Raw genomic sequence first — 56,869 nt, 5'->3', positions numbered from 1 at the left:
TAGACCGCGTGTTTTCACATGCCGTAGACCGGCGCACACGCGGGCGACCGGGTCTTTATATGCAAAGCCGGTTTCCAAGTGTGGACCGCCAAAACGGAATTGCCGCAGCCCCTTATGCAGTGTTGCAAGGGCTTGATGATGTCTTTCCCGATTTTCAGGCGTGGCTGACCAAACAGACGGGTGCGCAGGTGCACGGGCATCTGTTTGCAAAAGACCGCGCGCATTTTGCGGATGAAAGCGAGATTTATCGCGGCGGGCTGTCAGATAACGCGCGGTTGCGCGACTACAACGGCAAGATGTTCCTGGCCAACCTGATCTGGAATGGTCGCGACGACCATCACTGTTTTCAATTCGGACCGGCAGATACGCAAAAGGTTCGATGGACCTTGGCCAAAGACACCAATGCAAGTATTTGGGTCGTGTCCGGTGCGTGGTCGATCCCATTATTTGCATCAGGACGATCCGCAAGCGATGTCAGGGCCGAGGCCGCGCGCCTGCAACGGATCGAGGACAAGTTTCTGAAAGTATTGCGTGCGCCCGATGCCCATGCGCGGATCAAGATCATGACGCTGGCAGACTTTATCGAAGCTCCGATGGATGTGCTGCAAGCCATTATTGATGATATCGCCGGGCATCGTGGGAATGCATTGAAAGAGGTCCCGAAGATGCCGGATTTGACCGGGTTGCCAGACTTTTTGCAGGACCTGAAGAACCAAGGCATGCATCCTTTCCTGACAGGTGACATCACGATCGGCAACACCCGACCCGCCAACGGCGAACCCCGTCGCAAACCCTATGTGATCAGTGCTGAATGAGTAAGTTTGACTACTTCATCCTGCTGGCAGAAATGCGGACCGGGTCCAATCTGCTTGAAGCGAACATCAACATGCTTGATGGCGTCAGCTGTCACGGCGAAGCATTTAACCCGTCATTCGTGGCCTACCCCAAGATTGACGCATTGCTGGGTTTTGACCGTGAAACGCGCGAAAAAGACCCGCTCGCCTTGCTGGGTAAGATCAAAGAAAGCGATACGCTCGCTGGTTTCCGGTTTTTCCATGATCACGATCCGCGCGTGCTGAATGCCTGCGTTGATGATCCGCGTTGTGCCAAGATCATCCTGACCCGGAACCCGCTGGACAGTTTTGTCAGCTGGAAGATCGCGCAGGCGACAGGGCAGTGGAAACTGACCAATGCGACCCACTCCAAGTCCATTTCCATCGACTTTAAGCCTGCCGATTTCGAGGCGCATCTGGAGGCGATCCAAGCGTTTCAGGTCCGCATCCAGCATGCATTGCAGATTAGCGGCCAAACAGCGTTTTACATCAGTTATGATGATCTGCGTGACGTTGACGTTCTGAACGGGTTGGCGCAGTTTCTGGGCACGCCTGCCCGGCTGTCGAACATCAACAAAAGGCTGAAAAAGCAAAACCCTGACCCGTTGGATCAAAAGGTCAGCAACTTTGATGAGATGAAAGAGGCACTGGCGCGTATGGATCGGTTTGATCTGGGGCGTACCCCGCATTTTGAACCAAACCGTGGCCCCGCCATTCCCACCTATGTGGCAGCACCCCAGTCTGGTCTGTTGTACATGCCGTTGCGGTCCGGCCCGGATAGGGCCGTCCGGCAGTGGCTGGCCGCCGTTGATGGTGCCGCAACAGACGCATTGATTGAAAAGTTTTCGCAAAAGTCGCTGCGTCAGTGGCAAGAAACACATGCAGCGCATCGCAGTTTCACCGTCCTGCGGCATCCACTGGCCCGCGCGCATGCTGCCTTTTGCGACCGTATTCTGCTGGATGGTCCGCGCAGCCTGCCGGAAATCCGCGCCAATCTGATCCGTGTCCATAAGCTTAAGATACCGCCGGCCGCCCCGGACTTGGGCGATCTGAACAGCTATTCCGACAAAGATCATCACCGTGCTTTTTTGGGTTTCCTTAAGTTCCTGAAAACCAACCTCGCAGGCCAAACCAGCATACGGGTCGATCCATCATGGGCAAGCCAGCTGACGCTATTGCAGGGCATGGCGCAGTTTGCGGTTCCCGACATGGTGCTGCGCGAAGATCGGTTGGCCGATGATCTGGCGCATCTTGCTGTCACACTGGATATTGAAAATCCACCGGCGCTGGGCGATACGGCGCATCGCTGGCAGCCACGCCTGCAATCCATCCATGATGCGTCACTCGAACAGGCTGCGCGCGATGCTTATGGGCGCGACTATGCAGCGTTCAGTTTTGGGGATTGGGCCTAGGCCGCCTGCGAAGCCTCAACCTCTGTCAGGATTGTGTGCAGTGTGCTTGCATTGCTATTAGCGCGTAGCTTTCCGCAGATCGCCTTGTCCCGCAAGGTGCGCGACACCAGCGCCAGTGCTTTAAGGTGGTCAACGCCAGCATTTTCCGGAGCGATTAGCGCAAACACCAAATCAACGGGTTGCCGGTCAATAGCATCAAAGTTCAGTGGTTTTTCGAGACGCAGAAACAGGCCAAAGACCTTGTCTGCCTCTCGCAGTCGTGCGTGAGGCAGTGCGATGCCTTGGCCAACACCGGTTGGGCCCAAACCCTCGCGTTCGACCAAGGCATCAATCACTGTGGTCGCGTCCAAGCCATAGCTGACCTCGGCAAGTTCACCAAGGTCATGGAAAAGGCGCTTCTTGCTGGTGCAAGAAGAAATCGACTTTACCGCATCCGTTTTCAGAATGGTGCCAAGTTGCATGAAACACGTCTCTCAGTTGATTGTCTGGTCTAACCCGATGTGCGTGGGTCGATCCAGCCGATGTTTCCGTCGTCACGTCGGTAGACGACGTTTACTCCATTATGTTTCTCGTTCCGGAAAACCAAAACCGGAGCGCTCGCAATTTCCATCTGCATGACAGCCTCGCCAACAGACAAAGACGGTATCTTCGTTTCCATCTCAGCGACGATCATGCCGGTCACTGAATCTTGTTCAGCGTCGTCTAACTCGTCCCTTGATTCGAGGATATATGACCCCGCGTCTGAAAGTTCAACAGGCTGTGAACGCTCTTTATGGTGGTCTTTCAGGCGCCGTTTGTAGCGGCGCAACTGCTTGTCCATTTTCTCGGAACTTGCGTCAAACGCTGCATATATTTCGGTCGCTTTGCCAGTGGCTTGCGCGTTCAGACCCGTGGAAAGATGCACAACGGACTCGCAGACATATTCATGCGCCGACTTGGAAAAAACCACATAAGCTTCGGTCGGTCGCCCGGCATATTTGCTCAGGATTTCTTCCAACTCAGTCTTCACATGAGTTTGCAGGGCTGCACCAATGTCGATTTGCTTTCCGCTGATCTGGTAACGCATCGTTTCTCCTTTAGTAGGTTATGAGGTCGCGCGGTTCATGCCCGAAATGCGGGAAAAACGGCGTAACATCATATGAGTGGATCACGATAACATCCCGATTTTGTTAAGCTTATCCGCATGGACCGGCGGTATGCCAGTGACGACGCGGGGAAAGTAATCGGGTCTATCATCCTCAACATTTGGCGATGAAACCCGGGGTGTTGTCAATGATGCATGGCCACCGAGGCGAAAAGAATCAGTTCACGCGGAAGTTGCTGCCCAGATAAACGCGGCGCACGTTCTCATCTTGGATGACTTCGCTTGTGGTCCCGCTCATCAGAACTTTGCCGTCGTGCAGGATATAGGCGCGATCCACGATTTGCAGCGTTTCCTGCACGTTATGATCTGTGATCAGCACGCCGATGCCGCGGTTTTTCAGATCGGCCACCAGATGCCGGATTTCACCCACGGCAATCGGGTCAACCCCTGCAAAGGGTTCATCCAGCAGCACGTATTTCGGCCCTGCGGCAAGACAGCGCGCAATCTCAACCCGGCGTCGTTCACCCCCCGAAAGGGCCAAGGCCGAGGCCCGCCGCAGATGTTCAATGGAAAATTCCGAAAGCAGTTCTTCAAGCCGTTCCCGGCGGCGGTGCCGGTTGGATACGTTGATTTCGAGGATCGACATGATGTTGTCTTCCACAGACATGCCGCGAAAGATCGACATTTCCTGTGGCAGATACCCGATGCCCATCTGCGCTCGGCGGTACATGGGCAATGTCGTCACCTCGCGCCCGTCGATAATGACCCGCCCGCCTTCGGGTGTGACAAGACCTGCGATGGAATAAAAGCATGTTGTTTTGCCCGACCCGTTCGGGCCCAGCAATGCCACAACCTCACCTCGTCCAAGGTCGATGCTAACATCGCGGATAACGGGGCGTTTGCGATAGCTTTTGCGCAGATTGACGATTTTCAGGCCGACATCGCCATCTTGGACTGAAAGTTGCGGGCTATCCTGCATCAGTTTTCACCTTGTTGCAGAACGGTGCGCACACGTCCATCCATGGTGGCTGTGCCATCAGCGACATTAATGGTCATCTGCCCCGCCGAGATTGCGCTGGGCCCTTGGGTCAAAAGAACGTCACCGGCCAGCACCAACAAACCGGTCGTGATGTCATAGTCGGCCTGCTGTGCTTCTGCGGCTTCGTCCGCGGTCACAAAGGTGACCCCGCCCGTCGCGATCAGGCGGGCGATTTGTGATGTGTCGGTGCCATAGATGACTTCAACCCGACCGGCCGTCAGGCGCAAGTCGCCTTGCCCGATGATCACATTGCCGTCGAATACGGCTTTGCCGGTTTCTTGATCAACCGCAAGACTGTCTGCCGTGACCTCAATCGCGGCGGCCGTATCAACCGTGATACCACCCAGATCAATGTTGGTTTGCGCATGCGCCATCCCCGCTGTCGCGACAATGAGGGACGCGCAAAGTGCAATCTGTCTTAGCATCGGTGCCTTATCCTTCGTCACGGGGCTTGGGGGATGTATAGCAGGCGGACCCCGTCGGTGAACAGCATCTCCTGCGCCGTACCTTCGGATGCAACCAGAAATGTCACTTTGCCTGCGGTCAATTGCCCAAAGGGCGCGCGGACTTCCAGCAATCCATCCGATGTGACCACCCCGGTGTCCAGCGCGGCAATCAAGCCGTTTGTTTCCATCTCATACCCGTCTGAGGTTTCAAGCCGGGCCAACCCCAAAAACCGGGCGACGCGGGCACGGCCATCGACTTCGCCTGTTGTCGCGGTGATTTCGACGTGGCTGCCGTTTGCATTGTCCATACGCATGCGCATGTCGTCGATGCTGACAGTGTCGGGCTGGGCTGTGTCGGGGCGCGCGGTTTTGGCTGAGATGACAATGATCGCGCCTTCGTCGGTCACCCCGGAAAACTCTGGCGCGGACACACGTTGTTCGCGCGCGATGGCCTCGACCTCTTCCAAGACGATTTCGGAAGGTTCCGTGGTGGATCGCGCAAACAGAAACAGCGTTGACAAAAGCGCCAATGCGCAGAGTGGCAGAATAATCTTTGCCCAGCCAACAATCTGGGAATGTAGATTATCCGCCACAGCCACGGCTAGACGATCCCGGCGCGCAGGCAGTCGTGGATATGAAGGAACCCTGCGACTTGTCCGGGACCTTTGGGATCAACGGCGAACAGGCATGTGATCTTGCGGTCGTTCATCAGCGCGACCGCTTCTTCCGCCAAAGCTTCGGGGCCAACGGTCGCCGGGCTTGCGGTCATCACCTCTTGTGCGGTGTGGTCCAAAAGGCCGCTCATGTGGCGGCGCAAATCGCCATCGGTGACGATACCGATCAGGCGCGCGTTGTCATCAATCACACCCACAACGCCAAAGCCTTTTTGGCTGATGACCAAAAGTGTGTCGCTCATCGGTGTGTCTGCGGGCACCAGTGGGACAGCATCTGCGGTGTGCATCAGGTCGGATACCTTGGACAATTGCGCGCCCAGCTTGCCGCCGGGGTGAAAATCACGAAAGTTTTCGGGTGTGAAATCGCGGTGCTCCATCAGGGCGACGGCCAGGGCATCGCCCAGCGCGAGCGTCATCGTCGTTGATGTCGTGGGCACAACCCCAGTGCCGCAAGCTTCCCCCAGACTAGGCAGTACGATGGCGACATCGGCGCGGGTCAAAAGCGTGCTTTTTGGTTTGCTGGCAACGCCGATCATGGGGATACCAAAGCGGCGGGTATAGGCAACCAAATCGGCCAGTTCCGGGGTTTCGCCCGAATTGGACAGGACCAGTACAACGTCACCGCGCGTCATCATGCCAAGATCACCGTGGGAAGCCTCGGCCGGGTGCACGAAATGCGCAGGTGTGCCGGTGCTGGCGAAGGTCGCAGCGATTTTGCGCGCGATATGCCCAGACTTTCCCATGCCCGAAACGATGACGCGGCCCTTTGCGTTCAGTAAAAGCTCCACCGCTTGTGCGAAGCTTTCGCCAAGCCCGGCGGATAAAGCGGTAAGTGCTTCGGCTTCTTGTGTGATGACCCGTTGGGCGGTGCCCAGAAATTTTGCGTGATCAACCATCAGTGCGAAAAGATGTCTGAATCAGGCCAGCCTGCCAGATCAAGCTTGGCGCGGGTTGGCAGGAAATCAAAGCAGGACTGGGCAATCGCAGTCCGATCTTCGCGGGCGAGAAGCACATCAAACTTTTCCTTTAGCTGGTGCAGATACAAGACATCAGATGCTGCATAATCCAACTGCGCTTCGGTCAGCTCAGGCGACCCCCAATCGCTTTGCTGTTGGTGCTTTGAAATGTCGATGCCCGCCATGTCCTGCAACAAGATCTTTAATCCGTGCCGATCCGTATAGGTTCGCACCAGCTTTGAGGCGATTTTGGTACAGTATGCCGGTGCGGTCAGCGCACCGAACGCGTTCAAAAGGGCGGCGATATCAAAGCGGCCAAAGTGAAACAGCTTCAGGACGTTGGGGTCTTGAAGCATTGCGCAAAGGTTCGGTGCCTCTGTCTGTCCTGGTGTCACTTGCACAAGATGGCAATCGCCATCGCCGCCTGACATCTGGATCAGGCAAAGCCGGTCCCGATGCGGGTTCAGCCCCATTGTTTCGCAGTCAATCGCGACAACCGGCCCAAGGTCGAGCCCATCTGGCAGATCATTCTTGTAGAGGTGATTGGCCATGTGCCGCCCTTTTGTTGTGCTGTCGTGCCTATGTCAGATACGGCTTGTCGGGGCGATCCTCAAGTGGCTCAGGCGAAACGTGCCATATCGGGTCCCGCTTTCAGGTTTGTTGTGGCGTTGGCAACTAACCAAGAGGTGAATTCATGCGCGGGCATTGGTTTGCCAAATCCATAGCCTTGCCCAACACAACAACCGCGGTCGTTGAGGTGTGCGGCCTGCGCGCTTTCCTCAACGCCTTCAGCGACGACATGCAATCCAAGTTCGGTGGCAAGCGCAAGAATGGCCCGGATCACACTGTCGGCGGCCTGATCGGGCAAGGGCGTGATCAATGATCGGTCCAGTTTAATCCCCGCCAGTGGAAGTTGCGTCAGCTTGGACAGTGAGGCGTAACCTGTGCCGAAATCATCCAGTTCCAATGCGATGCCGCAGTCGGCCAGACTATCAATGTTGATTGCGGCAATATCGTCTTTGCCGTTGATCAGGGTGGTTTCAAGCACTTCGACAATCACCTGATCGGCCGCGAGACCGGACCGCTGCAGAGAAAGCAAAAAACGCTCAACCAGATGAGGGTCCGCGATCGTATCGGGTGCTGCGTTAAGTGAGATGGACGGCCGCCACACCTCGGACAATTGCCATTGCCATGCTTGATCCATTGCCGATTTCCAAATCGCATGATCAAGATCCACCATAAGCCCGGCCCGTTCGGCGGCCGGTAGAAAAACATCCGGCGTCAACAGACCGCGTGTCGGATGCCGCCATCGCGCCAGCACCTCCGCCCCATGCAATCGCCCGTCCGATAGTCGGACCTGCGGCTGAAACCAAGGTTCGATTTCGCCGTTTTCGATGGCATCCCGCAGATCAAGTTGCAGCTTTTGCATCATGCCCAGATCGTCACGCAGATCTTGGGTAAAGGCTTGCGCTTTGTTGCCGCCTTGGTTTTTGGCAACCTGTAACGCGATTTCGGCATCGGCAAGAATGTCCATCGGCTCTCTGACGTCATCGCCGATTTCGATATGCCCGATGCTTGCGTTAACGGGAATGCGGCGGCCCCCAATATCGAAAGGGTCTTCGAAGAGCGCCATGATACGTTCAAGCAGAAAGCGTATCGGCTCACCTGAAACCAGAACGAACTCATCGCCACCGACATGGGCCACGATGTTTTCATGATCAACGCAGTTTTGAAGCCCGCGGCTGACGGCAACCAACAGCGCATCCCCGGTGTGATGACCGATCATATCGTTTACAGATTTGAAGTCATCGAGGCCGACCAGCAGCAGGCTCCAATCACTTGCCCGACTGTTTGCGACAGCTTCCGCAAGGGTTTCTGTCAGATATGCCCGGTTTGGAAGCCCCGTCAGTTGATCGTGTTTCACCATATGTTCAAGCTGGATGTTCATCTGCTTCAGCTTGGTCTGCGACCTGCGCAATTCGCTGGTGTTGCGTTGCAAATCACGGATACTGGACTTCACCGACCTTTGGGCGGGCAAGAAGATGAAAATGGCCTCTGCCAACAAAACCAAAGCAGACGCCGCCAGCATTGCGCGTTGAACCACTGTGAAATAAGCCGCCTCAGCCTCACCCAGATTGACGATAAGTGTTGTGGTTTCCAACAAGTCATCATGCAAACGACCCGCCCCGTAAAGCAATTGAAGCCGGGCTTGCAGATCTTCGCGTACCTCCGGCGGACCGGTCGCAAACCGCTTGGCCAGTGTCACAAATTCGCGGACTGTTTGATAAAGCGGTGCATCACCACGCAGGAAATGGTCATTTAGATCCGCAGAGCGAAGCCATGAAGACATCAAGACACTATGCAGGTTTTCAAATTGCGCTATGGATTTTTCAAATCTCGAAAAATTGGGTGATGTTTCACCCATCAGCCGATATGATTCTTGCACGATATCCTGTGCAATCAGGACCTGCGCGGTGCTGTGTTTGACACCCTCTGCCGCCATCAGGCCGCGGTCGACGACGACGCGGTTCAACACATACGTCATAACCATCAGGCAAAGCACGACGATAAGCGCAAAGTAATAGTGCACCCACAGCCGCTCAGGCTTGCGCAGGGCAATGCTATCGAAAGCGCGTTTTGCCTGAGCTTGGACAGTGGGCATTTATTCATCCTGCAAAAAGTATTGCGGGAGTATGACCACTTATTACTTAAGGGAGCGTTGCGTTAAGACGAATAAAATTGGCCCTAACTGATTTCAAACCGTTTACGCACCCGGTCCACCATCGTTCCATCGCGCAGCGGCACGTCCTTCAATCGGTCATAATCGACAAATCCCAGACCGCCATAATATTGCAGCCCTGATCGGTTATCGGCCCGAATGGTGGCGTCGATTGTCTTGACCCCGGCGCGCTGCGCCGTCTGCACTGTCGCTGCGAACAGATGCCGCCCGATCCCTTTACCGGTTGCATTCACATCAACGAAACTGGCGATGATCGCCCATCCTTTTGGGAAGTCATCGCCTTCAATTCTGGGCCAACCAAGCCACTGAAACCCCTGTACGGTGCCGTCAATTTCGGCCACCTGACAACTGATCAGCGCTGGTGGGTCAATGTAATGCGAGATCATGCCGCTTTCATCGAATGGCGTTTGATGGGCGGTTGTGCCGCCCACCGCAATGATTTCATTAAGCAGTTTTGTCATGTCTTGCGCATCGCCGTGCACGGCCTGTCGGATGATCATAGCGCTGCCGCCAACCTTTCATAAAGTGCTGTATAGTCGTCGCGTACCACCACGGGTGGGCGCAGTTTGATTTGCAAACTACGCGTCAACCTTGGGTCTTGCTTGCCAAAGAATTTGTCTGCTTCCGCCTTGGTAAAACCCGCGATCTGGATCGCTTCAAGCCATGCGGAAAGCTTATCGGCCTTCTTGATCTGCCTTTTGACAGCAACAGGGATTTGGGCGGGCAGTCCGAACCGCAGATGGATCGCCGCAGTCAAACGGTCGTCCAATTCGCCATAGCCCGGCCCGACGGCGGCCTTCACCGGGCTGATCATGTCGCCAATCACGTATTCAGGGGCATCATGCAAAAGGGCCGCTAACTGCCATTTGACGGGGGCCTTGGGCTGTTGGCGCATGAAAATCTCGGTCACCAGAAGCGAGTGTTCGGCCACGGAATAGGCGAAGTCACCTTTGGTTTGTCCGTTCCAGCGCGCCACAAAGGCTAGCCCATGGGCAATATCTTCAACTTCGATATCCACAGGCGTGGGATCAAGCAGGTCGAGCCTGCGCCCCGATAGCATCCGCTGCCATGCTCTAGGTTGTGCTTTGGGCATCATCGCTCCGAAATTGGCGGTCCTGAAAGACATAGATCGCTGCGTGTGGATCGTAAACCGGGTCTGCGCCGCCGCCGTCCACACTTGGTTAAACCTTCGTCGGTAACGGTGCTTGTACATTGAATAGATAGTCCCCTTACCCTGCGCGACATTGCTGCCATTGTCGCAAGCAGAAAGCCCTGCTATCAGCCACGCAAATGTATCAACCGCGCGCCAGGAGGCAGCAATGAAAGATTACATCGTCAAGGACATCGCCCTTGCCCAGTTTGGCCGCAAAGAGCTGGACATCGCTGAAACTGAAATGCCGGGCCTGATGGCGCTGCGTGAAGAATTTGGCACCAAGAAGCCGTTGAAAGGTGCGCGGATCGTTGGTTCGTTGCACATGACCATTCAGACTGCTGTGCTGATTGAAACGCTCGTCGAGCTTGGTGCGGACGTGCGCTGGGCGTCTTGCAACATCTTTTCGACGCAAGACCACGCCGCCGCGGCAATTGCCGAAGGCGGCACGCCCGTATTCGCAATCAAAGGGCAATCTTTGGAAGAGCATTGGGATTACCTGGATAAATCCTTCATGTTCCCAGAAGGCGCGAACATGATCCTCGACGATGGTGGGGATGCGACACTGTACATCCTGCTGGGTGCCCGTGCCGAAGCTGGCGAAGAGATTATTCCGGTGCCCGGATCCGAAGAAGAAGTCGCGATCAAAGCGCAGATCCTGAAGCGTATGGCGGCCAGCCCCGGCTGGTTCACCAAAACACGCGACGCGATCAAAGGTGTGTCCGAAGAGACAACAACCGGTGTGCATCGCCTCTATGATCTGCACAAGAACGGCCAGCTGCCGTTCCCTGCGATCAACGTGAACGACAGTGTCACCAAGTCGAAGTTCGACAACAAATACGGCTGTAAAGAATCGCTCGTCGATGGCATCCGCCGTGCGACGGATACGATGATGGCCGGTAAAGTTGCTGTTGTGTGTGGTTACGGTGATGTGGGCAAAGGTTCTGCCGCGTCTTTGGCCGGTGCGGGTGCGCGTGTGAAGGTGACCGAAGTTGACCCGATTTGCGCGTTGCAGGCCGCGATGGACGGCTTTGAGGTTGTTGTGCTTGAGGATGTACTGGATTCGGCTGACATTTTCATCACCACAACAGGCAACAAGGACGTGATCCGCATCGAGCATATGCGCGAGATGAAGGACATGGCGATTGTTGGCAACATCGGCCACTTCGACAATGAAATTCAGGTGGCCGCGCTAAAGAACCACAAGTGGACCAACATCAAGGAGCAGGTCGACATGATCGAGATGCCATCTGGCAACCGCTTGATCCTGCTGTCAGAGGGTCGTCTGCTGAACCTTGGCAACGCCACCGGGCACCCATCTTTCGTGATGTCTGCGTCCTTCACCAACCAGGTGCTTGCGCAGATGGAGCTGTGGAACAACGGCGACGCTTACGAGGTTGGCGTACATATCCTGCCCAAGCATCTGGATGAAAAGGTCGCGCGCCTGCACTTGGCGCGGATTGGCGTCAAGCTGACCGAGCTGAAGAAAGAGCAGGCGGATTACATCGGCGTCACTGTCGAAGGCCCGTTCAAGCCAGAGCATTACCGGTACTAAGCGCCGATGCGGCATGCCAAGCGACAGCAAATGGCGCAGCAGGCCGCAAAGACGCAAACGAAGAAGAAAACACGCAGTTGGGCCCTGATCAGCGGTCTGGCTGCGTTTTTGTTTGCCAGCGCGCTGGCTTACGGTGGCTATCAGGCGGTCAAGCACCCCGACACGCCACTGCCGCGCGCGTGGAACCCAACGCAAGCCTTGCAGATCAGTGATCCGGTCACGCCGCTGACGGGATGGAAGCTAAACCGCGCGGTCGCTTCGAATGAACAGTGTTTGGCGGTCCTGGCGGGCTATGCAGCGCTGCAACCTTTGGACCCCCTGCAAGAAAGCGAACAATGCTTCATTCAGGATCGGGTCGATTTGCGTGGTGTCGGCAATGCGCGACTTGCACCATTAGAGACACGCTGCGCTATCGCGCTGCGCATGGCGATGTGGGAACGGCACAGCGTGCAGCCAGCGGCGCGGGACTTTCTAGGATCACCCGTTAGCAGCATCGACCACTTTGGCAGCTACAGTTGCCGGGTCATGCGTACTGGTTCCGGGCCATCAACCCGGATGAGTACGCATGCCACCGCAGATGCGATTGATATCGCGGGGTTTGGTCTGGCGGATGGCACGCGGGTCAGACTGCTGTCAGATTGGGAATCGGCCGGGCCAAAGGGCGATTTTCTGCGCGAAGTCCGGGATGGGGCCTGCAAATGGTTCAGTCTGACGCTGTCGCCTGACTTCAATCGCCTTCATGCGGATCACTTTCATCTGCAATCGCGCGGATGGGGGCTTTGCCGGTAGGGGATGGGCGCGGACCAAAGCCCGCGCCGCACCTGCTTTAGAAGCTGAAAGAGACGCGTGCCTTGAACGTCGTCACGCCAACATCAAGCGAGCTGTCGTTGTAGTCTTCAAACTGGTGCTGCAAGACTTCGGCACCGATTTTCATATTGGTCGTCACCGGCAGATCGTAGCCAACGCCGAACAGATAGCCGTCGTCATCACCCAATTCGGGTGAGGTTGCCCAGACGATACCGGCTGTACCATAGGCCAGACCACCGCCAAGCTGAGTGCCGATGCGGCCTTTCAGCCGGGTCGTGCTGTCAACTTCGACCGCACCATCGGCAATTTCATATTCAGTCGTGTCATAGTCGATCTCACCGCCATAAACGATGTTGCCGTTTTGCACATTATAACCCGCAAAGATGCCGTAAGACGGCCCGTCACCGTCAAGAGCGGCACCATCAACGTCGATGTCAGAGCCACCGATCTGGAAACCTGCGTAAGGACCTGTCCAATCCTGTGCGAAGGTGGCAGCTGGTGCCGCGACAAGGGCTGCCGCGATGATGAGTGTGTTCAGTTTCATTCCCATATTCCTTTTTTGTTTGGATACAGGAATTTACGGGCCATTCACCTTGCCAGATCAGCAGCTGACGGAAACGATTAAGTGAGTATGCGTGAGTGATCCAATCGCAAAGAATGTCGTTTCAACCGATCATCAATATCGGAAATAGCGAAAGATCGCCGCCTGCCGGGTTTTTTCTTTACGTCTGATAGCCAGTCACATTAACGTGCGCCTACCGCGGCCAATGTTGTCGCGCGTTAAACAAAAACTGGAACATCGGGGACATTCTCATGGGTAAAAGAGACGATTTGATTGCAAAGTACGCGGACGACCTGAAAAATAAATGTGGCATGACGCCGGATATGGACCTTCTGACCAAGGTGACCATCGGGTGCGGTCCCGCAATCTACAACGCAGACGCCTCGACTGTGGCAAGCAGCCAGCCAGCTGAGATTGAGACCGTGAAGAACAATTTTCTGATGAAAAAGCTTGGCTTGAAAGACAGTCCAGAGCTTGATTCAGCGATCACCTCGGTGCTGGATACCTATGGCCAGTCCGAGCGGAACAAATACCGCGCTGTTGTCTATTACATGCTGACAAAGCACTTCGGCAAAGAGTCCGTTTACGGCTAAATTCCGATGTGATTTTTTTCGAAACGCCCGCCCATTCGGCGGGCGTCTTGCGTCGTGGTGACGCAGTTAAGGTTAATTTGAGCTTCTTTCTACGTTCTTAAACTTTGCACAACCGACGCCAACCGCCTACAACACCCACAGGGCCAGAACGGTCCGAACCAGAAATTCAGTTGCGTGTGGTGGCATTGGAGCACGCAGGGTGAGAGAGGGTTCGGGCGTGGCTCGAACCCTCTTTTTTGGTTAAAGCAACGTCAGAATGCCGCCGATAATCGTTGCTGCGGCGGTTGCATATCCCCCGTCAATCACGGCAAGTTTCCACGGTCGGTTGCTGTACCCTGTATTGATGAAAATCCAGGGCGTGATGAAGAAAAGCCCAACGCCAAAGCCAGATTGCACACCCTTCGTCAGCGTATCAACGCCCGACAACGCAAAGCTGTGACGCATCATCCCCGCGACAAGCAGAATACAGATAAACGACACGATGTAAGGTGTCGGGCTACCGCTGTTGACCGGGTTACCGTCAGGTCCAACTTCGATTCCGGCGGCGGCCATCCACGGTTTCGATAAGACCATGTAATAGACAGCACCTAACGCAAACGCGGCGATTGCCGCGACGATGACTGATAATAGACCCATTCTACCCTCCCCTGAGATTGGCTCTGATGAGGATAGCATACCAGCCAAATTGTCGCAGGCTAGGGTGTCGTGTCGCCCAAAGTGCAGATGATTTTCCACTCTTCGTCAGTGACAGGCTGCACTGAGAGGCGAGAGTTATTCACCAGAACCATATCTGCAAGGCGTGGATCAGCCTTGATCGTTTCCAGCGTGACGGGCTTGGTGAATGGCCGCACGGCTTTGACATCAACGCATTCCCAACGGTCGTCATCGGTTGTGCTGTCGGGGTGCGCCTCGGCACAGACTTCGACGATGCCGACAATCTCTAGCCCGGTGCGTGAGTGATAGAAGAACCCCTTCTCGCCCAGTTTCATCGCTCGCATGTTGTTGCGCGCCTGATAGTTGCGCACGCCGTCCCATTCTTCGCCAGCCTCGCCTTTCGCGACCTGCGCGTCCCAGCCCCAGACATCGGGTTCAGATTTGAACAACCAATAAGCCATCAGCCGATGACCTTTTTCCATGCGCGCAGGGTGACATCGCTGAACAATCCCGCTTTGGCATAGGGGTCATTGTCTGCCCAAGCCTGCGCGGCGGCCAGATCATCGACCTCCAGCACGATTAATGACCCGCACATCTGCCCGTCATCATCCAGAACAGGTCCTGCCATCTCAACCACACCGGTTTCGGTGATATAGGCCAGATGCGCGTCGCGGTTGTCCATTCGTGTTTGCAGGGCACCGGGTTTGTCTTTGGTCATCAGGGCAAAGCGCATCTATTCTTCCTTCAAAGGGCGTGACAGCAGCGTATTCAGCGCGCTGGCCACGTCTGTCTTATTCTCGGTCAGGTCTGCAACCACAGTACAAATGGGCATATCAATGTCCAGTTCCCGCGCCAACTGCCGCACGGCGCGGGCTGTGGCGGCCCCTTCGACGGTGGTGTTCTGATCAAAGTCTGACCCCGTTCCCAGCGCCAGACCATAGCGATAGTTGCGCGACTGATCCGATGTGCACGTCAGCACCAGATCGCCAAAGCCTGATAGCCCCGCCAAAGTGTCGGGCTGCGCGCCCAATGCCAATGCCAGCCGCTGCATTTCGGGGTAACCGCGTGTGATCAGTGCCGCACGCGCGCTTTCGCCGAGTTTGGCCCCAATGGCGATGCCCGACGCAATCGCCATGACGTTCTTGAGCGCACCGCCCAGTTCCGCCCCAATAGTGTCTGTTGTGCGGTAAATCCGCAGGCTGGTGGTGGATAGGGCGGTTTGCAGGATCGCGCCCAGTTCGTCATCGACGCAGGCCAGCGTCAGCGCTGTCGGTAACCCGCGCGCGATATCTGCGGCAAAGCTGGGTCCTGTTAGCATGGCCGCCGTGGCGCCCGGCACCAAGTCACGGATGGTGCTTGCAGGGCCAGTCATGCGCTTCAGGTCGATGCCCTTGCAACAGGCGACCAGATACTTGCCCTGCAACCGGTCGGCATGTTCGGTCAGAAATGCGGGTAGCGTCTGCGCAGGGATCGCCAGCAAGATCGTATCGCAGGCAAAAAGCGGGTCTAACTCGGCTGAAAACGTGATATTCGGGGGGAGTTTGACACCGGGCAGTTTCGGATTATTCCGTGTGTTCTGCATGTTCGCTATCGCATCAGCATTGCGCGCCCAAAGCTGTATTTCGTTGCCATCCAAGGCCAGTGCCACCCCCAGCGCTGTCCCAAATGCACCGCCGCCTGCGATCCCGATTTTCATGCCTTCGCCCCCTTTTTGCCTGACCCTAGCATAGGCGCTGACCGCTGGTCCAAAGGCCAACGCGGACGGGCAGATAGCGTCAGATCATCTGTCATTCCCGCAGCCATCCGTTCCAGTCCCGCATAAGCAATCATCGCCGCGTTGTCGGTGCAAAGGTGTAGAGGTGGGGCGACGAAATCAGTGTCTAACCCAGCGCAAAGCGCCTTCAAACCATCCCTGATCGTCCCATTTGCCGCAACGCCACCTGCGATAGCAAAAGCTGGTTTGGCCGGTTTCAATGCAAGGTACGCATCCAAGGCCCGCCGTGTCTTTTCAATCAGGACATCTGCAATGGCCGCCTGAAAACTGGCGCTGAGGTCAGCTTGGTCTTGTGTGGTCAGACCACCCTTTTCCGCAACAACGCTATCGCGTGCCCGCAAAATCGCAGTTTTCAGACCAGAGAACGACATATCACACCCCGGCTGGTTTAACAGCGGCCGTGGCAAAGCAAACCGTTTCGGATCGCCTGACTTCGCCGCTTTCTCAACTGACGGCCCGCCTGGCTGCGGCAGCCCAAGCAACCGCGCCGTTTTGTCAAATGCCTCGCCTGGTGCGTCATCAATCGTGCCGCCGATGCGTTGGAACGTGTCGTGGCTTTCGACAATCAGGAACTGGCAGTGACCGCCCGACACCAACAACATCAGATACGGGTAGGCCAGTTGATCGGTCAGGCGCGGTGTCAGCGCATGCCCGGCCAGATGATTGACGCCTATCAAGGGAAGTCCAGTTGCAGCAGACAAACCTTTCGCGCACATCACACCTGACAGCACACCACCGATCAGCCCCGGTCCAGCCGTCACGGCAATCCCATCCAGCTCCGCCAATGTTAAAGACGCTTTCGCCAGCGCCTCTTCCACGCAGTGATCCAGCTTTTCGGCATGTGCGCGCGCCGCGATCTCGGGTACGACACCGCCGAAATCCGCATGAAGCGATGTTTGCCCGTAGACGACTGACGCCAAAACCTGGGTCCCGCGCACGACAGCGGCAGCCGTATCATCACAGCTGCTTTCGATACCAAGGATGGTCAAAGGGCGGGTCATGGCGCTTCCGGTTGCGTGTTGGTCTTTGGCAGGTAACATTGCAGATGCGCGCAAACAATGGTGCCCCGATGACGCCCACCCTGATCCTGACCCGTCCTGCCGCGCAAAGTGAAAGCTTTGCCGCCGACATCGCGGCGCGTTGGGAAGGACCATTGCATATTATCCAATCGCCTTTGATTGAGATTGTGCCGGTGCAGGCCAGTTGCGACGCTCCCGATGCGGTGATTTTCACGTCGGCCAATGGGGTAGGGGCTGCGAAGCAATTGGGTCTGTCAGATGGTCTGACGGCCTGGTGCGTGGGTGCAAAAACCGCTGATGCGGCGCTTGCAGCCGGGTTTGCCCCCATCATTGGTCCGGGTAATGCCGACGGTCTGCTTTCGGATATCATTGCGGCCAAACCGGCGGGCACGCTTGCTCATATTCGCGGCAAACACGCGCGCGGCGATGTGCGCGCGCGGTTGATACAGGCCGGGGTGAACTGCAAAGACGTGGTCGTCTATGACCAACAAGAGCAGCCGTTGTCGGATCAGGCTAATGCGGCGCTTTCTGCGATCACGCCACTGATTTTCCCCCTGTTTTCCCCACGCATGGCGGCAATACTCAGCAAACAAGGGCCGTTTGCAGCGCCAATCCATGCTGTGGCGCTTAGCCAAGCTGTGGCAGAAGCGTTGGCGACAGAACTGGTGGACAGCCTAAGCGTTGCACCAGTGCCAGATGCCGCAGCGATGCTTGACGCAACCTTAGCGGCGATGCGCGCGCAATTTGGTCGCAGCTAAGTGTGGGCGCATTGCTTGAGGGTCCAGCGGATGCGCGATAGTCTATGCCATCACCTGCAAGTTTGGCGGGTGATGGTGTTGAAAGGGTGAAAAACGTGGCGAAACAGCCTGCCAAGGGTCGCAAGACACCAGCAAAACCAGCAAACGCGGCGAAAAAGCAGGGCACAACGACCGAATCGGTTGCGCCATCGAAGCCCTTGATTGATGCGATTCCAGCGGAAGTGCACAGTAAGGCAGAGCCTGAAAAGGCGAAACCTGTGGCTGCCTCGGTCCCACCGGTTGAGAAATCTGCGCCTGAAAACACGCCAAAGCCAAAACCTACGCCAGCACCAGTTAAAGCGCAGGGTGCTGGATTTCTGCCCCTACTGCTCGGCGGCTTGATTGCTGGTGTCATTGGTTTCGCAATCGCGTCCCTACAACCGCCCCGCACCGATACCACCTTGGCCGATCAACTGGCTGCTCAATCAACCCAGATTGCGTCGCTGGAACAGCGCCTGACTGTAATCCCCGCCGTGGACCTAAGCGGTGTAGAGGCGGCACAGGATGAATTATCCGCGCAACTGACTGAAATAGAGGCGCGCATCGTTGCCTTGGAAGAACGCCCTGTTGGCAACGGTGTATCCCAAGCCGCCGGTGAGGGGCTTACCTCTGAAATGGATGCTTTGCGCGCCCAGATCGCTGAAATGACAGACGCAGCACAGACCGAACTGGCAGAGGCGCGCGCGCAAGCGGCTTCAATCGAAGAAAACGCAGCGGCTGCGGCGCGCAATGCGGCAGCGCGTGCCGCTTTGGCGCGTGTTCAGACTGCGCTTGAAAGTGGTGCTCCTATTGGCGCGGCCTTGGGTGATCTCGAAGACGCACTGGGCGAAAGTGCCCCTGATGCCCTGATCGCAGTACAAGACGGCGTGCCCACACTGGCCAGCCTGCAGGATGAGTTCCCCGACGTGGCGCGTGCCGCTTTGGCGACCGCCCGCAGCGAAGGTGTGTCAGGCGAAGAAACCACCGGCTTTGGCGCTTTCATCCGCAATCAGCTTGACGTGCGCTCGACCACTCCGCAAGAAGGCGACAGCGCCGATGCGGTTCTATCCCGTGCCGAGGCTGCAGTGCGCACCGGACGTCTGTCCGATGCTTTGGCCGAGATCAGTGCGCTGCCCGAAGTTGCGCGCGCTGAGATGTCCGACTGGCTTGGCCGCGCCGAAAGCCGTGCCGGTGCACTCGCTGCCGTCGATATTCTTTCTACATCCCTTTCAGATAACTAAAGGCGAACCTTCATGCTTTGGTCCCTCATTAAAATTCTGGCGTTTGTCCTTGTCGTCACTGCGCTGACCTACGGGGGCACGCAGCTGATGGAAGTGGATGGCGGCGCAACGATTGAGGTTGCCGGTCAGGAAGTCACACTCAGCACGCTGGAAATGGTCTTTGCCTTTGGCGCGCTGGTCGTTGCGGTTTGGCTGGGGCTGAAGTTGCTGAAGTTGTGTGTGGCGACTTTCAAATTCCTCAACGGAGATGAAACCGCGATTTCGCGTTATTTTGACCGCAACCGTGAACGCAAAGGCTATGAGGCATTAAGCGAGGGGATGATGGCGCTGGCCTCGGGCGAGGGGCATCTGGCGATGACCAAGGCCGCACGCGCGGACAAATACTTACAACAGCCGCAACTGACGAACCTTTTGACGGCCCAAGCGGCTGAGATGACAGGGGATCGCAAGACTGCCGAAGAGACCTATAAGAAACTTTTGACCGATGACAAAACCCGTTTTGTCGGTGTGCGCGGCATCATGAAGCAGAAGCTGGCTGATGGTGATACGGACACAGCGATGGCCTTGGCGCAAAAGGCCTTTGCATTGAAGCCCAAGCATGAAGAAACCCAAGATATTCTGCTGCGCCTACAGGCCGAGAAGTCTGATTGGGCGGGTGCGCGCGCCACTTTGGGCGCAAAGTTAAAATCCGGCAGTCTGCCGCGTGATGTGCATAAGCGGCGCGACGCTGTTCTGGCGCTGTCAGAGGCACGCGATATTCTGGGTGACGGCAAGACGATCGAAGCTCGCGAAGCTGCGATTGAAGCAAATCGCCTATCACCCGATCTGATCCCGGCGGCGATCATGGCCGCGCGTGGCTACATCGGTGAAGGCAACGCGCGCTACGCGACCCGCGTGCTGACAAAGGCATGGACAGCGCAACCCCATCCCGACATCGCCGCGGCTTTTGCCGAGATCGTGCCGGATGAAACCTCTGAAGCACGGCTAAAACGGTTCAGAACGCTGACCAAAACCACCGTTGACCATCCTGAGACAAAGATGCTGATGGCGGAATTGCATATCACCGCCGAGGACTTCCCTGCCGCCAAACGCGCGCTGGGCGATCTGGTGGAAAAGGACCCGACAGCCCGCAACCTGACCCTGATGGCCGCCATTGAACGTGGCGAAGGGGCTGATGATAGTGTGGTGCGCGGCTGGCTGACCAAAGCGCTGACGGCCCCGCGCGGTCCACAATGGATTTGCGACAATTGCCAGCACATCCATGCAACATGGGAGCCGACCTGCACGAACTGCGGGTCTTTCGACACGCTGGCCTGGAAAACACCACCGGCAAGCGAGGTCGCAATGCCCGCCGGAACCGAGATGCTGCCATTGATCGTTGGACAAGCGGCCGAGCCTGCTTTGCCATCGACAGAGGTGATCGACGAGGCCGAAGTCATCGAGGGTGAAGAGGTAAAATAGCCCTTTTCCACCATTTCGCGCGGTGCTATCACCGCGTCCGGTTAGCCGCTGTAGCTCAGCTGGTAGAGCACGTCATTCGTAAGTAGCGGGTCCATCCGCGATTGACGTTTGAGACCAGTGAGTTAGAGAAAGCGCAAAGTAAATAGTAGGGCCATAGTAGGGCCGCGCGAAGGAAGAATGCCGGTGTAGCTCAGCTGGTAGAGCACTGCATTCGTAATGCATAGGTCGTAGGTTCGAGTCCTATCACCGGCACCATTCTTCTTAACACCCTTCGAGAATTTAACATCGCAATCAACACCTTAAGCGACACCGCTATGTGACGTTTGCGCTTTCGAATTTCGAGCATACGGGCTAGGCTGCGCTCAGGATTGGCAAACAGAGCCGATCTCGGGGCGTAGTAACCCCACCGCAAGCGGCCGGTGTCGGCCGAAATGACACCTCCTCGAACCCTATGGTCGGGGAGGCACTGGCGTATGTCCAGGGCTCCGGCCTAAAGGCCAGCGCGGTCGTCTTGCGGCGGCTTACTAACTCCCCGGCTGCCAGAGGTAACTCTGGTGGCCGATTTCGTTAGTAGAGGAGCCGCTATGAGCAGGAATGAATTGAAGAAACAGGGAACAACCGTCGTTGGAGCATTTGTGCGTTCCCAGATTGTGATTTTGGAGCTCATCGCCTTTGGTTCTGCCCTTTATCTGCTCCAACAGAGCAATGTGAGCGTCCAAACGTTGGTGGCAATGCTTCTATTCTGCGTGTTCGCTTTCACCTTCATCACCGGGAAGGGCCTTCTGCATTTCCGCCGTCGGGGCAAGGCGCTACTTTTTCTCTTGGTCTCGGGGTTCTTCACATTGCAGGGTGCAGTTCTCTTTGACGAGCAGCGCGAGGTGCATCTGGCAGAGTTGCGTAAACGCGATCCTGTCGCATATCTTGTTGAGCTGCGTGAAATCGACGAAGACCGCTGGTTTGCCGAACTGCGTGTCCTTGACCCCGCTGCCCATGAGGCGGAGGTAGTGCGACGCGACGCCGAGGCAAAGGCCTGGAGGCTTGCAGAATGCACAGACCAAAAGGCCTCTATGGCCTATGTCATGATCCAAGATGATGTACGGCGGTCGCTGCGGGCTCCATCGACAGCAGAGTTTCCAGGCAGATATGGAGCCGGAACAGTACATATCGGCGATTGCGTCTACCACGTCGATGGCCAGTTTGATGCTCAGAACGGGTTTGGTGCAATGCTTCGAGGTAGCTTCTCGGGTACAATCGAGTACTTCCCTGAGCGCGGAAGCTGGCGCACGTTGACATTGGATGTACGGGGGTAGGCCCAGCAACACCGCCACACGTCCGCAGGCGTCCGTCTGGCACCGGTTGCGCTGCTTGGCGGGCACAGCCCGTGCCAAACAGCCAGCCCATGCTTCAGGCGCGCGATGACCCCTGCTTGACCAGCATCAGAGAAAAAGCCTGTATGGGGTGTATAGGTTATATAGGTATAAAATGTGACTGTCATGCAGGCACCAAAAAAGGGCGGTAATAAACCGCCCCGCTTGCCTATTTCAGCCATATCAAAATGGTGCATCGCCACCAACGTTGATGCTACCGTAGTCGTGCGGAGGATCAACGTCGTCTTGCCAATCTTCGACGTCCTCTGTCCAAGGTATCGGCTGACCAATGTAGTCTTCAAACATCACCCGGCAATCGCGTAAGGGAGGGAAGTGATAGCGCATGGAGCGCGCCAAGCTCGGCTCGCCATGCTTGGTGTAACCGGTGATAAACTTGCCGCTCTGAACCTTCCTGAGGCCAGAGAAAATCTTTCCGAGGTCACGACCGAACAGCGTTTCCTGAACATACTGAGCGCCAGGATGCGACCGCTTTATTTCCGAATACATAGCCGCGATTGTAGTGATGCCGGGGCCGTTTCCCGGGGCGTCGGGCTGTGGAAGGATGCCTGTATCCAGCATTTGATAAAGGTATTTTTCAACCGGTCCTTGTGCCTGGATGATTTCATTGAAAAGTTCCGGCGTGCGGATCGTTTTCCGCGGGTCAGGCCCCTTGGATGTATCCCGATCTAGAAGTTCGTGCAGCATCGCTTCGTAGCCGCCCGCACTCATCTGTTTTGCGATGGCCGAAAAGTAGGCCTTGTCTTCACGTTTATGGTCGGAGACCTCAAAAACCTGCCAGCGACGGTCGCCAATGTCAGCAGGAACAACCGACCGTTCATTGGAGGTGATCATGAAAATCATGTGATTATTGAGCCAGATCGGATCAACACCCTTCCGCTCAATCATGATCTGCGGTTCGGTCAACATCGTTTTGATCACACCTGCGTTCTTTCGATCGCCGCCGAACATTGCTTCATCGACATAGACAAATCTCCGCCCTTCGAGGTGTTGATTGAAGCGACCTCGGACGTGATCGTCCTTCGTAATCGACACAAAATGCGGCATCCAAAGCTGCCCATAAGCATTGGCCAAAACACCTTTACCTGTGCCGGGTAGGCCCTTGAGAACAGGGGCAGTTCCGATGACCAGTGCAGGCTGCTGAACGCCAAGCGCCAGCCAGTTCAATAACCAGTTGAAATAGTCTTCGTTTCCACCGCAGATGTTTTCAAAGATGTGTTCCTTCATCCTGCTCCAGTCGCCAGGAATCGGTTCGACTGCGAAACCGTGCCACATGTTCCAGACATACCCATTGTGGCCCGGCGGAAGTGAAGAATCGAAATCGACTTCGTGATAATGCGCAGCAAAAGGGTGCTGCAACCAATACCGGGCCTTAGGTCGCCAAGTTGTGTCGCCGTTGTTGTTCGTCACTGCAAACTTCTCAGGGGCCAAACGGTCCTCAAATGCCCCTTTGCCGAGCCAAGACAGCACTTCGGTACTCGTACTGCCTTTCAGGATGATCCGGGTCGTGGAGCCATAAGTGAGAATGCCAAACCGGGAATTCATCTCGCGGACAATATAACCTGACGGCCCTTTCCAACCACGTTCTTTTGCGTGTTGAAAGATCGTGCCAATGGTCAGGCTGCCATCTGGTTCGAACCCATCCCACTTTGACGCGGATTCATCGTGCTCTGCGTACTTTGCTGACCTCCTTGCCCATTCATCCCAGACATCGAATGCGGCCGTGCCAAGGCTATTTTTGATTGCAAGGCCGTAACTGATCCAAGTGTCATAGTCATCGGCATCAACGAATTTCAATGCTTCACGGACCTCGTTCTCGTCGCCCGGCAACACCTCGTTTTGAACCAGTGCTTTTTTGGCTGTGCATGTTCTCTTGCTGGTCTTCTTCGGCTCCGGAGAGGGCGGCTCAAAATTTGCAGCTACATCCGGATTGTAAATTTCTTCCAGCTTGGGCGGGACAAAGCTACTCCACGTTATCGGTTTCAAATCCGCATCCAGCGGCACTGACTGTCGTGCGTATGGCAAGGCCACAAGGTTTCCCAAGCTGCCGACACGAACTCGGTCGTTCTTTGGAAACACCTCAACCTCGCCGTCCAGAACACCCTTCGTTCCGTGCTTGAAACCACACGAGGCAACGAGCGCCCGAAGAAACGCCTTCATCAGTTTGGCCGATTGGGGCTTCGGCCAGAACAGCCAGATATGCAAGCCCGCACCGCCGCCGGAACGACAGCACAACGGATGAAAACCCCCATCAATAAGTCTGTCCACCACGGTTTTTGCCAAGGCAGCCATGTCTTCCCAATTCATGGATTTGTCGTGGTCATCGAAGTCGATAACCGCAACTTGGCAAGCATCTTCCAAAACGAAATAGCAGCCGATAGGCTGCTCTCCCGTTAGGTGTTTGCGCACCACGTCCAAGTTGATGCTGGTTTCGCGCGGCTGGTATTTTGCCCTTCCCTTTTGGTTATGGATTGCGTGGGTTTTAGGGTTCCCAAGGCTGGCGATTGAGTGAACGAACGTCACGATTTCATCGGTGATTTTGAGTTGCTCAGACATTCGCACCTCCCTGAGGCTGGAATTCTTGTTCCAAGAGCCACTGGTCGATGTCGGTGCGGCGGTAGAATACACGTGCACCAATTTTCACATAGGCAGGGCTTTTCTTGTAAGAGCGACGCTTTTCGAAGAAGGACGTGCTCATATGGGTGTACTCAGCGACCTGACCGGTCGTTAAGAGATCGAGTTTCTTGGATTCAGCCATTGTAGTCTCCGTGCTGAAACAATCCCTCTGCGAAACAGAAGGACGTTTAGTGGATGACTACGGCGCGGAGTTCTCGTTCCATTAAGGGACCACCACACGTCAACGGGTCCCGCCGTCCTACTACCAGCCTTTCACTGGCCCTGCGTTTGTCGTTACGCGCTTGGGGCATATTTCTTGTAGGCAACAACATTCTACCAAACCGCCTGCCATTTTCAATCGAATAGTCGGGGTCGTGCAAGCCCGTCCAAAACAATCAAACATGATCCAATGCGCGCACGCGCGACGCAGCATTTCGAAGATCAGGGGTTAAGCACTTAAGCGTTGGTCTTTGAATGCGAACCGTACTCGTGGATTCCTTCGTAGCGGGAGTGGCCAACCCGGCTACTGCGCTGGGTGCCGTCGATGGGGTGGGGTCACCCCAGGATCAGTCGCAGCGTTCTTTCAATTCCAGGATGCGTTGTGCCACTAGTTCTACTGGCTCCCGAAGGCGCTCCGCATTCACCACGATGTAGCCGCCGGTCACATCTCCATTGGTGCGGTGGTTCAGCAAGCGTTTGAGCGCGTAGTAAGGCACGTCGAGGCTCTCGGCGATGGTGATGAAGGTGCGCCGCAGGTCGTGCAGGGTGAAGCTGACGCCAGACCCAGCCGACACGCGCAGAAGGAACTTCTTGGTTTCGACCAGATGGCCAGTGCGACCTGGTCCGGGGAACACCCAAGGGGAGCCTTGGCTCGCCTCGCGCCGTTGGGCCAGCATGTCTGCCAGAAACTCCGACAGAGGGAGGGTCAGAGAGTCGCCGTTCTTGGTGGTAGGCAGGTGAAGGGTCTTGGCCGAAAGGTCCACATTCACCCAGCGCAGTTGCATCACTTCGCTGCGGCGCATGCCAGTGAATAGAGCAGTCAGCAGGAAATCCCGAGAATAGTCGGGCTCCGCCATAACCGCCTTCCACCACGCGGGCAGATCGACAGCAGTCACAACGGTCTGACGGCGCCGTTCTTTGAACCACGCCCGCGCTTGGGTCAGGATTTGCACCGGATTGGGTGGGTAGTCGTCCTGCGTCGCGGAGATGAAATTATAGACTGACCGAAGGTGTCGCATCACGTTATTGGCGGTGGTTTCGCCGTGTTTCCTACCAATGTCCTGATGCTTCTTAAGAACCATCTGGCGGGTAATCTCGTTCAACGGCTTCTTGCTCCACGACTTGAGGTAAAGGCGCTCGGTGCGCTGATAGTGGCTGACGGTATGCGTGGATAGGCTGCGGACTTCCAAGAAGCGTTTCAACGCAAGTTCCAACGTAACCCGTTCGGCAGCTTCTTGGCGCTTATCGGCGTTCGGGTCGTGCCCATCGGCCATGTCACCCAGAATCGTCAAGGCTTTCTTCCGGGCAACCTCCGGCGCAAAAACATCGGCGCGGCCTATTGTGACGCGCCGCGTTCGCCGGTTCAACTGCCCTTCGGCAAAGAACACTTTGGATTGCACGCCGACACGCAGCCCAAAGCCGGGAAGCATGGTGTCGCGGTACAGAACCTGCCCTTTCTGAGTGAAGGGGATTTCGTCAATTGCGCGGCGGGTAAGACGTAAGCTGGGCATCGTGACCTCCTTTTGGCCACGCTCCATTATAGGCACATGTCGAGAAAAAGCTCGACTTTTCATCCGGTTGTGAAGGGCTCTGCGGTGCCATCCAGCAAAAAGAAAGGCTGTAGGGTGTCAAAGTGAACACAAGTCTCGTTTTTCGATGAAAATGACGGGTTATTGAGTTAACAGAAATGAACGCCGCTGACGCATTCATCTGGAAAGATAAGCGGTATCGTCATAGTTCTGAAGTCATACACGCCCGCAAGTGTCACATTGGTTTGCGGGGAACACATCGCTGATATCTCGCGGACCTGCCGCGGAAACTTTGATCTTGGGAGTTGGTTTATGGGATTAGACGTTTTCTTGTCGTCAAACAGCCGTGAAGGTTATTCGCAGGATGTTGTGGACCTCTTTGCGAAGCCCTGTGGCTCGAGTCAGCAGTTTCGGTACGCGTCAAAATGGATTTCATCCGAAGTCTCTAAGAGGAAGGCTGACGCGGAGTATGACGAGGCCAAAGATGCCGTTTTATGTTATATTGATCAAGCAACAAAGAACGCTACACCGCTGATCGTGCCGGTTCGGTTTGCTGAAATTGTCGAGGTCCGAAACCACGGATCAACAGCGAGTATTGTCTTTAAGTTGGGTGACTTTTGTAAGTACGGCGACTTGCGCTCCTTCAACGACAAAGCACGAGCAACTCGTTTGGAGCTGCCCGACTACCATGGTGGGGAGCTGTCAGGAAAATATTGGATGTTTGATAATGAAGATTGCTTTGGGGATGTAGAGGGCTCAAATGACCTAGGTGACTGGGAGCATCTCGTTGAGCAGTACTACCAAACACCAAATCATGTTGACGATGTCCCCTTCTATCGCTTCGACGCGATTAAGGACTTGAAGACAGGCAAGACCGTTGAACCTTTCGAAGATGAAGGCGCATTGACCTTCGAGTTGGATGGCGGAAGGAGCTACGAAGTCCAAGTTTATCATTTTCACCCAAAACGCCACTTTAGCGAATACATGCTGGAAGTGAGCACAGGAGATGAGGTGATGAGATCACTGAATGGCGAGAAGCGCGCCATGAGCACTCGGTATGATCGTAAAGACTTTCGATTTAAGACAAAAAAAAGCATTTTAGGTGAAGACACCCAACTGTCCTTTAGGCGCAAGGAAAGTACGACAGATGAACTTATCTGGGAAGATTTTCAGGTCAGGATAACAACCAAACCATCGCTTGGACTAGCAGTACTAAGTGTCTCTGTTACGGCTGTAGGATTCGCTATCCCATTCATCGTTCGCTCGTTGACTGACCCATCCAAGGATTGGCCCGTGATCGTTGGCGCAGTAGTTGGCGGAGCCGTTGTTGGAACGGTTTCTATTGCAAAGGAAGACTACTCAAAAGCTGTGTTACTACTTGAACGCTTAAAGAAGAAAATATTTGGTTAGTCTCCTAAAGCACAAATTGCGGCAGACCGTCCTTCACCTGCCATTTAAGATGTATCCAACTCAAAGGGATGTAGTGTGATACTCCCGCTGTATCGAGGAGGCGGTGGCCGTTTTCACTCACATAGAGCTTTAGGGGCAGTTCGATGCGAACGGATTGCCCGTCTGAAAAGGTGTACTCGCGCCATTGCTCAGACGAGATATCCTTGAACTCCAATCCAGATTCATTGCGGAAGTCTACGACCTGTGACATTCTATCATCCTCACTAAATGTTCCTGTTTAGTTCTAACATCGGCGTTTCCGTGCTGGATGTCAATATCTCAGTCACAAGGAGTCGGAAATACCATTGGTTTTGCCGAATGAGCTTCCTTCGCTAGGATGTTATACGAGTGGGTTACCGCTGTGTCGCTCCGAAGGGCCTGTTGAGCTAAAAGCAATAACTTCGCCTGAACGGTCCGGGTGAAGCAGCCCAACAAAAAAAATTCACGAGCCGCCTCGAATCTGGCGATTATCGTGATACACTAACAATACGTCGGAGGTTCTTCGGATCGACGCGGTCGAAAATGGCTGCAAGTATGAAAAAGAACTGAGTACACTGATTTTGTGAACCTCCTCAATTCTAACTTTTGAGTAAGGAGGTTCCCCCTATGGATCCCCATTTCTACCCTATGTGCAATGCAGGCCTTGAGAGCCTGCAAAGTCTTGCTAACGTTGGCTCGACAAATGAGACGGTCCAGTTTGAGGACGGTTCTTCGGTCGAAGTAGGTGACACAATCGCCGATCCCAAGCCCACGATCGAAGAGCAAATGATCCTTGAAGACATGCGCGGAGAGGTTCGTACGTTCGTGGAGGGTCTCACGCCCTATCTGCAGTGTGTTGTCATCCGTCGTTTTTGGATGAATCATTCCCCCCAGCAAATCGCAGATGATCTTGGTCGCCGTCGTCCTGCGATTTACGATGCACTGTCTCGTGCGATGCGCTTGGGGAAGCGTGACTTGTCGCCAGTGCTTGCCTAGTAAAGCAATGGGGTGGCCCATTAGAGCCACCCCCCCTCAGTCTACGCGGTCTAAAATGGCTGCACAAAAAGAAGGAAAGAACATGGCTACTCAACTTGAACTCCAAATCGAATATGCGAACGCGCTTGATGCGAATAAAGTCGACTATACCTTCGCAATTGGCGAAGCGTTTGTCGAAAGCATGCGCTCCACCCACTACAAGCACACCGGCACCGCCATTGATGAGTTGATCGACAATGCAATCGAGGCAGGGGCCAATACCGTAAGTGTTGCCTTTGGCTTTAAAAAGAAAGGGGATAAAAAGCCCGACGCCATTGCGATCATCGACAATGGGCACGGTATGCCGCCCAACATGGTCCGCCGTGCCGCTTCTTGGGGCGGCACGCACCGCCACCAAAGTGAAACACGCGAGGGCATGGGCCGGTTTGGGTTTGGCCTTCCCAGCGCCTCTGTAAATCAGGGAAAGCGGTTCACGATTTACTCGAAGTTGAGCGGAAAGGAATGGTACGCAGTAACTGTCGATTTGGACGATGTTGCCGATCTGAAATACTCATCCGTTCCCGGAAAGGTAGAGGTTCCAGGGTATAGGAAAGCGTCCCCGCCTGACTGGGTCTTGAGGAGCATCAAGGGGAACTATCCAGAGGAAGAGCTTCAGCATGGCACGGTGATCGTGTGGGAAAAACTGGATCGTCTGACGTGGTCTACTGTGAACGGGCTGCGGAACAATCTACTTTCTCATTTCGGCACCATCTACCGGAACTACCTCTCACAGACTCAGATCATCTTTGACAACACGATTGTCGGAGCAGTCGATCCGCTCTTCGTAACGCCCGGCGCACGCTTCTTTGATGAGGATTCTCTGCGCGCGGTTGCGCTGGAACCGGGCGAAATAACCGTTCGCTCTGCAAGAACGGGGAAGTCCAGCAAAATTAAGGTTCGCTATGCTTCGATGCCAGTCGGGTTCTACGCGATCGACAAGGCCAAGGATGCTAGGGGCAATAACTGCAACGCAAGGCTTCGGGTGAAGAACGACAATCTTGGTATTGTGGTCTGTCGTATGGGTCGGCAAATTCACGTCGTTGATAAGCCGACAACCAATGATGGAGCACAAGGTTGGGCTGGAATTGGTCGATTTACGAACAACGATGCTCGCTACTGGGGCTTGGAAATCGACTTCCCGGCCGATCTTGATGAGGAGTTTACAATCTCAAATTCCAAGCAAGACGTCGTGATGTCAGACCGCATCTGGCAACTCCTGAAAGAAGGCGGCGTGCTGACAGGCCTCAAATCTCTGAGGAAGATGTACGAAGATTCCAAAAAGGCGGAGAAGTCAAAACCTGCAGAAGAGGGGAACAAGCCGCGCCCGTCGGAAGTAGCTGCAAAAGAAGGTTCGGAGCAAGCTCGCCCAGGACGTGTTAATCCAATGTCGCAAGAGCGGGAGGAACAGGCCAAGAAGAACTTCGAGGAGTTTTTCAAGAACGCAGCGAAGGAGCGCAAGGTCCCCGAAAAGGTGGCCAAAGAGGAGCTGGAAGAAGAAACAGAGCAGCGCCCCTATAAAGTTGAATTCGAGACTATGCCGGATGCACCATTCTATCGAATGGAGCAGCGCGGGGCGATGAAGGTTCTCAAGATTAACATGGCCCACAGGTTCTATAGGGATATTTACGCCAACCAGTCGGCCACCAATTTCATGCGGTATGCCTTGGAAGTTGTTCTCTTTTCAATTGGTGATGGCGAGCTAGATGCGATCGGAAACGTTAGCAAAGAAAGCTTCTATCACGTTGAGAAACTTGAGTGGTCGAAGAAGATGAACGTGATGCTCGGCGCACTTAGCGAGTATGCCGACGAGGATGACGAAGAAGCAGCCTAAACTGGTGAGGAACGGCGAGAGGGCCCACTTAGCTGGGCTCTTTCTGCTATCATGAACTATGAAAAAAAATGACTATAAAAAAGCGTTCGCCCCTAGCAAGTTGCCCGCCGCACAACTCGACATGCTCGTTTCAGCAGTCAAATCTCAAGCTGAGGAAGACTTCTATGATGTTGCTATCTACTATCGGACCCTAGCGCGCAAACACGCCCTCAACGCGACCAAAGAGAGCGCAAATTCCGATCAGCTTCGTCTTGCCGTTTGCTACTCAATGCTGGCCGATTTTACCGAACAAGGTTGGAGCATTACCGTTCAAGACAATCGCATTTACGTTGAACAGCCCTCCATTGAACGAAAAAACGACGAAACCGAAGTCCAAGTAAAAAATCGAATCCGAAAAGGCTTCGAGGCCGTTAGTAATCGCCAACTTGCCGACCCCACTAATCGCGAGTTTATGCGCCGAATGGAGGCACGGAGGGATTTTGAAGGTAAGGCGGTGTCGGTTCTTGATGTCATCGACAACGGAACTGAGCTCGCGCAGGAGCTCGAGAAACTTGCGACAAAAGAGGTTGATGCGGCTCTGGACGGTCTTGGAGCAGTTATCTGCCCGGAATTAGTAGAATGCCGCGGCGACACGAAGTGTCCATACACAGGATATAGGCTGCAAGATATTTGGCGTTACTTCCGCCATACTTGGTCTCTTGAATACAAACTGTTGCCGGGTAGGACTTTGAGGCTGCTTGTTAGGAACGCGGCACGGCCAAATAAGCCAGTTATCGGCATTGTACTGTTAGCCAGCCCAACAGCGAACCTGCAGAGCCGAGACAAATGGATCGGATGGACGTTTGATGAGCTTGTTTCTGGCCTTATCGAAGGTCGATGGAGCGCCGACAACGTAGGGCGAAAGCTTTTCGAAGCTATTAAGTCTGCCATTAAACAGATACGCACAGACGATTTAGTTCCCCGAAGCGCATTAAACTATCCGAAGTCAGAACATTTCTTTGCGCTTGATCAGGCTGTCCACAATGCACTGCGCGATCGAGCAAGAGACTTGGCGGCAAAATCTACAGACTACCTTGTAGATATCCGTGGGCTCGACAAGTTGAAAATTACCAATGAGCAGTGGAAAGAGCTTTCAGAGACTTCCCTGTTCAGAAAGAAGCGCGCTGAGCAACTTATTCCCTTGTTGAAGGCACTTGGAGCCATGAAAAGGTATGGGTTTGACAAACATCCCGGCGCCGCCTTGTACGAAGCGGTCGTAGAGAAGGACGGAAAGCAAGCGGTGCAAACTGCGCTTTCGGAAATAAAGAAAGTACATTTGGCTTCGGAAGTTGCCGATCTTTCTGTTTGTGGTGCAGTGGCTCCCTACAACACGCTCATCTGCGGAAAACTGGTTACGTCCGTGATGGCATCCGAAGAAGTACGCGAGATTTACAAGCGGCGATATGGTAAACAAGTAAGTGAAATCTCCTCCCAAATCAAAGGGCGGCGAGTACAGCGGTCCTCGGATCTAAAACTGCTTACGACAACAGCTCTCTATGGGGTCGGCAGTAACCAATACAGCAGTCTCATATTGCGAGCCTCGAAGCATCCTGAACTAAAGTGCGACCTAATTTGGAAGAAAATTGATAGTAGTACCGGTTTTACTGTAACCCATATTAGCGACGAAACAGTTCAACTAATGCGTACTTTGGGAACCCAAGAATACGGTCGCCGTAGGATTAATAGCGTTTTCGGCGAGGGAAGCAGCCCGAGAACACGCCAGATTCGCGAAGGATTAAACCTGTTAGGAATCAACGATAGTGAGCTCCTTGAGCAACCCAACAGGAAGAAGGTCTACGGCTGTGAGATGTTTCCGGGCGCAAAAGACCAATTGCTCGGATTCGACGGTGTCGAGGTTAGTGCAGATGTCAGATCAAATTCTGTTGCTGCGATTACGAGGGGCTGGGCAAAGCGCTGGTTGCTACAACGTATCCAAAGTCAAAGGGTGCTCGACGGGCTTGCAGACTTTAGGCCCGCTCACGTCTCAGAAGCGCTTAAATCCCGAGCAGATAAGTTCGCTGAACTAAGACCGGATTGACGCGTCACCCTTCCTCAAAGGGTGCGTCAATTTCGTCGAGTATCGCTCTGGCGTCATGCGCAAGCTGCAGAATACGGTCAATGCAAATACTGTTAGAACGCCCTTCATCAACCAAAGACTGGAGGAGGCCTTTCATTTCAGGGCTTCTGCGAATAAGCGAAATTTCAGATTCGAACCGCTCAAGGTATTTCCTGCTTCCCGAGATAATCGTTCCAACGTGGTGTTGGTCCCCATCCAAAAAACAAAAAATATCCTTTCGATCAGTTCTCACAGTGTCTGCTACAAGCCAAACGCGTCTTTTCATAAGGATCCTCAAAAGTTAGTCTTGCCTTATGAAGGTATCATAACTATCTGAAATGTATCGAAGAATCGTCACAGCCCGGAATTTTTCTGTTTGAGCGTGTCGCAGCCGCAAAGCCGACTTTGACCGCGGCTGTCTGAACATCTGCTCTTAGTATTTTAGTCTGCTGATTCATGCAGGGTTTCGAAGTTGGCCCGAGAGAGGTGCTGACCCGAGAGCGCACCACTAGCCTGTAGCCCAAAAAGCCGTGCATTGGGTAGGGTGTACCAGTACAGCCGATTCAAGGTGGCCATGTTCGCCCAGCGCAGAGCGATTTTGCAGATTAGTAGGGCAAATCTTGATTAATATGGCGTTAGTAGGGGAGCTGAGTACAACCAGCGGTGGACAGGTGCGAAGCAGTGCAAGATAGCCTATAAAAATTTGCGTTTCCTGCCATAGTGTTGTGAAATTTCATCAGGTCCGGTACGCCCGAATGCCACATAGTCAAACGATACCACCAAACAATTCGTAATGATGGGGTCGTAGGTTCAAGTCCTATCAGCGGCACCACCCGCCCTTTGGAGCGTGTGAGATGAGAACCATCTTTGCTATTATCATCAGCCTGTCGTCGCTCTTCGGGCTGGAAGCTGCGCGGTACGGTGTGGACATCAGCACCGTCAAGGTCGGCAATACCCCGGTTACGCGATACGCGCTGCCGGAGGCTGATGGCCCGCAGGTCCTGATCGCGCATGGTTTTGCCGGATCGCAGCAGATGATGCAGGGCTATGCCTTGCCCCTCGCGCGGGCCGGGTATCAGGTGTTTGTGTTTGAATTTCTGGGTCATGGTCGTCACCCAGACCCGATGTCGGGTGATGTAAATGCCCTTGATGGGACGACACGTTTGCTGATGGAGCAGACAGCGGATGTGCTGGACCGGATCGCCGTTGATCGGGCGCCGGTCGCATTGATAGGTCATTCGATGGCCACCGATATTCTGGCGCGCGTGGCGCAAGAACGGTCTGACATTGGGCCGGTGGTTCTGATTTCCGCTTTCTCGCAGGTGATTGATGCCACATCGCCGCGTGATTTGCTGCTTGTGACCGGCGCGTGGGAACCAGGGTTGCGCGGGTTTGCCCAAGAGGCGGTGCAGATGGTGGCGTCAGATGCCGTGGAAGGGCAAACGGTGACATCGGACGGTGTGCGCAGGCGGGCTGTTGTTGGTCCGTTGACAGAGCATGTGTCGATCCTGCACAGCCGCGCTGGCCGGGCTGAGGCGCTGGCTTGGTTGGATACGTTTTACGACCGTCATTCAGATCAGCGGACCCTGCCCACCGGGACGGCAATTCTTGGACTGCTTGTGGGGATCGTGTTGCTGTTTCGGCCTTTGGCGGTGCTATTGCAACGCCGTTTGATCAGCCCCACGAGCATTAGCAACGGCCAGATTGCAGCGGTCTTGCTGCTGCCCGCCTTGGCCACGCCGTTCATCGCGGTCCCGCTGACGCCGGATATTTTGCCTGTCCTCGTTGCTGATTACCTTGGGCTGCACTTGTTCATCTTTGGGGTGATGCAACTGCTTTTTCTGGTTTGGTGGGGCGCTCGGGTCGGAGGCATTTCATGGACCGCAGTAGCGCTTCTCATTGCATGGTGCGCGCTGTTTGGGTTTCTGCTGGATCGCTATGCGGCGAACTTTTGGCCAACCGCGGACCGCCTGTGGATCATCGCAGCCTTGGCGCTGGGCGCGGTGCCCTACATGCTGGCAGATACGCTTTTGACCGCACAAGCGGGACTGTTGCGGCGGGTCATGGTGCGTCTGGCCTTCCTTGTGTCGCTCGGCATCGCTGTTGCCCTGGATTTCAGCGGGCTGTTCTTCCTGATCATGATCGCGCCAGTGCTGGTCTTGTTCTATCTGGTCTTTGGCACGATGGGCCGCAGTGTGGCTGTCAGAGTAGGTCCAGCAGCGCCCGCATTGGCGCTTGGTCTGGTGCTGGCATGGGCGTTGGGGGTCAGTTTTCCCTTGTTTATCGGCGTATGAGCAACTTTGTGTACAATTGTACACCAAAGGGCATTCCATTTCGCGACCTGTTCCACTAGTGATGTGCTGGAAATCCGGTCGTCGCAATTGAGCTAAGGTACGATGGCCAAAAAGCAGACGAAACACGACATAAACCACGAGGACATCCGCATGTCAGATCAGACCCTCCCCGATATTATTTACACAAAAACCGATGAAGCGCCGCAACTGGCCTCTGCCTCTTTGCTACCGATCTTGCGCAAGTTTTTGTCGCAGGCAGATATCTCAATCGGGACCAAGGACATCTCGCTTGCGGGGCGTATTCTGGCAGCGTTCCCTGAGCGGTTGACGGACGCGCAAAAGGTGCATGATGATTTGGGGCTGCTGGGCACCGTCGTCAAACAGCCCAGCGCGAATGTGATCAAACTGCCCAACGTCTCGGCCTCAGTGCCGCAATTGGTCGCAGCCGTGAAGGAATTGCAGGGTCAGGGATATGACATCCCCGATTATCCTGATGCGCCCGAGACGGCGGATGAAGTCGAAGCGCGCAAACAGTATGACGCGCTGAAAGGGTCCGCCGTGAACCCGGTGCTGCGCGAAGGTAATTCAGACCGCCGCGCGCCATCGTCGGTCAAAGCCTACGCCCGAGCGAACCCGCACCGGATGGGCAAATGGTCTGGGGATAGCAAAACGCGCGTGTCCACGATGGGCGCAAACGACTTCTTCTCGAATGAGACGTCCGTTACGCTGTCTGACGCGCAGACATTGAAGATTGAACTGACGGGCGCTGATGGCTCTGTCACGACGCTGAAAGACGGGATCGCGATGCCTGCGGGCACGATTGTCGACGCGACTTTCATGTCGGCCAAGGCGCTGAAGGACTTCTTCCATGCGCAGATTGCACGCACGCTGGAAGATGGCACGCTGTTCTCGCTGCATATGAAGGCGACGATGATGAAGGTCTCGGACCCGATCATCTTTGGCCATGCTGTTGTCGCCTACCTGCAGCCGGTCTTTGACAAATACGCAGATGATTTTGCGGCTGCCGGGATCAGTCCGAACGCGGGGTTTGGCACATTGTTTGATGCCATCGACGCGATGCCAAATGGCAAGGCGATCCGGGCCGAGATTGATGCGCTGCTGGCCGAGCGCCCACCGCTTTACATGGTGAATTCCGACCGGGGTATCACCAACCTGCATGTGCCTTCCGACGTGATTATCGACGCTTCTATGCCTGCGGTGATCCGTGCGGGCGGCAAAGGCTGGGGCCCGGATGGCAATGAGGGTGACACCAACTGCGTGATCCCCGACAGCTCTTATGCGCCGGTATATGATGCGTCGGTTGAGTTCTGCAAAGCCAACGGCGCGCTTGATCCGGTGACCGCAGGTACTGTGCAAAACGTGGGCCTGATGGCGCAGAAGGCCGAAGAATACGGGTCGCACCCGACAACATTTGAGATTCCACAAGACGGCACGGTGCGCGTGATCGCAGACAACGGTGACGTGCTGCACACACATGAGGTCGAGGCCGGTGATATCTGGCGCATGGCCTCTGCCCGCCGCGCGCCGATTGAAAACTGGATACAGCTTGCGCTCGACCGCATGGCAACCACTGGGTACGAGACGATCTTTTGGCTCGACCGCAACCGCGCCCATGACGCGCAGCTTTTGCAGTACGTCGAACCGGCGCTCGAAAAGGCAGGTGTTGCGGATAAGGTCAAGATCATGGCCCCGCGCGAGGCGACAACGCGGTCGTTTGAGGTGATCTATGCAGGTGACAACACCATCGCCGTGACAGGCAACGTGTTGCGCGACTATCTAACCGACCTGTTCCCAATCCTTGAGGTTGGTACCTCGGCCAAGATGCTGTCTGTTGTTGGTTTGATGAATGGTGGCGGTCTTTTTGAGACGGGTGCCGGCGGCTCTGCACCCAAGCACGTCGAACAGTTAGTGGGTGAAAACCACCTGCGCTGGGACTCTCTGGGAGAGTTCTGCGCCTTGGGCGAAAGCCTGCGGTTTCTTGGTGCGTCCAAAGGCAATGCTGCGGCCAATGTGATGGGCGATGCGGTTGATGCTGCGACGGAAAAACTGTTGGCTGAAGGGCACTCGCCCCAGCGCAAGGTTGGGCAGCCCGACAACCGGCACAGCCATTACTGGTTCGCGCGGTTCTGGGCAGAGGCCTTGGCGGCACAATCTGACAACGCTGATTTGGCAACCACCTTTGCCCCGCTTGCAGACGCCTTGGCAGAAAACGAAGCCGCAATCGTGGCGGAACTGTCCCAAGGGGGCGGCACGGCGATTGATTTGGGCGGGTACTACAACCCATCAGAGGCAGCAGCCTCTGCTGCGATGCGCCCATCGCAGACACTGAATGCGCTGATCGACTAAGAAGACGGCGAAAATCAACGCAAAAGGGGCAGGCATTCGCCTGCCCCTTTTGCGTTGTTCAGGCTGTTTGGGTTGACCCCTGTCAAGGCAAGTTGACGCAGACATTGTTATACTTCTGGCGAACCAAAGAAGGAGAGAACAGCTATGTTTGCCGATATCACAGTCGCAATTGACGGGTCAGATCACGGGTGGCGTGCGCTTGAAATCGCATGTGATCTGGCAAAGCGATATGAGGGGAAAATCCACCTGATACACGCCCCCGAAATGCCCCCATCCAGCATGGCGATTGGCATCGGTGCCATTGATGTGCCCGTGGATATGGAACAGTTGATGGCATCCGGTCAGGCGATCATGGCGCAGGCTGCAGATCTTGCGCGCAAGTCAGAGGTGGAACCCGCCAGCCAGATCGTGCGCGTGGGCGTGCCTTCGGCCGAGGTGATACACACGGCAGAGGCGACGGGATCAGACCTAATAGTCACAGGCCGACGCGGCATGGGCGGTATCGCCAGCCTGCTGTTGGGCAGCACATCACAAAAGATCGCACATGACGCACCATGTGCATGTTTGACGGTGAAGTAGTCGGGGGTGGTCAAAGGGGTTGGGTTAAAAGTGAAGTGCTGGAGCGGCTTGAACAACGTCTGGCGCAACGTGAGGTGCTGAACTGACACTCCTGAAAGGGAGCTGGGTGGCTGGGGCTGAAAACTTGGTCACCCGACAAAGAGGACGGTTTCAGGGCATTCGCTGCGGGTGCGGCGGCCAGTCAGGTTATCCTCGCATTCATATTGAGGATGGCTTACCTCACCAATTGCCTCGGACTATCGCAGCGCGCTTTCTTGTTGCTCGCGCTTTCACTTTTTGCTATCGTTCAAAAATGAACGATAAGATGTATCCTCGCCAAACCTACCTCACAGGGAGCCGCCAAGTCTGCTCTAGTGCGGTTGCTTTTCGAGCTCTCGATCAAATATGACACGCACCAAGCTTCAAGAAGACACGCACTTCCGGGTCCTTCGCCTGCTTCAGGACAACCCTGAAATATCACAACGCGAACTTGCGCAAGCTGTAGGCGTTAGCGTTGGTCGAATGAACTACGTTCTAAACGCGCTGGTGGACAAAGGTCTCGTGAGGCTAGGAAACTTTACAGCCGCAAAAGATAAAAGGCGATACGCATATGTTTTGACTCCGATGGGGATTGCGCAAAGGGCAGCGCTGACCCGTGCTTTTCTGGCGCGTAAAATGGCGGAGTTTGATGCGCTTAAAGAAGAGATTGAAGCGCTTCGTTCGGAAGCACCCAGTAACGCGATTGATTATGACGGGACATAACGGCGTGACGCAGAGAAAAGTTCTGGTCACAGGAACCGCAGAATTTATCGGCCTTCACCTTTTTACCTATGTCGACGATCTTGTGCGCGGTAGTCGCATGCTTGTCGAATCGGCCCCAGAACGCCCCGCTTCGGGGGATGAGATCGAAAAAAGTCATAGCCTTTCTCCTGTCGCCTCTTATCGCGTCGTCAACACTGGCAACTGCGAAAAAGTCGGACTGTTGGATTTCATTCATGCCATTAAGAACGTCTTGGGCAAAAAGGCGATCCGCAACTATGTGCCAACGCAACTGGTCAATCTGCCTGCGACTTGGGCATATGCCGATTTGCTAAAAAAATTAACCTGCTATAGACCACAAACAGAATATCGTGACGGGATCGCGTACTTCGTGGAAAGGCATTGTGAGTATTATAATGTCTGAGGCTAATATGGACAGGCTGTCCCTCAAAACATCTAAACTGGCAGCCATCGGGCTTGGCTATGTTGGCCCGCCTCTTGCCGCAGAAGTCGACAAGAAGCGTTCAGTTGTGGGCTTTGGCATAAACACAAATCATATCAAGACATTGCGCGCGAGTCACGATTCCACTCTTGACGTCGAAAATGATGAACTCAGCTCAGCTGAGGGCCTGTCATTTACCAAAAAGTTGGAAGATATCGCGGAGCACACTGTTTTTATCGTGACAGTTCCAACCACGATAGATGCCCATAAACGTCCTGATCTGACCCCACTCTTAAGAGCCTCTGAGACCATCGGAAAGGTTCTAAAGCCCGGCGATTTGGTGATACATGAATCAACCGCTTATCCAGGCGCTACTGAGGAAGGTTGCGGTCCCGTTCCAGAGCGGATTTCCGGCCTGCGCTTCAACGAGGATTTCTTTGCAGGCTATAGTCCAGAACGGATTAACCCTGAAGATAAACAGCATTGTTTGTCAACGATAACGAAAGTCACATCTGGCTCTACACCTGATATAGCCGATATTGCCGATACGCCCTGCGGGTCAATCATTGTTGCAGGGACGGATAAGGCATCGTCAATCCGCGTGGCAGAGGCTGCAAAGGTGATTGAGAATGCCCAGCGAGATTTGAACATTGCGTTGGTAAACGAACTGGCTGTCATCTTTAACAAAATGGGCATCGATACCGAGGCCGTGCTGCAGGCGGCAGGTACCAAATGGAATTTTCAACCATTCCGCCCCGGATTGGTAGGCGGTCACTGCATAAGCGTCGACCCCTACTACTTAACCTACAAGGCGGAAGCGACCGGCTACCACCACCCCCAAATCATCTTGGCGGGACGGCGCCTAAATGACGGTATGGGCCCGTATGTGGCGGGCCAACTCGTAAAATGCCCGCTGAACAAACGAAGTCATGTGCAGGGCGCGCGGGTGCTGGTCATGGGGCTGGCCTTCAAGAAAAACTGTTCAGATTTACGCAATACCCGTGTTGTAGACGTGATTTCTGAACTAAAAGACTTCGGCGTAGACGTAGACGATTCCTGGGTCGACAGCACTGAAGCGCAGAGTGAATACGGCGCTACCCCTATCGAGCAACCTATGGACGGCACCTATGATGGTGTTGTTGTTGCCGTCGCACATCAGGAATTTGTGGACATGGGGGCGTCTGGTATGCGCCAACTGTGCCGCGGAGGCCACGTTCATTACGATCTTAAATACGTCCCACCCGCCGGTCAAAGTGATCTGCGGTTGTGACACGAGGAAACCAAATGAAAAACTTCGCTCTCATTGGGGCTGCTGGTTACATTGCGCCCCGTCACATGATCGCTATTCGCGAAACAGGAAATTTGTTGGTAGCGGCGCTTGATCCAAATGATTCAGTCGGAATTATTGACAGCCACTTCCCAGATGCCGACTTTTTTACTGAATTCGAACGATTTGATCGACATATCGACAAACTGCGACGCAATGGGAATGGAGTAAGCTACGTTTCCATTTGTTCACCCAACTATCTCCATGACAGTCACATGCGATTTGCTCTGCGCTCTGGGGCCGATGCAATCTGTGAAAAGCCTCTGGTGCTTAACCCTTGGAACATCGACGGTCTGCAAGAAATCGAGGCTGACACGGGGCGCAAGGTCAACACGATTCTCCAGTTACGCGTTCATCCTGCTATCATTGCGTTGCGCGAACAGATCGCCAATGCCGCTTCCGATACAAAACATGAAGTTGACCTGACCTACATTACATCACGAGGGAATTGGTATCTACAAAGCTGGAAGGGCAATGAAAAAAAATCTGGCGGTATTGCGACTAATATTGGCGTGCATTTCTTTGACATGTTGCATTTCATATTTGGGAAGCTACAGGAAAACCAAGTTCACCTAAATGATCCAACCCGAGCTGCGGGCTATCTTGAATACGAAAATGCAAGGGTCCGTTGGTTTTTGTCATCGAATATTGACGACGTTCCGGAAGCCGCGCGCGATCAAGGCCAGCGTACCTATCGCTCGATCACAGTGGACGGTCGGGAAATTGAGTTTTCGGGTGGTTTCACCGACCTGCACAACCGTAGTTACGAAGAGATTCTCGCAGGGCGTGGTTTTGCCCTAGAAGAAAACCGCGTGGCGATTGAGACGGTATCTCATATCCGCACGGCTCCAATACAGTCGAGCGGCGAAATGCATCCATTTGTGAAGAAAAAAGATTGATGACCTACAGCCTACATCCAAGCGCCATTGTCGATGAAGGTGCCGAAATTGGCGACGGCAGCCGCGTTTGGCACTTTTCCCATGTGTGTGGAGGCGCGCAGATTGGCAAAGGGGTATCTCTTGGTCAAAACGTTTTTGTAGGCAACAAAGTCATCGTTGGGGATCGATGCAAAATTCAAAACAATGTCAGTATCTACGACAACGTTACTCTCGAAGAGGGTGTTTTTTGTGGCCCCTCAATGGTGTTTACGAATGTCCACAACCCGCGTGCTCTTGTGGAGCGAAAGAATGAATACCGCGACACTCATATTGGTCGCGGTGCGACTCTTGGAGCAAACTGCACAGTTGTTTGTGGCATCATGATCGGAGAGTTTGCATTTGTGGGCGCAGGTGCCGTCGTGACCCGTGATGTCGCTCCTTTCGCTTTGGTGGTTGGGGCACCCGCGCGACATATCGGTTGGATGAGTAGCTTTGGAGAACGCTTAGACCTCCCAATTACCGGGAATGGGAAAGCAATATGTCCACACACAGGTGACCTCTATAAGCTCACTGATGGAAAAATGTCCCGCGAGGAAAACTCAGAATGATACCCTTTGTTGATCTTGCGGCTCAACAGGAGCGCATTCGACCAGAGATAGAGGCCGGCATCGCACGCGTACTGGCACACGGAAAATACATCCTCGGGCCCGAAGTAGATGAGCTGGAGGAACGGTTGGCGACTTATAGTGGTGCGAAGTATTGCATCACATGTGCAAACGGCACTGACGCGCTCCAAATTGCATTAATGGCGCTAGGAGTTGGTCCTGAGGACGAAGTTATCTCGCCAGGCTTTAGCTATATTGCCACGGCGGAATCTGCCGTTCTTCTTGGGGCATCGATTCAATACGTCGACATCAACCCATTGACGTATAATTTAGATCCAGAGTTGCTTGAAGCTGCAATCACCCCGCGCACCAAAGCGATCATCGCTGCTTCCCTTTATGGTCAGCCTGCCGATTTTGATGCTATCAACAGCATAGCGGAACGCCATGGGATTCCTGTTATCGAAGATGGCGCACAGAGCTTTGGTGGCGCTTACAAAGGCCTAAAATCGTGCAATCTCACAACAATTGGATGCACAAGTTTCTTTCCTTCAAAGCCTTTGGGATGCTACGGGGACGGCGGGGCGATGTTCACCTCTGATCCAGAACTTGCCAAAGCTCTCCGTCAAATTGCACGGCACGGGCAAGAGCGCCGTTATTACCATGCAAGGGTCGGCGTAAACTCTAGGCTCGATACACTGCAAGCCGCAATTCTACTACCTAAACTGGCAATCCTGGATGACGAGATTACGGCACGACAGCACGTCTCTGAATTCTATGAGGCGGCACTGAAACCATTGGGTCTGGTCACCCCACATATTTCTCAAGATAATCAATCTGCTTGGGCTCAATATACTGTTCGAATACAAAATCGGTCTGAAGTGCAAGCCGCGCTAAAGAACGACGGGGTTCCTACAACGGTACATTATCCTTTGCCCTTAAATCGTCAGCCAGCTGTCGCAGACAAAGATGTCAACCTTCCCCATGGTGATAGGGCTGCTGATGAAGTGATGAGCCTGCCAATGCATCCTTATATGGAGATTATCACGTTGGAGAAAATTGTATCTGCGCTGAAGGCCAATCTATGAGTAACACCGCCAGCGCTGTTTTTATTGGTACTGAGGCTTCAGTCTTTGTAACCAGAACGCGAGATACTCTAATTGAAAGAGGCATCCGAATTTCTGTTATTGATCCCCACAGAGTGAACAATCAGATACGTGGTAATAGTATTATTCATAAATTGTGGCGTATGTTTGAGCGATATCGCAATGTCAGGAAGCTTATTAGGGCGTCTCCAAAAGATCAAACAGCAGTTATCCACTATTTATCACTAGATACCTTTTGGCTCATCCCTATGCTGTCTAGGCATTTCTATCGCGTCGTTGGGCTAGCTTATGGTAGCGATGTGTTGCGCCGCAAAAAATCTTTTGATTTCTTATTACGAGTCGGTTTCAGGCGAATCGATGTTATTGCTGCGACCAATGATAATGTATTAAACGCGCTGCTCTCAGACTTTCCTTTCTTGACCAAGTGTTCTCCGAAGATAATCAGGTTCGGCCTTTCTGTCTTTGATGAAATACTGAAAATAGACGAGATTACGCCTTCTAAAGCCAAATCAATGCTTGGTTTTGACCGAGAAAAAGACCTGGTTTGCCTTGGATATTCAGCATCTCCGGGGCAAAGACAGATGGATCTCCTTGAGTTTTTCGAAACACATCTAGATCAATTTGAAAACCTGACTTTTGTTGTGCCGATCCAGTATGGCTCTAATTCTATTTCTAGTGCTATTAAAAAGAAGTGTGAGCTAATAAATCTCAAAACTGGGAGGGCACAGTTTTTCGCTTTGGAAGAGTTTCATGGGCCGGAGAAGTCAGCATTAATGCGTCGCGCAACGGATGTGTTGATCAACCACTCTGTTTCTGACGCGTTCAGTGGTACCGTGCAGGAAGTTGTTTATGCTGGTAACCTTGTACTTTCTGGTGACCACCTGCCCTACAATAAAATGCCAGGCTTCGGATCGGCCATCCGACCATTTCGCAGTCTTGCTGACATGGCATCGAACCTTCGCTCCGATGCTTTGATGGTATGGCGGATCAAAGCCGCTGGTTCCTCCATTGAAACCCGTGAACACCTTCATGCGATATCCTCATGGGATGCCGTTTTCCCCGACTGGCAGCGCCTGGTCGAAATCAAGCAATCATGACCAAACCCACTTCCATGCGCCGTACTGGTATCGACATTGTGCTCACATTCAGTCGCCAGTTTCTAGCTGGCCTAATGCAACTTGGTATATTGTTGATCGTCGCGCGCGTCTTGGGACCAAAGGGTGCGGGCGCATACGCCGTCGCGCTGCTGTTGCCGATGACAATGTCTCAACTGCTCAACCTTGGATTGGCCAGCGCAAACGTTTATTTCGTTGCCTCGCGCAAGTTCCCATTGCATCAGGCTTGGGCCGCGTCACGTGACCTTGTATTGGTAATGGGTCCGTTGGGGTTGACCGTTGGGACATGCGTAATCGTAGTAATTGGCGACACAGTGTTTCCTGGCGTCCCACAAATCGCGTTGTTGTTGGCGCTGTTGATCTACCCGACCAGTTTGCTGGCGGGGATAGTCTCGGGGTTGTTCCAAGCCTTGCAAGATTTTCGCGCTTTCAACATTGCAGTGCTTGTGCAACCGTTCCTGTCATTCACTGGAGTCTGCCTGCTCTGGTTCACAAATAACGTGGATATTATCACAGTATTGCTCGTCATTGCGTCAGCGCATTTCCTCTCCCTGATCGCAGCGCTGGCCCTTTTGAGCAAGCACACGCTCCTGACTGCGCCCTCTATAGCCGGAATGGAATACTTGCGGCCAGCGATAAGATATGGCGTCAAGGCGCATTTGGGTAACATCCTATCCTTCCTGAACTATCGCTTGGATATGCTTTTGGTCAATCTGATCGCGGGACCCGCTGCTGCTGGTATCTATTCCGTCGCCGTGCGCTTGACTGAGCAGCTGTGGATGATCTCACAGGCAGTATCCACCGTGATCTTCCCCCGGCTGTCAGCAATGGAAAAAGACGAAAACGCACGCCGTACTTTCACCCCGCTTATGGCGCGGATAGTTCTGTGGGTCACCTTGACGGCAGCGGCACTGCTTGGAATCATTGCGCAACCACTGATTCAATTTCTATTTGGATCAGATTTCGGCAGCGCGTTCGGTGCTCTTATCATCTTGCTGCCCGGTATCACCCTGTTTTCTCTTGGCCGCGTTATTGCCAATGATTTCGCTGCGCGCGGTTGGGTGGGAATAAATCTAGCGCTTGCGGGCTTGGTTTTACTGGTCAATACCCTCGCGAACTTAGTGCTGATCCCAGCCTATGGATTCACAGGTGCCGCCTTTGCCACAACCCTGTCTTACACGCTTAGTGTTGTTGTCCGACTGACGTTACAAAAAAGATTGGTCAACATTTCTTGGCAGGAATGCTTCGTACCAACCAGAAATGATCTCGCTATGCTTTTGCGCGTTTTTGTAAAGGTCAAAACATGAAACTACTCACAGTTATCGGGGCTCGCCCCCAATTCATAAAAGCCGCGACAGTATCTCGAGCAGTTGCGGGTCGAGACGATGTCAATGAAGTGATTGTTCATACAGGTCAGCACTATGATGCGAATATGTCAGACGTCTTTTTCGAAGAACTGTCCATTCCCAAACCGAATTATCATCTTGGTATTGGCGGGGGTAGTCACGGCAAGATGACCGGTCGCCAAATGGAAGAAATAGAAAGTGTCTTGCTCAAAGAAAGCCCCGATGTTGTTCTGGTTTACGGCGACACGAATTCTACGTTGGCCGGGGCTTTGGCAGCCGTGAAACTGCATATTCCAGTTGCGCACGTCGAGGCTGGATTGCGATCTTTCAACAAAAAAATGCCGGAAGAGATCAATCGTATTCTGACGGATCACGCGTCCACCAGCCTTTTCGCCCCGACACAGACTGCAATCAAAAACTTGTCTTCTGAGGGGATTTGCGGCGATCATGTTCAAATGGTGGGCGATGTAATGTATGACGCTGCATTGTTCTATCGTGACCGCGCTCGGAAACCTTCCTGGTTCGAAGAACTGCCGATTTCGGAGAATGAGTTCGTTCTTGCCACGATTCACAGAGCGGAGAATACTGACAATCCACAGCGCTTTGCCGCCATCTTTGCCGGGCTCGCCCAGTCAGAGAAGTCGATCGTTTTGCCATTGCACCCCAGAACACGGGCGCGTCTGAAGGATCATGGCATCCAACCCTCTGACAACATGCACATTGTCGATCCTGTCGGGTATCTGGAGATGGTTTGGCTTGAGGCCCATTGCGCCCTTGTGGCAACGGATTCCGGGGGTGTTCAGAAAGAAGCGTATTTTCACGGGAAACCCTGTATCACTCTGCGCGATGAGACCGAGTGGGTGGAACTGGTAGAAATCGGAGCGAATGTGCTTGTTGGGGCGCAGTTTGATGCAATCACAAGCCTTCTCAAAAATCCCAGAGGCAGTCGTGCAACAGAAAATTTACGGCGAAGGTGACGCAGCAGAGCGTGTTGTTTTTTCTATATTGCGATAAGAGCGTCAAAACTACCCACAGGGTTGCTTCGCTGCAAGAAAAATTTCAAGCTGACTAGTAGCCAAGAAAAGAGATAATAGTTGTGAAGATCATACATATGTCGGTCGTGCGCAGGTTCACAGCAGGCCAAATCAAACAACTCAGATCAGAATTTGCGTCCTCGAATAGAATAGAAGACTTCGAGTGGGAAACTGTCGGGTATCAATCGGGAGAAAGCGACCAGCCGTTTATTCATCAAATCCCTTTGCCGTTCAGGCCAGTATTCTTAAGGAATCTCTATGGGTGGTTGATTTGTTTGAAGCATAGTCGCGACGCAGATTTCGTTCTTATGCGGCATATGACATTCGATCCCTTTGCTTTCTTGTTTGCTTCCTTGATCAAGAATAGGGTTTCTGTCCATCACGCAAAGGAAGTGGCCGAGTTGAAACTCGTTCGTAGTAACTGGAAGGGCCGTTGGGCGTCCTGGCTCGAACGGTTCTCAGGTCGTTTTTTAGTACGTAAGTCTTGTGCCATTTTTGGAGTCACAGGAGAAATAGCAAATTATGAAAGAGATTTGTATCAAGCCTCGGCAAAGATTCATACCTTTCCCAACGGTATTACTTTATCTGAAGTGGAGGTTCTTCAGGACGAACGATCTGAATTTGACATTCATGTTGCCTTTTTATGCGGTACGTTTTCATCTTGGCACGGACTAGACCTTCTAGTCGAAGCGCTTGAGCAACCGGCGAAACAAGATCGCCTCAAAATCCACCTCATAGGGCATATCCCTGATGTGCTAAAAGCAACGATCGAGCAGCATCCAGCCTTTCAAGATCACGGGACTATGGAAGAGAAGGAATATCGAGAAATCCTTGCAAAGTGTGATTTTAGTCTAGGTTCTCTAGCATTATTTCGCAAAGGGCTTGAGGAAGCGGCAACTCTCAAGAACCGAGAGGTCTTGGCAATGGGGCTTCCCATCTTGTCCGGGCATGTTGATACGGCCTTTCCAGACGTTTTTGCATATCATAGGAAAATTTCAGATATCTCCCTTCATCAAATGATAGAATTTGGCGAAAAGATGAAACACTTCAGTCGCCTGACAGTGAGAAACGAGGCTCGTCAATTTATCGAAAAAGAAATGATCATGCGTGATGCAGTGGCTTTTCTCGAGCACCTCGACCATGCGTGATGCAGTGGCTTTTCTCGAGCACCTCGACCATGCGTGATCTAAGGCTACATACATCGCATTTCGTAGTGCCTCTCTCGCAATTTCATAGCGCAATTCGAATATTACCCATATGGTGGAAAACTAGCCAGCTAAAGCGAACACTGGACTCCATCAAGAGATCATGGGCCGTCGACGCCAATTTTGGATCGTTTTGATGTTTGAGACTTTGCGGAATACGGTAACAGAGATTCGTTGATATGCTATTATTTGCAGGCAGTTTATGGCATATTGCAGCGGGTTTGCTGTTATTTTTAGCCGGGCTTTCTGTTGCCATTGCTCAAAAGCGGATCTTTTGCATTCCACAAAAGCGAGCGATTGCGCTCTATTTATGGCATAGTTTTTTTTGCATATTTTATTTTTGGTACTCACTAAATAATTCTGCAGATTCAGCGCAATACTACATTCGTTCACTTGACCACGATTCTGGGTTCAGGTTTGGAACTCATGGAGTATATCACTTTTTGTCCTTTTTTACGCAAGTTCTAAAACTATCATATGGCAACCTATTTCTACTATTTAATATAATCGGATACATCGGGTTGCTGTCCTTCGCTTCAGCGCTGCAAATTGTAACAGAAAGAAGTCACCGCCAGGTAAGAAAATTTAGTATCGCCTTCATATACCTTCCAGGAATGAGTTTCTGGAGTTCGGCAATTGGAAAGGATGCGATCACGTTTATGGCTGCGGGTCTCGCGACTTGGGCTGCCTTGGATATAAGCCGTCGAGCGCCTGTCATTGCATTGTCTGCGCTGCTGTTTCTGGTTCCACGCCCCCACATGGCAGGCATATTTCTTTTGTCTTTTTGCCTTGCATTATTGATCTCATCACGAGTTGGTATCTACAAAAAAATTGCACTACTGGCAGTTGCCGTGCCGCTCAGCGCTTTTGGCGTACAATTCGCCTTGAGTTATGTCGGACTTGGTGAAGCAAGCAATTTGAGCGCTATCAACGATTTATTCGAAACCAGACAGGGTTACAATCTTGGCGGTGGCAGCTCGGTGGATATTGCAGCTATGTCCGTTCCCATGCGCATGTTTACGTATCTGTTCAGGCCGCTTCTGTTTGATGCTGGAGGAATACTTGGCCTTGTGGTGTCCTTAGAAAACCTATTGCTGTTGGGGCTCTTGTTGGCTGTGATACTTAGAAAAAGACGGACTCGGTCAGCGTTGGGCCGTTTCGAATTCGTTTTCTTCCTTCTCTTCGTATTGGCATCTTGGTTTGTATTGGCTAATTCGACAGCAAACCTTGGAATCGCAATTAGGCAAAAAACGATGTTCTTGCCCATGTTGATTGTTCTATTGTTTTCCTTGTGGCAAGACAGACCCAAGCAACCAATTGCCAATAAGAGATGACGTGCCCCGAATCTTAATCCTCATCTCTTAAGTATTCTCGTATAACAAGGAAAACGGGTTTCGAACTCCGCAAACCTTTGTGCTGCACCTAAAAAATGCCGTCAAATGGGAATGCATGGTCGGAGATTGGTTCATGATAGCTATTCCATTCAAAGCACTGGGCCTCGCGTAGTAGAAATGCTTGAAATGGTTTTCGAAACTGAGCAGTGATTCACAATGTGGAATCGAAAAAATTAAAATGCGTAGATGTTTTCTTATCATAATTTTGTTCATAGCGCTGAATGCCATTGTGCTACCAAATGCACAACAGGTGATGCTTGCTGTTGCATTGGTAGTGGGTGCGATAGTGGCGAGCTATTACAAAATCACTATAACACAATTAGCGCTTGTCTTGATAGGTTTGTCTTGGTTGGTAACCATGCTTTATATCGTAGTTGGGGCAATTCACGGTGCGCCAATCCAAGCAGCAGTACAGACTATTTTCATTTATATGGTCTCCCCAGCATTGTGGCTCATTGTAATAGACCGCGCATGGAAGACTTTAGGCGTCGATAAGATCGTTCAGTCGTTTGCCGTTTTAGCGGCTATAGCCGCAGCCTCTGTGGCGGTTTACATGTTTCTTTTCCTCAATTTTGGTCCGCAAGCGGTGGCAGTATTTGGCTCTCGTGCCAACGTACATATTGAATCGGGTTATTCCGGAGTAATCATGCACGTTTCGGGCTCGCTCATATTTCTTGGTGCTGCATTTGCCTCAAGCCCAAGTATTCTGCCTTCGCGCTTATTCGGCATTCTGATCCTTTTTGCCTTGGCCTTAGCATGTATAGCGTCGGGAAGAACTCTTGCCATTGGGGGGCTAATTGTAGGAGCTGCTTTTCATTTCCTCTCAAATCCGAGTACTATCTTGAAGCGGCTCTTCACGACTTTGCCTTTGTTCGCAGTCTTGGGGTTCGGAATCTTGCAGAGTATGGACTTTCTGCTTGATGTGGATGTGGTTCAATTACTTAATCGACACTTGAACAAAGCCGTTTCTGGCGATGTCGAACGGCCTGCCCAGATTGCTGCCCTGATGCGGGGCGCAGAGGAGACATGGTTTTTGGGTGCCGGGCATGGAATAGGGGTCGACTATATTCGTAGCACGGATTTTCCATGGCGTTATGAGAGCGTGTTTTTTGCTTTGATCTACAAGCTCGGCATTGTGGGAACCTTGGTCTTATGCCTTCCGTTGATCTATTCGATTGCATTGTTCTTGACTCGACAGATTAGGGGCGCTGCGCGCAAATATGACGCGTTTTTCGGCTCCGCCCTGGTCGCTGTGACTCTTGCCGCCAACACCAATCCCTATCCTGAGGCATTTACGTTTCAGTGGATGTTTCTCATACCAATTTATTACTTCATCTCAACAAGAGATTCTGCTAGCTTGAATCCGGTACGCGGTCAAACATGATCGTGCCCCACCGAGCAAATCTATTTGATATGATGAATCATTCGATGCCGCCTCATGTAGGTTTAGTGCGAATTTCTCCCTTCTACTGCTTAGCATCCAGCTTCGTTTCAACCTCAGCAGGTCGAACGTGATAGTTTTTCTAGCCTCTTTACCTAGTTCTCTACAAAACTTCCGAGGTGCTTTGATTGAAGAGTTTATTGACCGTGGCCGTGACGTTCATGTCGCCGTGTCTGGTACTTTTGACGCGACTGAAACGCTAGGCTGGATACCGACCATTTTGGTCCCGAGCCTTTCCCGCAAATGCCGATACGCCTTCTTCTAATCATTCGACTGCTTGGTGATATTTGCGATTGCCGCCAGACGGTTTTTGCCACAGCACGTGCTTCGCAAGGATCCACACGTCTGGTCCAGAAAATGAAGGAATGAGCCGTATTCACCGGTGTCCAATAGCAGGAATTCACGTGAGGCTTCGATAGCGTCAAGACAGGCATCGATGATTTCAAGCTGTTCTGTGGCGCTTGCGGGATCAAGGTCAGGTCTTATCCCCTCGGCAACCCATACTTGCCCACGCTGGTCAGTCTCGTAGCGCTCCCAAATAGTCATTCGGAGGGCGCGCAAGTCGGGTGTGTTCCAACTAGACGCGAAGAAGGTTCTATGGGTGTTCATTTCGACAAATCGTATGCATTTACGCGCAAACCGAATGCCAATCGCTCGGCCAACTACTTGAGTGAAGCTCGGCGCGTTGTTGCGAGATCAACGTCGAGCAACTTGTACAGCCAGTATGTATAATCGACGGCCCTATTCAGTTCCGGCGGAAGGCCTTCTGTCTGTTCATATAGCGTACGGGCATATCCACCAGGAGACGGGATCGGCAGGAGGATGGCGTCGGGGTTGAGCTTGGCAAAGAGGCTGTATTCGTCGCGAATGCCTTCCATCCCGCCGATGAAGACGGCTGCCTTATAATTGTGCTCCGACAGCATAGATATTCGCATACGCTCCAAACTGGCGTCTTGATTGTCAGGTGTTGCCGGTGTTTCGATGAAATTTCCGAACTTCGTATTTTCTTCAGGATACCGATCTTTGAAGATAGCACTTTGATAGAGAGTCACAACGTCGGGGTAGGAGACGTCATACCGTCTCGCGGCTTCCCATATCATCGGCGTGATAGCTGGTTGCCCACCCCACACCAACAGGTATCGTCCGAGAACAACCTCAATTAAGGCTGATACGGCTTCTTTGATCAGGAATGGGTCAAAGTCTTCTGATCCAAGACGGCCTTCCTGAGGAACGCTGGCAGAAAGAAAGACTGCGGGTTCGCCGGTCATGACAACACATCCTGCAGATTCTGAAAGGAAGACCCAGCCTTTATCCAATGAAAGCGATCAATGCGTTGGCCAAGCCATTCCAAATGTTCTTGCCAACTCTCTAGAACGCCGACGTGATCGTACAATAGGGCACATTCCTCTTTGCCCGCATCGAGTACTATCCTGTTGATGACCTCGGATGTAGGCACGCCGACGATCGGGTAAACCTGCAACTTTTCCCCTGCCGGGAATGAGGCCATGACACGGCGCATTTGACCAGCGTCTCCGAGGTCACCACCCATTTGTTCAACCGCTGTTCTAAGTGAGCCAACAAGACATGATTGCCGGACCGCCACACTCTTACTTCGCAACCGTTCGAGGCTATCGGCCACCTCATCAAGCACGGTGTCACTTAACGTTCCGTTCGCCAAGAAATCTGAGTTCTCGAGCTCAACTGTATCCGTGACAGATAGATTTTTGTCGAGCGTGACTCCTGGGAAACCGAGACGCAAGATTGATGCTTTTTTCAGATTTGCTTGTCCAAATTCCTCTGACGTCCAACGGCTTTCAAAGTAGGATTTGGTGTCGAGCATGAGCATGACATCGCAATCGCTCATCTGATGCCAAAGAACGTCCTGAAACAACGCTCCCGGTCTGATTTCATGGGTATCAAGAAAGACATCGAACTGACGTTGGCTCAACTCGTCAAACAGCTGAAGCGCAACCTCTCGCGACTCTATTCGACGATAGCTTAAGAACACCCGGCGACGACTTGGCACCAGTCCGAGGCACTCGGCGGTCGCAGAGGCTATCCTCACTGACGCGTTTGGTTCAGCTGATGCCATAGCATTGAACGGGGATGCTTCTAGCGGCAACTCAACGCTGCATCGGTCCAGTGAAGTGACGATGGGGATGATGGGGTCGTATTCTGTGAGAGCAGCGGGCCGATCATATGCTGGCGCTGGATCGTCACCGAAAAACAGACCAACAGAGGCACATTTGGGATTCTTGGTTTTGATTGTCCCACTTCGATCCAAAGCGACTTCGTCGCCGATCTTCAGATCAAATTCAGATAAATGGTCCGTCAGCGCGGTCTCCAATTCCTTGGAGGCGTTCTCTGTTCGACCGAACATGCAGATTTCGTAAAATGACTTCATTCTGGTTTACGATCTTTCGATACTGTCACGCGAGGATCTTTTTCAGGTTTTCCCAATTCCATCGATAGAGCTGTCCCGTGCCTTTTACTGGGGTATATTGTCCATACTTGTATCCGATGATCTGAACAATTTTCTTGCCGTGTTGGCGCGCCATAGCGATTTCCTTGAGTACGCCGGGCGCGCGAAATGTCTCACGGCCAACCATCACCAAGACAACGCGAGAGCGAGCTATCGCGCGGGAGGCCTTGGTCTCCCAACTACGTTCGGGTGCTGCCTCTTTCAAAGAGTGATCAATGACCTGAAACGGCGAGTCGGCGCGACGTGCTTGCATTATGATAAAGTCTTTGAGCCGCTTGTCGTTGTCGAAATCAAAACTAACAAATATCGGTGTTTTCATGGTGCCGCCTACACAACCTAGAAATTGGTATCACATGTCGTGCTCAATTTGGTGCCTACTTTTCCTGTTCGGACTCGTCTTCCTTCCGATCTTCGATCTTCTTTGCCTCTTGTTCCTTACCAATCGTGACGTCCCTAAGTGTATTTGAGATATCTTTGATAAAGTCCGGATAATCCATATTAAGCTGACGTTCCTCTATGACGCCGCTTTCAAGAGCCATCTTAAGTAGTTCGAGTTTCCTCGCATATGTCAAGTTCTCTTGTTCCATTTGATTGCGCATTGCGTTCTCAATTGCGCTTTTATCTGCACCAGGCCTCATCATTTCCGCAAATAAAGCATCGGGACTTGAGATGAGCTTCTCGAAATACCTACGCTCGGCTTCATTTCTGCGTGCATCTTCCTCTACACTCTGTCGCTCTAGACTGGATGTAGCGAGAACAGAAAGCTGTTCGCCGGTCTTGCCATCGACACGGGCATCAATAGTGGATCCATAGATCAAGAAGAGTTCGTCGAATTCGCTACTACAAAGAGCGCCAGCAACGTTGTTCAATTCACTACGAAAAGATGTGAGTTTGTCCTCTAATGTCCCAATTGATGCAACTTCTTTGACTTTTGAGTAAATTTTTTGAGACAAGTATTCCCGTACATCTTTCACTCCAGCATCGACAACAGAAACAGCGTTCTTTGCGGATACTTGATATTCAATTTCAATTGTAGCATGAACACCTGCATCAGCGAGTTGAATAGAGCGTTCATCCTTAATTGTATGCGTGGAAACATCGACAAGATGATATTTGGGGCCGGCACCAAGCAAGGCTGTGGTAACGGGGTGGTCACGGTTCAGAAGCATGAATGCACTGCTTGCTCCCAACAAAATACAGAGAAGAAATACCCCAAGGATTCCAATCAAGAACCAAAGAAGTACTAAAATGCTAACTGCAATGCCCAACAGCTTCGGAGATGAATAGTCTTGGATCATCCTGATAATTGAGCGATCTTTATTTTCTGGAAGATAGGTTTTGCTATCGCTTGTGACGACAATAATTGTGCCAGGTTCTTGAGGTGGATATTGGTTGGTCGTCTTAATTATTGGGTTATATGTCATTTCCATTCTTCCTTACCTCTAGAGCCTGTGCGGTTGGGTTTCGCTTCAAGCATCTCATTCGACGTAAATAGGCCTCTGAAGATATATTCGACTCTGTCGCGATCGTTCTCGTTCGCAGCTGTTTGTTGCAACAAGGCTGCCAATCTCAATAGTGTTTCTCGCCTCTCAACTGAAATTGTTTCCTTCGGTTTCTCCTCGATGCTACGTCTGCAGACTTCGATCCATCGCCTCAGGATGCCTTTGGAAATGTCTCTTGAGTTAATCCCATTGATTTTGTGTTGCGACAAGGCAAGGTTCATAACCGCGGCCACCTGCGCAGCTGACCTAGGAGTTCGAAGTAGACTTTGCAGAGAAGTGCTGCGGTTGCTGGCTGACTTCGGTGCAATCGGAAGTCCTCCAACCACTACAAGAAACATAAGAAGTGGTATTGCACGCTTGGGATCTGTACGCTGCGATCCCGATCCATTAGTCAAGCTATCAGCGATCCAGGTGGATATGTCAGCAACAAGCTTGTTTAGGTTGAAGAGGCTGGTATCTGTATCGGTTGAGTGAACCTCGAGCTGCGCACGTAGTCCACGTTGCAAAGAATCCATCAATCTAGTGGGAAGCGTATCGATGTTTGAAGATGTTGCGATCCGCAGAATATCAATAGCTGAATGTGATAGCCTTGCGCCGGTAAGCCCACAGGCTAAGTGAACGGCTGTTGACTTTTCATTGGCGTCAGTTGACGCTGCCCACCCTTTAATTGTGTGGCTTATTGTTGCCCCAACGGCAGGGTCAAACGCGGCTACCGCTAACGCTATATCCGCGGTTCTAACTTGCACATCATTGGCGCCAAGTAGCCACGGGCTTAGAACTTCTCGAAAAGTGCCGAGAAAGTCGATTTGGCCCAACAGACCTAAAGCTAGCCCAACCCGCATATGGCCTTCACTAGACGCTGAGCTGACAACATTGCTTAACCAGTCTTTTAATGCGGCCCGGCGATCTGGAAACTCACGCCATGCAAACTTAAGAGCTGCCGCCGCACGTTGTCGATCTTTAAAGCGGACTACTTCTTGACGCAGTTTCGTGTAGGTATGCTCCACGTCTACCAACTCGCATTCTAACATTTCTAGAAGTTGGCCGGTCCTACGAGGATATTCACGGTCAAATTCGCCATTTGCCACTATTTCCTGTGTTCTTAACTTTTGAACGAGAGCTTCAGAAATCTGTTGGACCTCTGAGAAAGGTCCGTCCTCAAAAAATGCACAAGACAACATGAATGAGTATGCACGGATTGAGCCGTCCAGACCAAACATACCTTCAATTCCGGAAAACCACGCATCTAGTCTTTTATCGGCATCAGGGGGCTCCTCAATGTCTGCCGCCTTCTTAGAAAAGCCCAGTATCGATGCCAGTTTCTCGAACTCTTCAGACGACAAGACACTGCCGAAATCCGCAAATGAGTATCGTTTTAGCAACGCCGTCAGGCCTTTTAGCGCAAAAGACCTCCCCCCGTTGCCGATCACAACAGGTATCAGCTTATCTTCTGACCGAGCGGTTTCCACCTCGTCGAAAATGTAGCCTCTGTCAGCTCGATCTGCGTTTGCACTTAGGAAGGCCAGAACCCTTCGCGAAGAAGCCAGTGCGTCTTCGATAGCGTGATCCCAACGTCCCTCCTCAATGCCATCTTCAGCCCACCAAACACTGCAGCCACGGGCCCGAAGTTCTTCCACAATTGGCACAAGTTCGCGGGTGTCTCGTTCGCTATAGCTTATGAAAACATCAATTTTTTCTGGGTTCTTCAAACAAAACTCGCAAAGAAGAGGTACGGAATTGGCGCAATATTCTGAGATGAAACACCAAATCTGAACTAGATGATAGGAGAATCTCCAAGTGTTGATAGTCCATTGGGTCGACTGCAACCACTATTGGATCGCTACCGCTAGATGCCGCAGATAGATTCCTCCTTTAGGCTGCGCTCTTCAGGTTTTCGAAAAATGAATTGTCAAAGCTGCGCCTTGTTTGAATTCTGTCTACCATACCGGTCATTTGGCAATCGGCAGTCCGCAGGCTATTTGAACCGCGCCGGGTTTGCCGGAGGCTGATTTGTCTTAGTTACGCGGCCATGTCTGATCTTTCCAGAGCCGCGTAGAAGTTTGCCTCGGCTTCTGCAGGCGGGATATTCCCGATGGGTTCCAG

54 protein-coding genes and 1 tRNA gene (1 of these 55 cut by a window edge) are annotated in these 56,869 nt (G+C 53.1%); 29 read left to right on the top strand and 26 right to left on the bottom strand.

Going from position 1 to position 56,869, the window contains the following annotated elements; translation table 11 throughout:
* Positions 1-815: the final stretch of a beta-1,6-N-acetylglucosaminyltransferase gene (locus MWU60_RS18300; protein WP_247228851.1), read on the top strand. Its footprint begins 889 nt before the window's first position; the window shows 815 of its 1,704 coding nt (coding positions 890-1,704); its start codon lies beyond the left edge, outside the window; the stop codon is at positions 813-815.
* Positions 812-2,245 carry a sulfotransferase domain-containing protein gene (locus tag MWU60_RS18295; RefSeq protein ID WP_247228850.1) on the top strand — a complete coding sequence of 478 codons (1,434 nt, stop codon included), beginning with the start codon at positions 812-814 and terminating at the stop codon, positions 2,243-2,245. Before MWU60_RS18300 ends, MWU60_RS18295 begins: the two co-directional genes overlap by 4 nt.
* Here the strand turns inward: MWU60_RS18295 and MWU60_RS18290 are convergent.
* From MWU60_RS18290 to MWU60_RS18245, 10 genes are all read right to left on the bottom strand, one after another.
* Positions 2,242-2,706, bottom strand: a complete 465-nt coding sequence (locus tag MWU60_RS18290; protein WP_247228849.1) for a PTS sugar transporter subunit IIA — start codon at positions 2,704-2,706, stop codon at positions 2,242-2,244. The genes MWU60_RS18295 and MWU60_RS18290 overlap by 4 nt on opposite strands.
* 29 nt (positions 2,707-2,735) lie before the next feature.
* Positions 2,736-3,311: a ribosome-associated translation inhibitor RaiA gene (raiA, locus tag MWU60_RS18285; RefSeq protein ID WP_247228848.1), complete on the bottom strand. Its 576-nt coding sequence runs from the start codon at positions 3,309-3,311 to the stop codon at positions 2,736-2,738.
* A 235-nt stretch (positions 3,312-3,546) separates the two neighbouring features.
* Positions 3,547-4,308 (bottom strand): LPS export ABC transporter ATP-binding protein, encoded by a 762-nt coding sequence (gene lptB, locus MWU60_RS18280; protein WP_247228847.1) that lies wholly within the window; start codon positions 4,306-4,308, stop codon positions 3,547-3,549.
* Complete coding sequence (gene lptA, locus MWU60_RS18275; RefSeq protein ID WP_247228846.1) at positions 4,308-4,793, bottom strand: lipopolysaccharide transport periplasmic protein LptA; 486 nt, start codon at positions 4,791-4,793, stop codon at positions 4,308-4,310. The genes lptB and lptA overlap by 1 nt, the downstream gene beginning before the upstream one ends.
* Before the next feature lie 17 nt (positions 4,794-4,810).
* Positions 4,811-5,407 carry a hypothetical protein gene (locus MWU60_RS18270; protein ID WP_247228845.1) on the bottom strand — a complete coding sequence of 199 codons (597 nt, stop codon included), beginning with the start codon at positions 5,405-5,407 and terminating at the stop codon, positions 4,811-4,813.
* An 8-nt stretch (positions 5,408-5,415) separates the two neighbouring features.
* On the bottom strand, positions 5,416-6,384 hold the full coding sequence (locus MWU60_RS18265) for a KpsF/GutQ family sugar-phosphate isomerase (protein ID WP_247228844.1): 969 nt from the start codon (positions 6,382-6,384) through the stop codon (positions 5,416-5,418).
* Positions 6,384-6,995, bottom strand: coding sequence for a ribonuclease D (locus MWU60_RS18260; RefSeq protein ID WP_247228843.1), 612 nt, complete (start codon positions 6,993-6,995; stop codon positions 6,384-6,386). The genes MWU60_RS18265 and MWU60_RS18260 overlap by 1 nt, the downstream gene beginning before the upstream one ends.
* 68 nt (positions 6,996-7,063) lie before the next feature.
* Positions 7,064-9,106, bottom strand: coding sequence for a bifunctional diguanylate cyclase/phosphodiesterase (locus tag MWU60_RS18255; RefSeq protein ID WP_247228842.1), 2,043 nt, complete (start codon positions 9,104-9,106; stop codon positions 7,064-7,066).
* An 83-nt stretch (positions 9,107-9,189) separates the two neighbouring features.
* Positions 9,190-9,684, bottom strand: a complete 495-nt coding sequence (locus MWU60_RS18250) for a GNAT family N-acetyltransferase (protein WP_247228841.1) — start codon at positions 9,682-9,684, stop codon at positions 9,190-9,192.
* Positions 9,681-10,277: an HD family hydrolase gene (locus MWU60_RS18245; protein ID WP_247228840.1), complete on the bottom strand. Its 597-nt coding sequence runs from the start codon at positions 10,275-10,277 to the stop codon at positions 9,681-9,683. Before MWU60_RS18245 ends, MWU60_RS18250 begins: the two co-directional genes overlap by 4 nt.
* A gap of 226 nt (positions 10,278-10,503) precedes the next feature.
* Between MWU60_RS18245 and ahcY the strand changes: the two genes are divergently transcribed.
* Together ahcY and MWU60_RS18235 are read left to right on the top strand one after the other, a co-directional pair.
* Positions 10,504-11,889 (top strand): adenosylhomocysteinase, encoded by a 1,386-nt coding sequence (gene ahcY / locus MWU60_RS18240; RefSeq protein WP_247228839.1) that lies wholly within the window; start codon positions 10,504-10,506, stop codon positions 11,887-11,889.
* Positions 11,890-11,919: 30 nt separating this feature from the next.
* The gene (locus MWU60_RS18235) at positions 11,920-12,678 is read left to right on the top strand and encodes an extensin family protein (RefSeq protein WP_247228838.1); all 759 of its coding nucleotides are present in this window, start codon (positions 11,920-11,922) and stop codon (positions 12,676-12,678) included.
* A gap of 37 nt (positions 12,679-12,715) precedes the next feature.
* On the opposite strand, the gene MWU60_RS18230 is transcribed toward MWU60_RS18235, so the two are convergent.
* Positions 12,716-13,240: an outer membrane beta-barrel protein gene (locus tag MWU60_RS18230; RefSeq protein ID WP_247228836.1), complete on the bottom strand. Its 525-nt coding sequence runs from the start codon at positions 13,238-13,240 to the stop codon at positions 12,716-12,718.
* Between the two features lie 269 nt (positions 13,241-13,509).
* Here MWU60_RS18230 and MWU60_RS18225 point away from each other — a divergent pair, with 269 nt between their 5' ends.
* Positions 13,510-13,851, top strand: coding sequence for a DUF2853 family protein (locus tag MWU60_RS18225; RefSeq protein WP_247228834.1), 342 nt, complete (start codon positions 13,510-13,512; stop codon positions 13,849-13,851).
* Positions 13,852-14,091: 240 nt separating this feature from the next.
* On the opposite strand, the gene MWU60_RS18220 is transcribed toward MWU60_RS18225, so the two are convergent.
* From MWU60_RS18220 to tsaD, 5 genes are read right to left on the bottom strand one after another with little or no spacing between them, the layout of a single operon-like run.
* Positions 14,092-14,487, bottom strand: coding sequence for a DUF1761 domain-containing protein (locus MWU60_RS18220; RefSeq protein ID WP_247228833.1), 396 nt, complete (start codon positions 14,485-14,487; stop codon positions 14,092-14,094).
* A gap of 59 nt (positions 14,488-14,546) precedes the next feature.
* Complete coding sequence (locus MWU60_RS18215; protein ID WP_247228831.1) at positions 14,547-14,966, bottom strand: EVE domain-containing protein; 420 nt, start codon at positions 14,964-14,966, stop codon at positions 14,547-14,549.
* On the bottom strand, positions 14,966-15,238 hold the full coding sequence (locus tag MWU60_RS18210) for a YciI family protein (RefSeq protein ID WP_247228830.1): 273 nt from the start codon (positions 15,236-15,238) through the stop codon (positions 14,966-14,968). Before MWU60_RS18210 ends, MWU60_RS18215 begins: the two co-directional genes overlap by 1 nt.
* The gene (locus MWU60_RS18205; protein WP_247228829.1) at positions 15,239-16,201 is read right to left on the bottom strand and encodes an NAD(P)H-dependent glycerol-3-phosphate dehydrogenase; all 963 of its coding nucleotides are present in this window, start codon (positions 16,199-16,201) and stop codon (positions 15,239-15,241) included. It abuts the gene before it with no gap.
* Positions 16,198-17,280, bottom strand: coding sequence for a tRNA (adenosine(37)-N6)-threonylcarbamoyltransferase complex transferase subunit TsaD (gene tsaD, locus MWU60_RS18200; protein WP_247228827.1), 1,083 nt, complete (start codon positions 17,278-17,280; stop codon positions 16,198-16,200). Before tsaD ends, MWU60_RS18205 begins: the two co-directional genes overlap by 4 nt.
* Before the next feature lie 68 nt (positions 17,281-17,348).
* Between tsaD and MWU60_RS18195 the strand changes: the two genes are divergently transcribed.
* The 5 genes from MWU60_RS18195 (at position 17,349) to MWU60_RS18175 (ending at position 22,086) form a co-directional block, all read left to right on the top strand.
* Positions 17,349-18,056: a uroporphyrinogen-III synthase gene (locus MWU60_RS18195; protein ID WP_247228826.1), complete on the top strand. Its 708-nt coding sequence runs from the start codon at positions 17,349-17,351 to the stop codon at positions 18,054-18,056.
* A gap of 44 nt (positions 18,057-18,100) precedes the next feature.
* Positions 18,101-19,315 carry a hypothetical protein gene (locus MWU60_RS18190; protein ID WP_247228824.1) on the top strand — a complete coding sequence of 405 codons (1,215 nt, stop codon included), beginning with the start codon at positions 18,101-18,103 and terminating at the stop codon, positions 19,313-19,315.
* Positions 19,316-19,327: 12 nt separating this feature from the next.
* The gene (locus MWU60_RS18185) at positions 19,328-20,776 is read left to right on the top strand and encodes a heme biosynthesis HemY N-terminal domain-containing protein (RefSeq protein ID WP_247228823.1); all 1,449 of its coding nucleotides are present in this window, start codon (positions 19,328-19,330) and stop codon (positions 20,774-20,776) included.
* Between the two features lie 179 nt (positions 20,777-20,955).
* Positions 20,956-21,031: transfer RNA gene (locus tag MWU60_RS18180), tRNA-Thr, on the top strand.
* A gap of 329 nt (positions 21,032-21,360) precedes the next feature.
* Positions 21,361-22,086 carry a hypothetical protein gene (locus tag MWU60_RS18175; protein ID WP_247228822.1) on the top strand — a complete coding sequence of 242 codons (726 nt, stop codon included), beginning with the start codon at positions 21,361-21,363 and terminating at the stop codon, positions 22,084-22,086.
* Between the two features lie 240 nt (positions 22,087-22,326).
* On the opposite strand, the gene MWU60_RS18170 is transcribed toward MWU60_RS18175, so the two are convergent.
* The 3 genes from MWU60_RS18170 to MWU60_RS18160 form a co-directional block, all read right to left on the bottom strand.
* Complete coding sequence (locus tag MWU60_RS18170) at positions 22,327-24,717, bottom strand: DUF5906 domain-containing protein (protein ID WP_247228821.1); 2,391 nt, start codon at positions 24,715-24,717, stop codon at positions 22,327-22,329.
* Positions 24,710-24,919, bottom strand: a complete 210-nt coding sequence (locus MWU60_RS18165; RefSeq protein ID WP_247228820.1) for a helix-turn-helix domain-containing protein — start codon at positions 24,917-24,919, stop codon at positions 24,710-24,712. Before MWU60_RS18165 ends, MWU60_RS18170 begins: the two co-directional genes overlap by 8 nt.
* A 424-nt stretch (positions 24,920-25,343) precedes the next feature.
* Positions 25,344-26,507, bottom strand: a complete 1,164-nt coding sequence (locus MWU60_RS18160) for a tyrosine-type recombinase/integrase (RefSeq protein ID WP_247228819.1) — start codon at positions 26,505-26,507, stop codon at positions 25,344-25,346.
* 330 nt (positions 26,508-26,837) lie between these two features.
* Between MWU60_RS18160 and MWU60_RS18155 the strand changes: the two genes are divergently transcribed.
* Complete coding sequence (locus tag MWU60_RS18155) at positions 26,838-27,935, top strand: hypothetical protein (RefSeq protein ID WP_247228818.1); 1,098 nt, start codon at positions 26,838-26,840, stop codon at positions 27,933-27,935.
* A gap of 4 nt (positions 27,936-27,939) precedes the next feature.
* Here the strand turns inward: MWU60_RS18155 and MWU60_RS18150 are convergent, their stop codons facing one another.
* Positions 27,940-28,185, bottom strand: a complete 246-nt coding sequence (locus MWU60_RS18150) for a hypothetical protein (RefSeq protein ID WP_247228817.1) — start codon at positions 28,183-28,185, stop codon at positions 27,940-27,942.
* Between the two features lie 395 nt (positions 28,186-28,580).
* Here MWU60_RS18150 and MWU60_RS18145 point away from each other — a divergent pair, with 395 nt between their 5' ends.
* From MWU60_RS18145 to MWU60_RS18060, 18 genes are all read left to right on the top strand, one after another.
* Positions 28,581-28,949, top strand: a complete 369-nt coding sequence (locus tag MWU60_RS18145; protein WP_247228816.1) for a hypothetical protein — start codon at positions 28,581-28,583, stop codon at positions 28,947-28,949.
* Between the two features lie 55 nt (positions 28,950-29,004).
* Entirely contained in the window at positions 29,005-30,819 is a 1,815-nt protein-coding gene (locus MWU60_RS18140) for an ATP-binding protein (RefSeq protein ID WP_247228815.1), read from the top strand.
* Between the two features lie 58 nt (positions 30,820-30,877).
* Complete coding sequence (locus MWU60_RS18135) at positions 30,878-32,896, top strand: Druantia anti-phage system protein DruA (RefSeq protein WP_247228814.1); 2,019 nt, start codon at positions 30,878-30,880, stop codon at positions 32,894-32,896.
* Positions 32,897-33,768: 872 nt separating this feature from the next.
* On the top strand, positions 33,769-35,208 hold the full coding sequence (locus MWU60_RS18130; protein WP_247228813.1) for an alpha/beta fold hydrolase: 1,440 nt from the start codon (positions 33,769-33,771) through the stop codon (positions 35,206-35,208).
* A gap of 150 nt (positions 35,209-35,358) precedes the next feature.
* Positions 35,359-37,575, top strand: coding sequence for an NADP-dependent isocitrate dehydrogenase (locus MWU60_RS18125; RefSeq protein WP_247228812.1), 2,217 nt, complete (start codon positions 35,359-35,361; stop codon positions 37,573-37,575).
* Between the two features lie 144 nt (positions 37,576-37,719).
* On the top strand, positions 37,720-38,154 hold the full coding sequence (locus MWU60_RS18120) for a universal stress protein (RefSeq protein WP_247228811.1): 435 nt from the start codon (positions 37,720-37,722) through the stop codon (positions 38,152-38,154).
* 384 nt (positions 38,155-38,538) lie between these two features.
* Positions 38,539-38,895, top strand: coding sequence for a MarR family EPS-associated transcriptional regulator (locus tag MWU60_RS18115; RefSeq protein ID WP_247228810.1), 357 nt, complete (start codon positions 38,539-38,541; stop codon positions 38,893-38,895).
* Positions 38,882-39,316, top strand: coding sequence for a hypothetical protein (locus MWU60_RS18110; RefSeq protein WP_247228809.1), 435 nt, complete (start codon positions 38,882-38,884; stop codon positions 39,314-39,316). Before MWU60_RS18115 ends, MWU60_RS18110 begins: the two co-directional genes overlap by 14 nt.
* Entirely contained in the window at positions 39,309-40,604 is a 1,296-nt protein-coding gene (locus MWU60_RS18105) for a nucleotide sugar dehydrogenase (RefSeq protein WP_247228808.1), read from the top strand. Before MWU60_RS18110 ends, MWU60_RS18105 begins: the two co-directional genes overlap by 8 nt.
* Before the next feature lie 14 nt (positions 40,605-40,618).
* The gene (locus MWU60_RS18100; RefSeq protein WP_247228807.1) at positions 40,619-41,560 is read left to right on the top strand and encodes a Gfo/Idh/MocA family oxidoreductase; all 942 of its coding nucleotides are present in this window, start codon (positions 40,619-40,621) and stop codon (positions 41,558-41,560) included.
* Positions 41,560-42,147: an acyltransferase gene (locus MWU60_RS18095; protein WP_247228806.1), complete on the top strand. Its 588-nt coding sequence runs from the start codon at positions 41,560-41,562 to the stop codon at positions 42,145-42,147. The genes MWU60_RS18100 and MWU60_RS18095 overlap by 1 nt, the downstream gene beginning before the upstream one ends.
* On the top strand, positions 42,144-43,229 hold the full coding sequence (locus tag MWU60_RS18090; protein WP_247228805.1) for a DegT/DnrJ/EryC1/StrS family aminotransferase: 1,086 nt from the start codon (positions 42,144-42,146) through the stop codon (positions 43,227-43,229). The genes MWU60_RS18095 and MWU60_RS18090 overlap by 4 nt, the downstream gene beginning before the upstream one ends.
* Positions 43,226-44,344 carry a hypothetical protein gene (locus tag MWU60_RS18085; RefSeq protein ID WP_247228804.1) on the top strand — a complete coding sequence of 373 codons (1,119 nt, stop codon included), beginning with the start codon at positions 43,226-43,228 and terminating at the stop codon, positions 44,342-44,344. Before MWU60_RS18090 ends, MWU60_RS18085 begins: the two co-directional genes overlap by 4 nt.
* Entirely contained in the window at positions 44,341-45,669 is a 1,329-nt protein-coding gene (locus MWU60_RS18080; RefSeq protein WP_247228803.1) for an oligosaccharide flippase family protein, read from the top strand. The genes MWU60_RS18085 and MWU60_RS18080 overlap by 4 nt, the downstream gene beginning before the upstream one ends.
* The gene (gene wecB, locus MWU60_RS18075) at positions 45,666-46,685 is read left to right on the top strand and encodes a UDP-N-acetylglucosamine 2-epimerase (non-hydrolyzing) (protein WP_247228802.1); all 1,020 of its coding nucleotides are present in this window, start codon (positions 45,666-45,668) and stop codon (positions 46,683-46,685) included. The genes MWU60_RS18080 and wecB overlap by 4 nt, the downstream gene beginning before the upstream one ends.
* A 365-nt stretch (positions 46,686-47,050) precedes the next feature.
* Complete coding sequence (locus tag MWU60_RS18070; protein ID WP_247228801.1) at positions 47,051-47,890, top strand: hypothetical protein; 840 nt, start codon at positions 47,051-47,053, stop codon at positions 47,888-47,890.
* A 236-nt stretch (positions 47,891-48,126) separates the two neighbouring features.
* Complete coding sequence (locus tag MWU60_RS18065; RefSeq protein WP_247228800.1) at positions 48,127-49,281, top strand: hypothetical protein; 1,155 nt, start codon at positions 48,127-48,129, stop codon at positions 49,279-49,281.
* A gap of 181 nt (positions 49,282-49,462) precedes the next feature.
* Positions 49,463-50,725 (top strand): hypothetical protein, encoded by a 1,263-nt coding sequence (locus MWU60_RS18060; protein ID WP_247228799.1) that lies wholly within the window; start codon positions 49,463-49,465, stop codon positions 50,723-50,725.
* A gap of 318 nt (positions 50,726-51,043) precedes the next feature.
* Here MWU60_RS18060 and MWU60_RS18055 read toward each other — a convergent pair whose 3' ends face one another.
* The 6 genes from MWU60_RS18055 to MWU60_RS18030 form a co-directional block, all read right to left on the bottom strand.
* Positions 51,044-51,328 carry a hypothetical protein gene (locus MWU60_RS18055; RefSeq protein WP_247228798.1) on the bottom strand — a complete coding sequence of 95 codons (285 nt, stop codon included), beginning with the start codon at positions 51,326-51,328 and terminating at the stop codon, positions 51,044-51,046.
* A 116-nt stretch (positions 51,329-51,444) separates the two neighbouring features.
* Positions 51,445-52,050 carry a hypothetical protein gene (locus MWU60_RS18050; protein WP_247228797.1) on the bottom strand — a complete coding sequence of 202 codons (606 nt, stop codon included), beginning with the start codon at positions 52,048-52,050 and terminating at the stop codon, positions 51,445-51,447.
* Positions 52,047-53,186 carry a toll/interleukin-1 receptor domain-containing protein gene (locus MWU60_RS18045; protein WP_247228796.1) on the bottom strand — a complete coding sequence of 380 codons (1,140 nt, stop codon included), beginning with the start codon at positions 53,184-53,186 and terminating at the stop codon, positions 52,047-52,049. The genes MWU60_RS18050 and MWU60_RS18045 overlap by 4 nt, the downstream gene beginning before the upstream one ends.
* Before the next feature lie 25 nt (positions 53,187-53,211).
* A complete protein-coding gene (locus MWU60_RS18040) occupies positions 53,212-53,583 on the bottom strand; it encodes a TIR domain-containing protein (protein ID WP_247228795.1) in 372 nt (123 codons plus the stop codon).
* A gap of 55 nt (positions 53,584-53,638) precedes the next feature.
* Complete coding sequence (locus MWU60_RS18035; RefSeq protein ID WP_247228794.1) at positions 53,639-54,688, bottom strand: hypothetical protein; 1,050 nt, start codon at positions 54,686-54,688, stop codon at positions 53,639-53,641.
* Positions 54,685-56,475, bottom strand: a complete 1,791-nt coding sequence (locus MWU60_RS18030; protein ID WP_247228793.1) for a toll/interleukin-1 receptor domain-containing protein — start codon at positions 56,473-56,475, stop codon at positions 54,685-54,687. Before MWU60_RS18030 ends, MWU60_RS18035 begins: the two co-directional genes overlap by 4 nt.
* Positions 56,476-56,869 lie beyond the last annotated feature (394 nt).

Source organism: Yoonia sp. F2084L, assembly GCF_023015625.1.
Taxonomy (GTDB): domain Bacteria; phylum Pseudomonadota; class Alphaproteobacteria; order Rhodobacterales; family Rhodobacteraceae; genus Yoonia.
The sequence above is the reverse complement of the archived record's forward strand: the minus strand, read 5'-3'. Positions and strand labels throughout refer to the sequence as shown.

What these genes read in the sequence shown, in the direction of transcription:
- MWU60_RS18150 (WP_247228817.1), bottom strand. Translation starts at nt 28,185, where the DNA reads ATGTCACAGGTCGTAGACTTCCGCAATGAATCTGGATTGGAGTTCAAG.
- MWU60_RS18145 (WP_247228816.1), top strand. Translation starts at nt 28,581, where the DNA reads ATGGATCCCCATTTCTACCCTATGTGCAATGCAGGCCTTGAGAGCCTG.
- MWU60_RS18260 (WP_247228843.1), bottom strand. Translation starts at nt 6,995, where the DNA reads ATGGCCAATCACCTCTACAAGAATGATCTGCCAGATGGGCTCGACCTT.
- MWU60_RS18035 (WP_247228794.1), bottom strand. Translation starts at nt 54,688, where the DNA reads ATGACATATAACCCAATAATTAAGACGACCAACCAATATCCACCTCAA.
- MWU60_RS18155 (WP_247228818.1), top strand. Translation starts at nt 26,838, where the DNA reads ATGGGATTAGACGTTTTCTTGTCGTCAAACAGCCGTGAAGGTTATTCG.
- MWU60_RS18065 (WP_247228800.1), top strand. Translation starts at nt 48,127, where the DNA reads ATGCTATTATTTGCAGGCAGTTTATGGCATATTGCAGCGGGTTTGCTG.
- MWU60_RS18090 (WP_247228805.1), top strand. Translation starts at nt 42,144, where the DNA reads ATGATACCCTTTGTTGATCTTGCGGCTCAACAGGAGCGCATTCGACCA.
- tsaD (WP_247228827.1), bottom strand. Translation starts at nt 17,280, where the DNA reads ATGACCCGCCCTTTGACCATCCTTGGTATCGAAAGCAGCTGTGATGAT.
- MWU60_RS18295 (WP_247228850.1), top strand. Translation starts at nt 812, where the DNA reads ATGAGTAAGTTTGACTACTTCATCCTGCTGGCAGAAATGCGGACCGGG.
- raiA (WP_247228848.1), bottom strand. Translation starts at nt 3,311, where the DNA reads ATGCGTTACCAGATCAGCGGAAAGCAAATCGACATTGGTGCAGCCCTG.
- MWU60_RS18045 (WP_247228796.1), bottom strand. Translation starts at nt 53,186, where the DNA reads ATGAAGTCATTTTACGAAATCTGCATGTTCGGTCGAACAGAGAACGCC.
- lptB (WP_247228847.1), bottom strand. Translation starts at nt 4,308, where the DNA reads ATGCAGGATAGCCCGCAACTTTCAGTCCAAGATGGCGATGTCGGCCTG.
- MWU60_RS18120 (WP_247228811.1), top strand. Translation starts at nt 37,720, where the DNA reads ATGTTTGCCGATATCACAGTCGCAATTGACGGGTCAGATCACGGGTGG.
- MWU60_RS18250 (WP_247228841.1), bottom strand. Translation starts at nt 9,684, where the DNA reads ATGATCATCCGACAGGCCGTGCACGGCGATGCGCAAGACATGACAAAA.
- MWU60_RS18195 (WP_247228826.1), top strand. Translation starts at nt 17,349, where the DNA reads ATGACGCCCACCCTGATCCTGACCCGTCCTGCCGCGCAAAGTGAAAGC.
- MWU60_RS18235 (WP_247228838.1), top strand. Translation starts at nt 11,920, where the DNA reads ATGGCGCAGCAGGCCGCAAAGACGCAAACGAAGAAGAAAACACGCAGT.
- MWU60_RS18040 (WP_247228795.1), bottom strand. Translation starts at nt 53,583, where the DNA reads ATGAAAACACCGATATTTGTTAGTTTTGATTTCGACAACGACAAGCGG.
- MWU60_RS18095 (WP_247228806.1), top strand. Translation starts at nt 41,560, where the DNA reads ATGACCTACAGCCTACATCCAAGCGCCATTGTCGATGAAGGTGCCGAA.
- MWU60_RS18135 (WP_247228814.1), top strand. Translation starts at nt 30,878, where the DNA reads ATGAAAAAAAATGACTATAAAAAAGCGTTCGCCCCTAGCAAGTTGCCC.
- MWU60_RS18160 (WP_247228819.1), bottom strand. Translation starts at nt 26,507, where the DNA reads ATGCCCAGCTTACGTCTTACCCGCCGCGCAATTGACGAAATCCCCTTC.
- MWU60_RS18225 (WP_247228834.1), top strand. Translation starts at nt 13,510, where the DNA reads ATGGGTAAAAGAGACGATTTGATTGCAAAGTACGCGGACGACCTGAAA.
- MWU60_RS18070 (WP_247228801.1), top strand. Translation starts at nt 47,051, where the DNA reads ATGCGGCATATGACATTCGATCCCTTTGCTTTCTTGTTTGCTTCCTTG.
- wecB (WP_247228802.1), top strand. Translation starts at nt 45,666, where the DNA reads ATGAAACTACTCACAGTTATCGGGGCTCGCCCCCAATTCATAAAAGCC.
- MWU60_RS18255 (WP_247228842.1), bottom strand. Translation starts at nt 9,106, where the DNA reads ATGCCCACTGTCCAAGCTCAGGCAAAACGCGCTTTCGATAGCATTGCC.
- MWU60_RS18205 (WP_247228829.1), bottom strand. Translation starts at nt 16,201, where the DNA reads ATGAAAATCGGGATCGCAGGCGGCGGTGCATTTGGGACAGCGCTGGGG.
- MWU60_RS18215 (WP_247228831.1), bottom strand. Translation starts at nt 14,966, where the DNA reads ATGGCTTATTGGTTGTTCAAATCTGAACCCGATGTCTGGGGCTGGGAC.
- MWU60_RS18080 (WP_247228803.1), top strand. Translation starts at nt 44,341, where the DNA reads ATGACCAAACCCACTTCCATGCGCCGTACTGGTATCGACATTGTGCTC.
- MWU60_RS18175 (WP_247228822.1), top strand. Translation starts at nt 21,361, where the DNA reads ATGAGCAGGAATGAATTGAAGAAACAGGGAACAACCGTCGTTGGAGCA.
- MWU60_RS18140 (WP_247228815.1), top strand. Translation starts at nt 29,005, where the DNA reads ATGGCTGCACAAAAAGAAGGAAAGAACATGGCTACTCAACTTGAACTC.
- MWU60_RS18115 (WP_247228810.1), top strand. Translation starts at nt 38,539, where the DNA reads ATGACACGCACCAAGCTTCAAGAAGACACGCACTTCCGGGTCCTTCGC.
- MWU60_RS18110 (WP_247228809.1), top strand. Translation starts at nt 38,882, where the DNA reads ATGACGGGACATAACGGCGTGACGCAGAGAAAAGTTCTGGTCACAGGA.
- MWU60_RS18170 (WP_247228821.1), bottom strand. Translation starts at nt 24,717, where the DNA reads ATGTCTGAGCAACTCAAAATCACCGATGAAATCGTGACGTTCGTTCAC.
- MWU60_RS18265 (WP_247228844.1), bottom strand. Translation starts at nt 6,384, where the DNA reads ATGGTTGATCACGCAAAATTTCTGGGCACCGCCCAACGGGTCATCACA.
- MWU60_RS18290 (WP_247228849.1), bottom strand. Translation starts at nt 2,706, where the DNA reads ATGCAACTTGGCACCATTCTGAAAACGGATGCGGTAAAGTCGATTTCT.
- MWU60_RS18185 (WP_247228823.1), top strand. Translation starts at nt 19,328, where the DNA reads ATGCTTTGGTCCCTCATTAAAATTCTGGCGTTTGTCCTTGTCGTCACT.
- MWU60_RS18245 (WP_247228840.1), bottom strand. Translation starts at nt 10,277, where the DNA reads ATGCCCAAAGCACAACCTAGAGCATGGCAGCGGATGCTATCGGGGCGC.
- MWU60_RS18220 (WP_247228833.1), bottom strand. Translation starts at nt 14,487, where the DNA reads ATGGGTCTATTATCAGTCATCGTCGCGGCAATCGCCGCGTTTGCGTTA.
- MWU60_RS18050 (WP_247228797.1), bottom strand. Translation starts at nt 52,050, where the DNA reads ATGACCGGCGAACCCGCAGTCTTTCTTTCTGCCAGCGTTCCTCAGGAA.
- MWU60_RS18105 (WP_247228808.1), top strand. Translation starts at nt 39,309, where the DNA reads ATGTCTGAGGCTAATATGGACAGGCTGTCCCTCAAAACATCTAAACTG.
- MWU60_RS18055 (WP_247228798.1), bottom strand. Translation starts at nt 51,328, where the DNA reads ATGACTATTTGGGAGCGCTACGAGACTGACCAGCGTGGGCAAGTATGG.
- MWU60_RS18130 (WP_247228813.1), top strand. Translation starts at nt 33,769, where the DNA reads ATGAGAACCATCTTTGCTATTATCATCAGCCTGTCGTCGCTCTTCGGG.
- MWU60_RS18190 (WP_247228824.1), top strand. Translation starts at nt 18,101, where the DNA reads ATGCCATCACCTGCAAGTTTGGCGGGTGATGGTGTTGAAAGGGTGAAA.
- lptA (WP_247228846.1), bottom strand. Translation starts at nt 4,793, where the DNA reads ATGCTAAGACAGATTGCACTTTGCGCGTCCCTCATTGTCGCGACAGCG.
- MWU60_RS18210 (WP_247228830.1), bottom strand. Translation starts at nt 15,238, where the DNA reads ATGCGCTTTGCCCTGATGACCAAAGACAAACCCGGTGCCCTGCAAACA.
- MWU60_RS18125 (WP_247228812.1), top strand. Translation starts at nt 35,359, where the DNA reads ATGTCAGATCAGACCCTCCCCGATATTATTTACACAAAAACCGATGAA.
- ahcY (WP_247228839.1), top strand. Translation starts at nt 10,504, where the DNA reads ATGAAAGATTACATCGTCAAGGACATCGCCCTTGCCCAGTTTGGCCGC.
- MWU60_RS18100 (WP_247228807.1), top strand. Translation starts at nt 40,619, where the DNA reads ATGAAAAACTTCGCTCTCATTGGGGCTGCTGGTTACATTGCGCCCCGT.
- MWU60_RS18230 (WP_247228836.1), bottom strand. Translation starts at nt 13,240, where the DNA reads ATGAAACTGAACACACTCATCATCGCGGCAGCCCTTGTCGCGGCACCA.
- MWU60_RS18085 (WP_247228804.1), top strand. Translation starts at nt 43,226, where the DNA reads ATGAGTAACACCGCCAGCGCTGTTTTTATTGGTACTGAGGCTTCAGTC.
- MWU60_RS18165 (WP_247228820.1), bottom strand. Translation starts at nt 24,919, where the DNA reads ATGGCTGAATCCAAGAAACTCGATCTCTTAACGACCGGTCAGGTCGCT.